General features: G+C 62.3%; 64 protein-coding genes, 1 tRNA gene and 1 pseudogene (1 of these 66 running past the window's edge). 38 read left to right on the top strand and 28 right to left on the bottom strand.

Translation table 11 applies throughout. The features are described 5' to 3' along the window. The 5 genes from DK254_RS34595 to DK254_RS22870 all read right to left on the bottom strand — a co-directional run. A partial coding sequence (locus DK254_RS34595; RefSeq protein WP_218281439.1) for a hypothetical protein occupies positions 1-195 on the bottom strand: 195 nt, incomplete at its 3' end. Positions 196-305: 110 nt separating this feature from the next. After that, positions 306-554 carry a hypothetical protein gene (locus DK254_RS22855; protein ID WP_109935600.1) on the bottom strand — a complete coding sequence of 83 codons (249 nt, stop codon included), beginning with the start codon at positions 552-554 and terminating at the stop codon, positions 306-308. Between the two features lie 71 nt (positions 555-625). Further along, positions 626-850, bottom strand: a complete 225-nt coding sequence (locus tag DK254_RS22860) for a TrfB-related DNA-binding protein (protein ID WP_109935601.1) — start codon at positions 848-850, stop codon at positions 626-628. A gap of 13 nt (positions 851-863) precedes the next feature. Further along, positions 864-1,529, bottom strand: coding sequence for a hypothetical protein (locus DK254_RS22865; protein ID WP_256595925.1), 666 nt, complete (start codon positions 1,527-1,529; stop codon positions 864-866). Positions 1,530-1,664: 135 nt separating this feature from the next. Continuing rightward, positions 1,665-2,327, bottom strand: coding sequence for a site-specific integrase (locus tag DK254_RS22870; RefSeq protein ID WP_109935602.1), 663 nt, complete (start codon positions 2,325-2,327; stop codon positions 1,665-1,667). 299 nt (positions 2,328-2,626) lie between these two features. On the opposite strand from DK254_RS22870, the gene DK254_RS22875 reads away from it, so the two are divergent. From DK254_RS22875 to DK254_RS22990, 24 genes are all read left to right on the top strand, one after another. Beyond that, positions 2,627-3,337, top strand: coding sequence for a methyl-accepting chemotaxis protein (locus tag DK254_RS22875; RefSeq protein WP_109935603.1), 711 nt, complete (start codon positions 2,627-2,629; stop codon positions 3,335-3,337). Positions 3,338-3,399: 62 nt separating this feature from the next. Further along, positions 3,400-4,107, top strand: coding sequence for a TIGR03759 family integrating conjugative element protein (locus DK254_RS22880; RefSeq protein WP_256595926.1), 708 nt, complete (start codon positions 3,400-3,402; stop codon positions 4,105-4,107). Continuing rightward, positions 4,092-4,646, top strand: coding sequence for a lytic transglycosylase (locus DK254_RS22885; RefSeq protein ID WP_109935605.1), 555 nt, complete (start codon positions 4,092-4,094; stop codon positions 4,644-4,646). Before DK254_RS22880 ends, DK254_RS22885 begins: the two co-directional genes overlap by 16 nt. Further along, on the top strand, positions 4,643-5,167 hold the full coding sequence (locus tag DK254_RS22890; RefSeq protein WP_109935606.1) for an integrating conjugative element protein: 525 nt from the start codon (positions 4,643-4,645) through the stop codon (positions 5,165-5,167). Before DK254_RS22885 ends, DK254_RS22890 begins: the two co-directional genes overlap by 4 nt. 37 nt (positions 5,168-5,204) lie before the next feature. Further along, positions 5,205-5,411 (top strand): hypothetical protein, encoded by a 207-nt coding sequence (locus DK254_RS22895; protein WP_109935607.1) that lies wholly within the window; start codon positions 5,205-5,207, stop codon positions 5,409-5,411. A 5-nt stretch (positions 5,412-5,416) separates the two neighbouring features. Continuing rightward, the gene (traD, locus tag DK254_RS22900) at positions 5,417-7,639 is read left to right on the top strand and encodes a type IV conjugative transfer system coupling protein TraD (RefSeq protein ID WP_109935608.1); all 2,223 of its coding nucleotides are present in this window, start codon (positions 5,417-5,419) and stop codon (positions 7,637-7,639) included. A gap of 10 nt (positions 7,640-7,649) precedes the next feature. After that, complete coding sequence (locus tag DK254_RS22905) at positions 7,650-8,396, top strand: TIGR03747 family integrating conjugative element membrane protein (RefSeq protein WP_109935609.1); 747 nt, start codon at positions 7,650-7,652, stop codon at positions 8,394-8,396. 61 nt (positions 8,397-8,457) lie between these two features. Then, positions 8,458-8,763 carry a hypothetical protein gene (locus DK254_RS22910; RefSeq protein ID WP_109935610.1) on the top strand — a complete coding sequence of 102 codons (306 nt, stop codon included), beginning with the start codon at positions 8,458-8,460 and terminating at the stop codon, positions 8,761-8,763. A 156-nt stretch (positions 8,764-8,919) separates the two neighbouring features. Beyond that, positions 8,920-9,222 carry an RAQPRD family integrative conjugative element protein gene (locus tag DK254_RS22915; RefSeq protein ID WP_371921179.1) on the top strand — a complete coding sequence of 101 codons (303 nt, stop codon included), beginning with the start codon at positions 8,920-8,922 and terminating at the stop codon, positions 9,220-9,222. Further along, positions 9,219-9,458, top strand: a complete 240-nt coding sequence (locus tag DK254_RS22920; protein WP_109935612.1) for a TIGR03758 family integrating conjugative element protein — start codon at positions 9,219-9,221, stop codon at positions 9,456-9,458. The genes DK254_RS22915 and DK254_RS22920 overlap by 4 nt, the downstream gene beginning before the upstream one ends. A 16-nt stretch (positions 9,459-9,474) precedes the next feature. Then, positions 9,475-9,819 carry a TIGR03745 family integrating conjugative element membrane protein gene (locus DK254_RS22925; protein WP_109935613.1) on the top strand — a complete coding sequence of 115 codons (345 nt, stop codon included), beginning with the start codon at positions 9,475-9,477 and terminating at the stop codon, positions 9,817-9,819. A gap of 15 nt (positions 9,820-9,834) precedes the next feature. Then, entirely contained in the window at positions 9,835-10,215 is a 381-nt protein-coding gene (locus DK254_RS22930; RefSeq protein WP_109935614.1) for a TIGR03750 family conjugal transfer protein, read from the top strand. A 2-nt stretch (positions 10,216-10,217) separates the two neighbouring features. After that, positions 10,218-10,874 (top strand): PFL_4703 family integrating conjugative element protein, encoded by a 657-nt coding sequence (locus DK254_RS22935; RefSeq protein ID WP_109935615.1) that lies wholly within the window; start codon positions 10,218-10,220, stop codon positions 10,872-10,874. Then, positions 10,871-11,773: a TIGR03749 family integrating conjugative element protein gene (locus DK254_RS22940; RefSeq protein ID WP_109935616.1), complete on the top strand. Its 903-nt coding sequence runs from the start codon at positions 10,871-10,873 to the stop codon at positions 11,771-11,773. Before DK254_RS22935 ends, DK254_RS22940 begins: the two co-directional genes overlap by 4 nt. Further along, the gene (locus DK254_RS22945; RefSeq protein ID WP_109935832.1) at positions 11,763-13,265 is read left to right on the top strand and encodes a TIGR03752 family integrating conjugative element protein; all 1,503 of its coding nucleotides are present in this window, start codon (positions 11,763-11,765) and stop codon (positions 13,263-13,265) included. The genes DK254_RS22940 and DK254_RS22945 overlap by 11 nt, the downstream gene beginning before the upstream one ends. Further along, positions 13,243-13,686, top strand: a complete 444-nt coding sequence (locus DK254_RS22950; RefSeq protein ID WP_109935617.1) for a TIGR03751 family conjugal transfer lipoprotein — start codon at positions 13,243-13,245, stop codon at positions 13,684-13,686. The genes DK254_RS22945 and DK254_RS22950 overlap by 23 nt, the downstream gene beginning before the upstream one ends. Continuing rightward, on the top strand, positions 13,686-16,682 hold the full coding sequence (locus tag DK254_RS22955) for a conjugative transfer ATPase (protein WP_109935618.1): 2,997 nt from the start codon (positions 13,686-13,688) through the stop codon (positions 16,680-16,682). Before DK254_RS22950 ends, DK254_RS22955 begins: the two co-directional genes overlap by 1 nt. Beyond that, positions 16,679-16,978 (top strand): hypothetical protein, encoded by a 300-nt coding sequence (locus DK254_RS22960; protein WP_109935619.1) that lies wholly within the window; start codon positions 16,679-16,681, stop codon positions 16,976-16,978. Before DK254_RS22955 ends, DK254_RS22960 begins: the two co-directional genes overlap by 4 nt. Further along, positions 16,975-17,658 (top strand): DsbA family protein, encoded by a 684-nt coding sequence (locus DK254_RS22965; RefSeq protein WP_109935620.1) that lies wholly within the window; start codon positions 16,975-16,977, stop codon positions 17,656-17,658. The genes DK254_RS22960 and DK254_RS22965 overlap by 4 nt, the downstream gene beginning before the upstream one ends. A gap of 96 nt (positions 17,659-17,754) precedes the next feature. Next, the gene (locus DK254_RS22970) at positions 17,755-18,183 is read left to right on the top strand and encodes a TIGR03757 family integrating conjugative element protein (RefSeq protein ID WP_109935621.1); all 429 of its coding nucleotides are present in this window, start codon (positions 17,755-17,757) and stop codon (positions 18,181-18,183) included. Continuing rightward, complete coding sequence (locus tag DK254_RS22975; protein ID WP_109935622.1) at positions 18,180-19,115, top strand: TIGR03756 family integrating conjugative element protein; 936 nt, start codon at positions 18,180-18,182, stop codon at positions 19,113-19,115. The genes DK254_RS22970 and DK254_RS22975 overlap by 4 nt, the downstream gene beginning before the upstream one ends. Before the next feature lie 22 nt (positions 19,116-19,137). Beyond that, complete coding sequence (locus DK254_RS22980) at positions 19,138-20,493, top strand: integrating conjugative element protein (protein ID WP_109935623.1); 1,356 nt, start codon at positions 19,138-19,140, stop codon at positions 20,491-20,493. Positions 20,494-20,498: 5 nt separating this feature from the next. After that, positions 20,499-20,855, top strand: a complete 357-nt coding sequence (locus DK254_RS22985; RefSeq protein ID WP_109935624.1) for a hypothetical protein — start codon at positions 20,499-20,501, stop codon at positions 20,853-20,855. Beyond that, on the top strand, positions 20,852-22,375 hold the full coding sequence (locus DK254_RS22990) for a conjugal transfer protein TraG N-terminal domain-containing protein (protein WP_109935625.1): 1,524 nt from the start codon (positions 20,852-20,854) through the stop codon (positions 22,373-22,375). The genes DK254_RS22985 and DK254_RS22990 overlap by 4 nt, the downstream gene beginning before the upstream one ends. A gap of 61 nt (positions 22,376-22,436) precedes the next feature. Here the strand turns inward: DK254_RS22990 and DK254_RS22995 are convergent, their stop codons facing one another. Then, positions 22,437-22,787, bottom strand: a complete 351-nt coding sequence (locus DK254_RS22995; protein ID WP_109935626.1) for a hypothetical protein — start codon at positions 22,785-22,787, stop codon at positions 22,437-22,439. Between the two features lie 115 nt (positions 22,788-22,902). Between DK254_RS22995 and DK254_RS23000 the strand changes: the two genes are divergently transcribed. The 5 genes from DK254_RS23000 (at position 22,903) to xerC (ending at position 28,080) form a co-directional block, all read left to right on the top strand. Further along, positions 22,903-23,184, top strand: coding sequence for a type II toxin-antitoxin system ParD family antitoxin (locus DK254_RS23000; protein ID WP_109935627.1), 282 nt, complete (start codon positions 22,903-22,905; stop codon positions 23,182-23,184). Next, on the top strand, positions 23,181-23,546 hold the full coding sequence (locus DK254_RS23005; RefSeq protein WP_109935628.1) for a type II toxin-antitoxin system RelE/ParE family toxin: 366 nt from the start codon (positions 23,181-23,183) through the stop codon (positions 23,544-23,546). The genes DK254_RS23000 and DK254_RS23005 overlap by 4 nt, the downstream gene beginning before the upstream one ends. Before the next feature lie 159 nt (positions 23,547-23,705). Beyond that, a complete protein-coding gene (locus tag DK254_RS23010) occupies positions 23,706-24,815 on the top strand; it encodes a YiiX/YebB-like N1pC/P60 family cysteine hydrolase (RefSeq protein ID WP_109935629.1) in 1,110 nt (369 codons plus the stop codon). 116 nt (positions 24,816-24,931) lie between these two features. Next, complete coding sequence (mobH, locus tag DK254_RS23015) at positions 24,932-26,827, top strand: MobH family relaxase (RefSeq protein ID WP_177412087.1); 1,896 nt, start codon at positions 24,932-24,934, stop codon at positions 26,825-26,827. Beyond that, on the top strand, positions 26,824-28,080 hold the full coding sequence (xerC, locus tag DK254_RS23020; RefSeq protein WP_109935631.1) for a tyrosine recombinase XerC: 1,257 nt from the start codon (positions 26,824-26,826) through the stop codon (positions 28,078-28,080). Before mobH ends, xerC begins: the two co-directional genes overlap by 4 nt. Positions 28,081-28,426: 346 nt before the next feature. Here the strand turns inward: xerC and DK254_RS23025 are convergent. From DK254_RS23025 to DK254_RS23100, 16 genes are all read right to left on the bottom strand, one after another. Then, positions 28,427-28,502, bottom strand: a tRNA-Lys gene (locus tag DK254_RS23025). 59 nt (positions 28,503-28,561) lie between these two features. Then, complete coding sequence (queC, locus tag DK254_RS23030; RefSeq protein WP_109935632.1) at positions 28,562-29,236, bottom strand: 7-cyano-7-deazaguanine synthase QueC; 675 nt, start codon at positions 29,234-29,236, stop codon at positions 28,562-28,564. 24 nt (positions 29,237-29,260) lie between these two features. Then, positions 29,261-29,908, bottom strand: a complete 648-nt coding sequence (gene queE, locus DK254_RS23035; protein ID WP_089394032.1) for a 7-carboxy-7-deazaguanine synthase QueE — start codon at positions 29,906-29,908, stop codon at positions 29,261-29,263. Positions 29,909-30,352: 444 nt separating this feature from the next. Then, positions 30,353-31,177, bottom strand: a complete 825-nt coding sequence (ybgF, locus tag DK254_RS23040) for a tol-pal system protein YbgF (protein ID WP_109935634.1) — start codon at positions 31,175-31,177, stop codon at positions 30,353-30,355. Positions 31,178-31,183: 6 nt separating this feature from the next. After that, a complete protein-coding gene (gene pal, locus DK254_RS23045) occupies positions 31,184-31,690 on the bottom strand; it encodes a peptidoglycan-associated lipoprotein Pal (RefSeq protein ID WP_009616943.1) in 507 nt (168 codons plus the stop codon). A gap of 52 nt (positions 31,691-31,742) precedes the next feature. Then, a complete protein-coding gene (gene tolB / locus DK254_RS23050; protein ID WP_218281440.1) occupies positions 31,743-32,987 on the bottom strand; it encodes a Tol-Pal system beta propeller repeat protein TolB in 1,245 nt (414 codons plus the stop codon). Between the two features lie 53 nt (positions 32,988-33,040). After that, positions 33,041-34,090, bottom strand: a complete 1,050-nt coding sequence (tolA, locus tag DK254_RS23055; RefSeq protein ID WP_177412088.1) for a cell envelope integrity protein TolA — start codon at positions 34,088-34,090, stop codon at positions 33,041-33,043. Then, positions 34,090-34,554: a protein TolR gene (tolR, locus tag DK254_RS23060; protein WP_089394036.1), complete on the bottom strand. Its 465-nt coding sequence runs from the start codon at positions 34,552-34,554 to the stop codon at positions 34,090-34,092. The genes tolA and tolR overlap by 1 nt, the downstream gene beginning before the upstream one ends. 18 nt (positions 34,555-34,572) lie before the next feature. After that, the gene (gene tolQ, locus DK254_RS23065; protein WP_109935637.1) at positions 34,573-35,268 is read right to left on the bottom strand and encodes a protein TolQ; all 696 of its coding nucleotides are present in this window, start codon (positions 35,266-35,268) and stop codon (positions 34,573-34,575) included. Between the two features lies 1 nt (position 35,269). Continuing rightward, on the bottom strand, positions 35,270-35,716 hold the full coding sequence (ybgC, locus tag DK254_RS23070; RefSeq protein WP_074981475.1) for a tol-pal system-associated acyl-CoA thioesterase: 447 nt from the start codon (positions 35,714-35,716) through the stop codon (positions 35,270-35,272). Positions 35,717-35,768: 52 nt separating this feature from the next. Next, positions 35,769-36,833, bottom strand: coding sequence for a Holliday junction branch migration DNA helicase RuvB (ruvB, locus tag DK254_RS23075; protein ID WP_109935638.1), 1,065 nt, complete (start codon positions 36,831-36,833; stop codon positions 35,769-35,771). A 3-nt stretch (positions 36,834-36,836) separates the two neighbouring features. Continuing rightward, positions 36,837-37,442, bottom strand: a complete 606-nt coding sequence (ruvA, locus tag DK254_RS23080; RefSeq protein WP_043267535.1) for a Holliday junction branch migration protein RuvA — start codon at positions 37,440-37,442, stop codon at positions 36,837-36,839. Positions 37,443-37,468: 26 nt separating this feature from the next. Next, the gene (ruvC, locus tag DK254_RS23085) at positions 37,469-37,993 is read right to left on the bottom strand and encodes a crossover junction endodeoxyribonuclease RuvC (RefSeq protein ID WP_109935639.1); all 525 of its coding nucleotides are present in this window, start codon (positions 37,991-37,993) and stop codon (positions 37,469-37,471) included. An 84-nt stretch (positions 37,994-38,077) separates the two neighbouring features. Continuing rightward, a complete protein-coding gene (locus tag DK254_RS23090; RefSeq protein ID WP_009616929.1) occupies positions 38,078-38,824 on the bottom strand; it encodes a YebC/PmpR family DNA-binding transcriptional regulator in 747 nt (248 codons plus the stop codon). A 65-nt stretch (positions 38,825-38,889) separates the two neighbouring features. Next, positions 38,890-40,668, bottom strand: a complete 1,779-nt coding sequence (aspS, locus tag DK254_RS23095; RefSeq protein ID WP_109935640.1) for an aspartate--tRNA ligase — start codon at positions 40,666-40,668, stop codon at positions 38,890-38,892. A 43-nt stretch (positions 40,669-40,711) separates the two neighbouring features. Then, positions 40,712-40,975: an FmdB family zinc ribbon protein gene (locus tag DK254_RS23100; protein WP_109935641.1), complete on the bottom strand. Its 264-nt coding sequence runs from the start codon at positions 40,973-40,975 to the stop codon at positions 40,712-40,714. A gap of 217 nt (positions 40,976-41,192) precedes the next feature. On the opposite strand from DK254_RS23100, the gene DK254_RS23105 reads away from it, so the two are divergent. From DK254_RS23105 to DK254_RS33865, 3 genes and pseudogenes are all read left to right on the top strand, one after another. After that, positions 41,193-41,663 (top strand): Dps family protein, encoded by a 471-nt coding sequence (locus tag DK254_RS23105; RefSeq protein WP_109935642.1) that lies wholly within the window; start codon positions 41,193-41,195, stop codon positions 41,661-41,663. A 216-nt stretch (positions 41,664-41,879) separates the two neighbouring features. After that, positions 41,880-42,185, top strand: a pseudogene (locus DK254_RS35070) (cold shock domain-containing protein membrane protein); the annotation flags it as partial. A 60-nt stretch (positions 42,186-42,245) separates the two neighbouring features. Next, positions 42,246-42,476 carry a cold-shock protein gene (locus DK254_RS33865; RefSeq protein WP_134163507.1) on the top strand — a complete coding sequence of 77 codons (231 nt, stop codon included), beginning with the start codon at positions 42,246-42,248 and terminating at the stop codon, positions 42,474-42,476. A gap of 864 nt (positions 42,477-43,340) precedes the next feature. Here the strand turns inward: DK254_RS33865 and DK254_RS23115 are convergent. Together DK254_RS23115 and DK254_RS23120 are read right to left on the bottom strand one after the other, a co-directional pair. Beyond that, the gene (locus DK254_RS23115; protein ID WP_089394044.1) at positions 43,341-43,547 is read right to left on the bottom strand and encodes a SlyX family protein; all 207 of its coding nucleotides are present in this window, start codon (positions 43,545-43,547) and stop codon (positions 43,341-43,343) included. A 5-nt stretch (positions 43,548-43,552) separates the two neighbouring features. Beyond that, on the bottom strand, positions 43,553-43,975 hold the full coding sequence (locus DK254_RS23120) for an HIT domain-containing protein (RefSeq protein WP_109935644.1): 423 nt from the start codon (positions 43,973-43,975) through the stop codon (positions 43,553-43,555). A gap of 706 nt (positions 43,976-44,681) precedes the next feature. Here DK254_RS23120 and DK254_RS23125 point away from each other — a divergent pair. From DK254_RS23125 to DK254_RS23135, 3 genes are all read left to right on the top strand, one after another. Continuing rightward, positions 44,682-46,004, top strand: coding sequence for an OprD family porin (locus DK254_RS23125; RefSeq protein WP_109935645.1), 1,323 nt, complete (start codon positions 44,682-44,684; stop codon positions 46,002-46,004). A gap of 171 nt (positions 46,005-46,175) precedes the next feature. Next, entirely contained in the window at positions 46,176-47,891 is a 1,716-nt protein-coding gene (locus tag DK254_RS23130; RefSeq protein ID WP_109935646.1) for a proline--tRNA ligase, read from the top strand. Between the two features lie 8 nt (positions 47,892-47,899). Next, on the top strand, positions 47,900-48,850 hold the full coding sequence (locus DK254_RS23135) for a hypothetical protein (protein ID WP_109935647.1): 951 nt from the start codon (positions 47,900-47,902) through the stop codon (positions 48,848-48,850). A gap of 34 nt (positions 48,851-48,884) precedes the next feature. Here DK254_RS23135 and DK254_RS23140 read toward each other — a convergent pair whose 3' ends face one another. Next, positions 48,885-49,160, bottom strand: a complete 276-nt coding sequence (locus DK254_RS23140) for an acylphosphatase (RefSeq protein ID WP_109935648.1) — start codon at positions 49,158-49,160, stop codon at positions 48,885-48,887. Then, entirely contained in the window at positions 49,160-49,630 is a 471-nt protein-coding gene (locus DK254_RS23145; protein WP_109935649.1) for a TlpA disulfide reductase family protein, read from the bottom strand. Before DK254_RS23145 ends, DK254_RS23140 begins: the two co-directional genes overlap by 1 nt. Positions 49,631-49,660: 30 nt before the next feature. On the opposite strand from DK254_RS23145, the gene DK254_RS23150 reads away from it, so the two are divergent. Both DK254_RS23150 and DK254_RS23155 read left to right on the top strand, forming a co-directional pair. Continuing rightward, a complete protein-coding gene (locus DK254_RS23150; protein ID WP_109935650.1) occupies positions 49,661-51,073 on the top strand; it encodes a PilZ domain-containing protein in 1,413 nt (470 codons plus the stop codon). Positions 51,074-51,251: 178 nt separating this feature from the next. Beyond that, a complete protein-coding gene (locus DK254_RS23155; RefSeq protein WP_109935651.1) occupies positions 51,252-51,650 on the top strand; it encodes a hypothetical protein in 399 nt (132 codons plus the stop codon). 3 nt (positions 51,651-51,653) lie between these two features. Here the strand turns inward: DK254_RS23155 and DK254_RS23160 are convergent, their stop codons facing one another. Both DK254_RS23160 and DK254_RS23165 read right to left on the bottom strand, forming a co-directional pair. Beyond that, a complete protein-coding gene (locus DK254_RS23160; RefSeq protein ID WP_109935833.1) occupies positions 51,654-51,851 on the bottom strand; it encodes a hypothetical protein in 198 nt (65 codons plus the stop codon). Between the two features lie 158 nt (positions 51,852-52,009). Continuing rightward, a complete protein-coding gene (locus DK254_RS23165) occupies positions 52,010-53,239 on the bottom strand; it encodes a YihY family inner membrane protein (RefSeq protein WP_109935652.1) in 1,230 nt (409 codons plus the stop codon). Positions 53,240-53,352: 113 nt separating this feature from the next. Here DK254_RS23165 and arsC point away from each other — a divergent pair, with 113 nt between their 5' ends. After that, positions 53,353-53,701: the 5' portion of an arsenate reductase (glutaredoxin) gene (gene arsC / locus DK254_RS23170; protein WP_109935653.1), read on the top strand. Its footprint extends 5 nt past the window's final position; the window shows 349 of its 354 coding nt (coding positions 1-349); the start codon lies at positions 53,353-53,355; its stop codon lies beyond the right edge, outside the window.

Below are 53,701 nucleotides of genomic sequence, written 5' to 3' on the forward strand. Positions count from 1 at the left end.
CGGGGCCAAGGCGGCGACCTGCTTCCCGAGCCTTTCGGCGGCCGATACCGCATTGACGAACAGCTCAGCCCCGAGTTCTTCGTCAGGGTTCGCATGCCCCAGGACGTCGAAGGCCGCCTGCGCCTGCCGGTAATGCAACAACGCGGCAACCGCTTCGGCGTCGAGGGTGAGAGTCAGGGTGTCGCGGGCGGTCATCAATTCAGCTCCAGCCGGCGACGCCGGCGCTTGGGTGGGCACCCCTCGGACTACCGGGGGCGGCCTCTTTCGGGTTTTCCTCAAACAGACCGGTTTGGATGTTGTGACGGTCAGTAGTAGAGCATCGGGCGAGCATCGCCGACCGGCATCCAGTGCGTCGGGCTATACCCTTTGCTCCGAGCGATCCTGCGAGCATCCAGCGGGGTGACAGCACCATCCAGATCGACGTGATCAACTCCGTTCTCGACCTGCACTCGCAGGTAGAAGGCCTTGTCCGGGTGTCTCTGGCCAAGCTCCTTGTCCATGATGACGACCTGAGCCGGAAAGTCTGCCGATGGTGTAGCGTCGATGATTGTCATGTGATGTCCTCGGTGGATCGTTGACATGGGCCACCGTATGCCCCTAGAGGCATACGCGCAAGCGCTACAAGTTATCCTTTCTCTACCCCGTACACGGCGCACATAAGCTGATCCGCCTCGGCGTAGGTTCGAACTGCTTTGCTTACAGTGCCTCGCGTAATGCCTGCTTCCCGCACGGCCTCAGCTTGGGATATACCATCGACAAGTACGCGCCGTGCGGCCCGGCACGCTGGACTTTCCGGCTTGCCGCGCATCAACTTCACCAGGGCGTCGTACTGCTCGCCAGTCATTGCCATTGCAACTCCAAAGTCATGGACGTTTCTTGATGATCGCCCGGACGCTCTCTACTTCGTTGAGCCAAGCGGCAGTGCGAGGGCAACGCCACTTAACCAGCCTCATCATCCGCGAATAATCTGCTGCCAGGTTTCTCTGAAAAATGGGCTCGTGATGTGCAATTCGGTTGCGGATGCCCCTTACCTTGTCCAGTTCGTCATAGATCATTCGCCGGCACTGCTGAACTGTGACCCCTGGCGGTAACCCTCGAAACGAAGCGTGTAAGTGCGGAATCCACAGGCGTTTGTCGAAGCGCTGGGTGAACAACCGAATCCAGAAAGCGAACTTCAATTCAGGGATGACCTTGTTCGTGTTTCCAGCTGGAGCTTTTGCCCTTCCAGAAGCAAGCTCCTTTCGCAGGCTAAAGCCAAACTTTGGGTCTGAAAGGCTTCTCTCAAAGCCAATCGACCACGGCCATTGGGGGCCGTACACCGCCTCAAGCACCTCTGACGCTGCGTTGCGCACTGCAACCTCGCAGATTTGCTGTGGAAGCATGAACGCCCCTGAAACCTCGGCGTTCCACGCGTACAGCTCAAGCACCCGCCTTGAGTTCTGCATGCCCTGAGCCGCCGCGTAGGTGCTAAGCCTTTGCGGTGAAATGACGTCCTCAAGGGCTCGAATGTCAGCAGCAGTTGCCAGCAAGGTCTATCTCCTTGACGTGATCAAATTTGAGCAATACCATTACCTCACTAGCTCCGGGACTTGTTGGCGAAAGCCTCCCCCTGGGGACATGCGAAAAGAAGGGCTCACCGCAAGGTGGGCCTTTTTCGTTTCTGCTCACAAGATTCTCCGCACTATGTCACCCAGCCGGGCCGGATCGCCCGCACAGAGCTTCTTCACCGCTTCCAGCGACTCGATCCCAAGGATTTCGCTGATATGCCGCAGGTCGATCCCACGGCGCTTGAGCTTCACCGCCAGCGTGCGCCGGCCAGACTGCGCGCTCGCACCCTCGATGCCCGCCTGCTCGAAAAGCCGGGTGAACAACCGGCTGAGTTGGGTCGCGCTGTAGTAAGTCTTGCCGTCCCGCTGCTTGGCACTGAGCTTGAGCCCTTCACCAGTGCGGCCAGACACGAACAGCGGCGAGGCCGGATCAAGGCCGCGATATGCAGCCTTCCTGCTCGACACCCCATGCCCGCGCTCCAAGCGCTCGGCCAGATGGGCGTCTATGGCGTTCGTCAGCTTCTTGTTCGTCCAACACAGCGGACGGGGCTTGTGGTTGTAGGCAATCTCGGCTCTCACCAAGGAGTCGCGCAGAACGCTCCCGTCCTCGGCCAGATAGTCGCTCACGCGCAGCAGGCACAGCTCGGTGACGGTCATGCCCGTACCAAAGCAGGAAAGCAGCAGCGCTGCGTCCCTGACGCCGTTCTCAGCACTGCTGATCCTGGCGACCTTTACCGCGTGCTCCAATTGGTCATCCTCGACAACGATGGCCTTCGGCATCTATCACCCTAAGCGCAATATGGCTATCAATCCTGACATAGTACGACAAAGAAAAGGCCGTGGGGAATGCCCGGCCTCTGCCTGCTGCTGGTGTTCACGGAAAATCAAACGCTGATATCCCTACAGAAAATTCACCTATACAAATCAGGGCGCTATTCCACGTGATCACTTGCGGATCAATGGGGGCAGGCTTCGCAAAGAATCCATACCCCAAAAAATCCCAACAGGTTCATTAAGCATTTATTAGTGCTTCAAAAGCTCACATACGCGAGGGTGTCTCCGGCTTCGAGAGGACACCCATGAACCTGCGCCGCCTTACCCGATCATCGCTGCTCATCACGATAGGATTTCTAGCCCTCGGAGGCCTTGCGGCTTACCAGCAGTACCAGTTGGTAGCCATGCGCGGCTCGCTCGAAGGTGCTGCGGAGAAGACCTCCATCAACGCGCTGCTCAACCGAGTGGGCAAGCTCGACGAGCGCGTCGACGCCGTTGCAGGTCAGCACCTGGTCAAGGACGAGGACTTCAGGGCGGCCCAGCAGGCATTATCAAATCGCATAGATGCAGCGCAGGCGTATGCCAAACAAGCCAACGACAGTGTCAGCCAGCTCTCCCAGTCCGTGGCCTCAACCGGCGAGCTCCTGGTACTGAAAGCCAATCTCGAAACCCTCAATACCTCGCTTCAGGACCTGAAGAAGCCGCAAGCACAACAACCAGCTCCGGTGGCCAAGAAAGCCACCGTCACGAACGTCACGAAGACAAAGCCCTCCCCCCCTAAACCCAAGCCGGCTCCACCGGAACCGCCGCCGTTCCACATCATCGGCGTCGAGTACCGGGGCGGCGAACGCTTCCTCTCGATCGCCCCTCCAGGCAGTACGCGACTGAGCCAGATCTACCTGATTCGCCCCGGCGACTCGGTCGCCGGCACTACATGGCGACTCAGCGCGCTCGACGACCGAACTGCGCGGTTCGACGCCGCCGGCACGACCAAGACCATCAGCCTGCAGCCATAGGCCCGACCATGCATAAACGAACTCTCAATCACTTCGTAATGGCAGCTGCCACGGCATACCTGATGCTGACAAGTATCAGCACGCCAGGCGCCGAGCAAAATTCCCAGTCCGCGTCCTCGCAGTGGCAACGCACCGCAGAGCAGGGCCTCGATCAGAAGGGCCAACAGGACCAGCTGGCCCGCGAATGGGGGCTCACGGCGCAGGAATACGAGCGATACCAGCTGCTGATGCAAGGTCCCCGTGGGATCTACTCCCCCGGCCTCGATCCGCTGACGGCACTCGGAATCGAGGCGCGCTCGAACGATGAACGACAGCGTTACGCCGAACTGCAGGTGAAAGCGGAGCGGCAGCGCGTCGAGAAAGAGCTTGCATTCCAGCGTGCCTACGATGAAGCGAACGCACGAATGTACCCAGGTGAGAAAGTCATTCAGATTTCCTCGAACCCCGGCAACACCGGCGCCGGTGGCAAGGCCATCCTAGAAGGCGATGGGCGCCTGGCGATCTTCGTGAAGGATGATTGCGCTCCGTGCATCGATCAGGTGCGAGCGCTCCAAGCGGCGAAGCGCTCCTTCGACCTGTACTTCGTGGGTAGCCAAGGTGATGACGATCGAATCCGGCGGTGGGCGATCCTTGCCGGCATAGAGCCCGCGAATGTGAAGAGCCGGCAGATCACACTCAACCACGACCAAGGCCGTTGGCTTGGCTTGGGCCTAGGCGGCGAACTGCCCGCCGCGGTCATGAAGGTGAATGGGCAGTGGCAACGCCAGTAATTCGCGCCCTTGCCCTCCTTACCGCGCTGCTCTGTGGATTCGCCAGCGCCGCCGAGGAGCCGCCGCCGGCCTACCAGATGATTGCGATCGCTCATGGCATTCCATCGGTAGTCCTCTACTCGGTCGCGCTGCAGGAAAGCGGTGCGCGGATCCGCGGCCAGCTGGTGCCATGGCCCTGGACGTTGAACGTCGCCGGCGCTGGCTACCGGTTTGCAACCCGGAAGGATGCTTGCAAGGCACTGATGATTGCCCTCGCCACGGCAGGACCAGCTCGCGTCGACGTCGGTCTCGGGCAGACCAATATCGCCGCAAATGGCCACCGCTACAGCTCCCCCTGCGAAGGCCTCGACCCCTACAAAAACCTGGCTGTTACAGCCGAAATTCTCAGCGAGCAAAAAGCGAAGGGCGGCAGTTGGATTGATGCCGCCGGCCGCTACCACCGGCCCGCCGGCGGCGCACCTGCTGCGCGCTACCGCGAGTCGTTCGCCCGACACCTCAGCCGGGTGACCGGCATCAACCTCCTGGCGACCAACCCATGACGCATCCGCTAAATCGCTGTCTGGCCCTGCTTATCCGTAACGCCACACTCAGCCTCCTCTTGCCTTTTGCACAGGCCTCCGCTGACCAGCTGGTCGTCGTCGAAGATCACGGCGGTGTTTCCGCCCTCCCCTATTACCAGGACCTGGTTCCTGACTCGACTGATGCACAGCGCCCCCCTGTAGGGGGCGTTCGAATGGGCGGCGCGTTCCCCGTCGTCACGCCGGAGCTGTCTCCCGGTCCTGTTCAGGGACGGGTGATCAACGCTCCAGGCCTTCAGCCGCTGTTTCTTCTCGGGGACGACGACAGCTCCAGGTCCTGGCTGCAGCAACACCTGCAGCAGCTCCTGCAACTGCAGGCGGTCGGCCTGGTGGTAAACGTCAGCGGCCCAGGTCGATTGGCGGAAGTACGGAAATGGGCGCCGGGCCTGCAGATGCTTCCCACGCCGGGCACCGACATCGCGGGCCGCCTCGGCCTGCGGCACTACCCAGTTCTCATCACATCGACCACCGTCCAGCAGTAGGTAGGAGGCGTTCTTGTCATCGCTCAACTCTCCATGCATGACCCTGATGATCGAATTGCCAAAGGACGTGCGGCGCCAGGACCTCATGCTCGACCAGGTACAGCACGTCATCACTCTCTTCGGCGGTCGCGTGGCCTGGAGAACCGAGGACGACCTCCTGGCCATACTCCAACGTCTACGTGACAGGCTCGAAGCACAAAGCCAGCTGGATCCTCAACAAAGCATCACGCCCCAAGGGAGCTGACCTCCATGGCCACGTACACCCTGGATGCGCTGCTGCGCCCTCCCGTGGAGTTGTACACAACCGCTATCAGCTATACAGCCGCAGCGCTGTGTGTCCTCGCCCCCTGGTCACTCGCGCTCACCCCGCTCTTCGGGCTGATCGCGGCCGTTGGTTTCACCTATCTGGGTACTGTTCGACTGGTGCAGGCCCTCCGGGTACTTCGTTACCAGGCCAACATCCGGCGGCTGCCGCACTACACAATGACCAGCGCCGAAATGCCCGTCAGCAACGAGAGGCTGTTCATCGGCAAGGGGTTCCGTTGGACACAGACGCATACGCAGCGTCTGGCCGACACCTACCTGCCACAGTTCGCCCCTTATGTTGAGCCTTCGCCCCTCTATCAGCGCGCACGGCGGCTCGAGGAGCGACTGGAATTCGCTCCCTTCCCGCTCAACTTCTTGGCCAAGGCCACGTCGTGGGACTCATCCTGGAACCCTGCTCGCCCGCTGCCGCCGGTAGGAGGCCTGCCGCGGCTGCATGGCATCGAGCCAGACGAGCACGATGTCAGCCTGCCTCTCGGTGAGCGGGTGGGCCACACTCTCGTCCTGGGTACAACCAGGGTGGGCAAAACCAGGTTGGCCGAACTGTTCATCACCCAGGACATTCGCCGTACCCATCGTCGGCGCCGACGCGTCCGAATGGGACGGCGCACCCAGACTGTCCATCATGGCCACCGACGTCGGCGAAAGAGCGAACAGCCGGACTACGAAGTCGTCATCGTCTTCGATCCGAAGGGCGACGCTGATCTCTTGAAGCGCATGTACGTCGAGTGCGAGCGTGCCGGCCGCCTGGACGAGTTCTATGTGTTCCACCTCGGCCATCCTGACCTCTCGGCACGCTACAACGCCGTTGGCCGGTTCGGCCGAATCAGCGAGGTGGCGACCCGCATCGCCGGCCAGCTGTCCGGAGAAGGCAACAGCGCTGCTTTCCGGGAGTTCGCCTGGCGGTTCGTCAATATTATCGCCCAGTCCCTGGTCGCCCTCGGCAGGCGACCTGACTATGAGCAAATCCGCCGGCACGTCATCAACATCGACGAGCTGTTCGTGGAGTACGCGCAGAAATACTTCGCCGATCATGATCCCAAGGCCTGGGAAGCCATCGTGGCCATCGAGGGCAAGATCGATCGGAAAAACCTCAGCTATGCAATGAAGGACCGTCCACTGCGGGTGGTTGCCATCGACATGTACCTGACGCAGCAACGTATCTCCGACTCGGTGATGGACGGTCTGCGCTCCGCAGTGCGCTACGACAAGACCTATTTCGACAAAATCGTCGCCAGCCTCTTGCCGCTGCTGGAGAAGCTCACCACCGGCCGCATTGCCGAACTGCTCTCGCCCAACTACCTGGATCTCTCCGATGAACGTCCAATCTTCGACTGGATGCAGGTCATCCGGCGGCGTGCCGTCGTCTACATCGGCCTCGACGCCCTGTCCGACACGGAGGTCGCCTCGGCGGTCGGCAACTCGATGTTCAGCGACCTGGTCTCGGTTGCTGGCCACATCTACAAGCACGGTCTCGACGATGGCCTCCCTGGCGGCCTGGCCGCAGGCAAGGTGCGCATCAACCTCCACGCCGACGAGTTCAACGAGCTGATCGGCGACGAGTTCATCCCCATGGTCAACAAAGCCGGCGGGGCCGGCGTCCAGGTGACCGCGTATACACAGACCATGAGCGACATCGAGGCCAAGATCGGCTCCAGGGCGAAAGCCGGCCAGATCATCGGGAACTTCAACAACCTGTTCATGCTGCGTGTTCGGGAGACCGCCACGGCCGAGCTGCTGACGAACCAGCTCCCCAAGGTGCAGATCTACAACAGCACGCCGGCGAGCAGCGCGAACGACTCGGTCAATGGCAAGACGGCGTTTACATCGAATACCCACGACCAGGTGCAGATGACCAGTGTGCCGATGATCGAACCGGCTCATGTGGTCGCCCTCCCCAAAGGGCAGTGTTTCGCCCTCATCGAGGGCGGGAACCTATGGAAGATCCGCATGCCACTGCCCGCCAACGATCCAGACGAAGTCTTGCCGAAGACCCTGCAGGAGCTGGCAGCCGGAATGCGCAAAGGCTCCACATCCAGCTCTGGCGAATGGTGGGAGGCCCCCGGTTACCAGAACATCAACGATGCGCTCCCTGCCGACCTGGTCGACGACTTCCGCCACCTGGCCGGCAGCGACGAGGCAGCTTGAGGGATGAACCATGGCTGAGATCGCAGAACGCACCCAGGCACAGCAGGAGCGCCCGGAGTCCCTCCTGCGGACGATTATCGGATTGCCGTTCCAGCTGGCTGGGGTACTGATCGGCTCGTTGCTGGCAGCGGTGGTAGTGGAGTGGCTCTGCCTCTATTTCTTCTGGCCGGAGGCTGGCTGGCAGCATGCCCAAGAAATGCTCAATTACGAGCTGGGCTGGCTGTCCCAGGGGCTTCTGCATAGCGTTGTCGTCCAGGAGCCCGGGAACACTGCGAAATGGATAGTGAGCCTGATCTACCAATGGCTGGTCGTGAAGACCGGCCTCTTCGACTGGATGCAAGGGATGTCCGCTGTTGCGCAGGCAGGCCCCAGGTCGGAGTTTGACGTCCGATACCTTGCCGCCCAGGGCGTGACCACCGTGCAGACCTACGCCCTGGCCGCTCTGTTCACCGCGCTGACCTTCTGTGTCAGGACCGTTGTGCTGGCGTTGACGATCCCGCTGTTTGTCATGGCGGCCTTCACCGGTCTGGTCGACGGGCTGGTCCGCCGAGACCTGCGGAAGTTTGGCTTGGGCCGGGAGTCCAGTTATCTGTACCACAAGGCCAGGGGCACGATGATCCCGGTGGCGATCCTGCCGTGGACGCTCTATCTCGCCATCCCGATCAGCGTCAGCCCGCTCCTGATCCTGCTGCCCTGTGCAGCGCTGCTCGGTGTCAGCGTCTCGATCACCGCTGCCAGCTTCAAGAAGTACCTCTAGAAATCCCTGCCCTTTCTATCTCCATTTCTCATTGCCCGTTTTGTGGGCCTGGAGTTCCAACATGGCAGCAATACGATTCGAATATCGCACCGAACACGTCGCTATTCCGTTCAAGACCCAAACCCACGGAAGGCTGCTCAAGACCACCGAGGCCACTTTGGAGCCAGACCTGGTTCAGCTACTGCAGCGCGACACTTTCCAGGCTCTCCTGGAGTCGTTGGGCGCTGAAGGCTGGGAGCTCGTCAGCGTCCAGCCGTTATGCCGAGGCGAGACCAAAATCGGCAACCAGAACGCTCAGGGCTGGGCATATGGTTTCGCCATGCCCATTGGCTATTTGCTGTTTCTGAAGCGCGAAACGCAGGCGTGACGGGCTCGAAAAAATCCACGTGAGCCCAGTAAGTATTTCTTGCGGCGGGGGATGAGTCGGGGCGGCAAGCTGGCATCAACGACGACTTGCTAGAGCGTAGCCGTGAACCATCGCAGCCCCTTCTCCGCCTCTCTCTGCAGAACTGCCCAGTACGGGCTGATCGCTGTCATCGGATGCATCTGCATTGCGCCGCGGGCGAACGCCGCGAGCGCGTCCGAGCAGGCCAACATCGAGGTCATGATTCGCCAACTGAATGCCCTCGAGGATTCGGCCAGGCGAAGCTCGCATGTAGCCGACGAGCCAGGTCAACGCTACTACTTCGACTACGAACGCCTGGCCGGCGACATCCAACGCATTCGCCAGGGACTGCAGGACTACCTGACACCAAGCCGCGCACAACCCCGCGATCCAGCCGAGCTTACCGGCGACTACACCCTGAGCGGGGGTCGCATGCCATGAGCATGAGCGCAGCGCAAAACGCAGCATTCAAGGCCGCAAGCGGTTTCACCCCACAAGCTACGGCAACCCTCTTCATGGGCACGTTGATCGCGCTGGCGATGCTGTGGGGCGCTTGGGCGATCTACAGCATGTACCGCGGATGGGCGACCACGAACCTCGACCGAAGAATTGCGGTTTCGTCCGCCATTCGCGTGATCGTGCTCCTGATGCTTCTCACCTTCTTTGTCCTCAGCTAACTCTCGGAGCAAACCGATGCCCAAGCTGCCCTACACCCGCGCCATCACCCTCAGCACGATCCTGCTGGCCCTGCCTCAGCTCGCGAATGCTGCTCTTCCGCAAGCCCAGGCGCCCAGCCGAGGCGAAGGTTCGAACTGGCTGCAAACCATCCAGAACTTTGCCTATGACGGCGGGATGCTGCTCGGCCTGATTATCCTCGCCACCATGATTTCTGGTGTGGCATGGCATGCCTACGGTGTCTACCACGAGATTCATGATGGCAAGAAGAAGTGGCGCGACCTTGGAGCCACTGCCGTTGTGGGGATCGCCATCATTGGCGTCGGTATTTTCATGATCAGCAAAGCGACGACCATCCTGTAACGGGTTTACACGATCATGGTCGACGATCAATCCCTCAATGACGGGACACTCAAGTTCCTGCCAACCAATCTCAACAGACAGCCGGTGATCATGGGCGGTCTGACCGCCGACGAGATGTGGGGCACCGTGTTTCTCAGCGGTGCAGTCGGTTTGGTCCTGGGAATCCCTGTCGCGATCCTGTCCGGCAACTGGGCTCTGATCATCGCCGGCGCGCTCACCGGCGGGGTCCTGGGGCTGACGGTCGCAAGCCGCATCCTTCGGAAGATGAAGCGCAACCGACCCGACACCTGGTTCTACCGCCAGGTGCAACTCTACATCGCCCAATACGCCCCGCTCTGGGGCGACAGCGGGCTGATCACGCGCTCCGGCGCGTGGACTTGTCGCCGCACGGAGTAACCATGAGTTTTCGCAAGAAGGTGGACGCCCAGCAGGCGCACATCCTGAGCCTGCGCCTGGCCCTGGGATTCATGACCATCGTGTGCCTGGCACTGGCATACGGGTGGTGGAACGCACCGAAGGACCTGACCGTACACGTCCCTCCGGACCTGCGCTCAGGAAGCACTCGTAAGTGGTGGGATGTGCCGCCGGAGGCCGTCTACAGCTTTGCCCTGTACATCTTCCAGCAGATGAACCGCTGGCCGAGCGACGGCGAAGTGGACTACCAGGCCAACATCGATCGGCTGGACGCCTACCTCACGCCCGGTTGCAAGACCTACCTTCAGAAAGACTTCGAGCTACGTCGCAATGCAGGCGAACTTCGCAAGCGGGAGCGCGGCGTCTTTGAAATCCCTGGGCGCGGTGTCGATGACAAAAATGAGCAGCACACCATTGTCCAGAGCATTAACGATTGGACCGTGAACCTCGACATTGCAGCCGACGAGCATTACGGAGGAGAACGCGTAAAGCGCGCGCTGTCGCGCTATCCCCTCCATATCGTTCGTGCGGACCTCGATCCCGAACGCAACCCCTTCGGTCTGCAGTGGGACTGCTACACCAGCAATCCGGTGCGGATTGAAGTCGACAACGACATTTCCGGACCAGGTGGCCAGCAATGAAGATCTTGCTTCGCTGGGGCGGCGCCCTGTCTTTCTTGATTGCTGTCCATGCGCAGGCGGTCGAGATCCTGCAATGGGAGCGGATCCCACTCGCGGTGCCCCTGCGTGTCGGCCAGGAACGGATCGTGTTCGTCGACCAGAACGTGCGGGTGGGCATGAAACCTGAGCTGGTCGGGAAGCTTCGAGTGCAGAGCACTGGCGGAGCCATCTACCTTCTCGCCAACGAGCCCATCCCCCCTTCCCGGCTGCAGCTGCAGAACGTCGCCAACGGCGAGATCATGCTGGTGGACATCGCGGCCACAGCTGCTCAGGAGGGTCAGCCTGCACTGGAGCCTGTGAAGATAGTCTCGGGCGATACAACGCCAGCTCGTTATGGCCAGTCGACCAGCGCCAAACCCCGAAACGCGGCTGCGGCCACTACGGCGGCGGAACAGGAAGAAGATGCTCCGCCGGAACCACACCATGAAACTCCGTCCCCTGTGGTGCTCACCCGGTACGCGGCGCAAATGCTGTATGCCCCGCTGCGTACCGTTGAACCTGTTGCAGGTATAGCCCAGGTGCGCATCGATAGGCGAATCGATCTGAGCACCCTGCTTCCTGTACAGCCGCTGGAAGCTACTGCGCTCGGCGCCTGGAAGCTGGATGGCTACTACGTGACCGCAGTCAAGCTGCGCAACACCAGCACGCAGCAACTCAAGCTGGATCCTCGCGACCTGATGGGCAACTTCGTCGCGGCCACCTTCCAACATCCCTACCTCGGTGCGCGAGGCAATGCGACGGACACCACTACGGTCTACCTGATCACCCAAGGCAAGGGACTCCGGGAGTCGTTGTTGCCGGCGTCCATCAGTCAAGTAGACCCGAAAGGAGGCCAGCGTGGCAGCAGCTCTGAAAGGTAATCCGCTCCTGAAGTGGCTGGCCATCCCCTTCGGCATCTTCGCCTTGGTCATCCTCACGAGCCTTATGAAGCATAAGGGCGACGTGGCCACGACCGAGGAAAAACCCAAGATCGGTTCCGGCCAAGCCAAGGCGCTGGGCGTGGACGGAGACACGCCTAGCGACACCCTGCGGACCGTCGTCGCGGAAAGTCGTCAATTGAAGGACCAGATGACCAAGGCCTTGCAGGATAACGGTGAGCTCAAGCGGCAGAACGAGGAACTGCAGGCCCGGCTTGGCAACATCAACCAGACCGTGGACCAGCGCCTCAACGCCGCTCAGCAGCAACTGCAACAGCACTCCCAGGAACAGAGCCAGGGCATGCTCGACAAGCTGCAGAAGCAACTGGACATGCTCTCCAAACGCGAGTCCGGGATTGAAGATACTGGCTCCGCCGGCAGCGACCTGCCCATCGGTTTCGGCGTCCAGCCAGGCGATGGCCAGGCGTTCCAGCGCAACCCCAAGCAGGACCTGGTCTGGATTGAACCCCAGGATGCAACAGCCCTGGATGCCAGCGGCAAGCCCGTCACCTCTGGTTCTGGACAGACCGCAGCCAGCTTCAGCTTCCCCTCGAGTTTCGGCCAGGCTGCCGATCGTGGGCAGAACATTCTGAATACGAGTGCCCAGAGCATCGGCGGCGAGATCTCGCCACAAGACGCCCGCAAGCAAGTCAGGAAGACGTACACGCTCCCCCAGAACTCGACGCTGATGGGATCGGTGGCCATGTCGGCGCTGATCGGCAGGGTGCCGATCGATGGCACCGTGAACGACCCGTATCCGTTCAAGGTGCTGATCGGCCCGGACAACCTGACCGCCAATGGCATCGAGCTGCCCGACGTCGCCGGCGCTGTCGCGACTGGCACCGCATCGGGTGACTGGACTTTGTCCTGTGTTCGCGGGCAGATCCGCAGCCTGACGTTCGTGTTCAACGATGGAACCGTCCGCACCTTCCCAGCTCCCGCAGACGAGGCAAACGGCAACCAGAACAACAACCAGGCCAGCAGCGGCAGCAATGGCCAGCAATCCATCCAGGGTGGCCTGGGCTGGATCAGCGATCAGTATGGGGTCCCCTGTATCTCCGGTGATCGCCGCTCGAACGCCAAGGAGTACCTGACCAACCAGTCGCTGGTCACCGCCGCCGGCGCCGGCGTCGCCAAACTGCTGAAAGCGGACGACAGCAGCAACTCTGCTGTGTTCAGCAGCAACGGCACGTCCTTCGGCACCACCGGCACCTCAGGTAACTCAGCCATCGGCAGCATCCTGTCGGGGGGCGTCAGCGATATCAGGTCCTGGATGAACAAGCTGTACGGGGAGGCCTTCGCCGCCGTCTACGTTCCGCCCGGGGCGAAGGTGTCCGTTCACCTCGATCAGCAACTGGCGATCGACTACGAACTCAAGGGCCGCAAGGTCGACTACACCGCTGGAGATTCGCATGTATCCGCAAATCTTGACTGAGCGCCGGGCGGTGACCGCCGCCTGGCTGGTACTGGCCGTACTCAGCAGTGGCTGCTCCACCAACAAGGACGAGCTGCTCCCTCATGGCGACACCAGCATGATGGATGTGTGGCAGCAAGGAACGACAGGCAGCATCGGCGGCTCCAGCAGCAGGTTGCTCCTGGACGCTCGCCAGGAGCTCCGCCGCCCTATCGATGTACGGCTGGCCGCGGCCATGAACGACAATGCAGAGTTCACGCGCACCGCGCAAAACGAGATCTACAGCCAGTTCAAGCGCCTGCCCAACCCTGACCTGGTGATGTATGTGTTCCCGCATCTTGCTGGTTCTGATCCAGCACCAATCCCGGGCTACTCCACCGTATTCCCGCTCTACCAACGGGTGCAATACGCAATGCCCGGCGAGCGGACGGAGGACTACTGATGGGCTTATTTGAACGATTCCGCGGCCGCTCCCGGGCGGAACCCACAGAGCCTGTGGTCGAATTCGGCAACGATACCGACGAGCAGTTGGTTCACCTGCAGGAAGCGGCGACGTCAGCAGTTGTCGACGCTGACGAGATCGAGGTGGCCATCGAACGTCATCTGGAGCGCCTGGCCAATCTCGGCATTCCACTGCCCAACGACTGGCGCAATCCGAAGGCCCGGCCGGCAACTGATGCTGACGTTGCTCGCATGTACGACGTCGCCCCGTCCTTCGTGGACCTCCTTCCGTGGGTGGAATACCTACCGACGGAGAAAGCGATGCTACTTGAAGACGGTTGCTCGCAAGCAGCCTTCTTCGAACTCACCCCGATCGGAACCGAGGGCCGGGACCCGGCCTGGCTGCGATCGGCAAGAGATGCCCTAGAAAATGCGCTGCAGGATAGCTTCGAAGAGCTGGAAAGCTCGCCCTGGGTGCTGCAGCTGTACGCCCAGGACGAGACAAGCTGGGACGGATACCTCGAGGCCCTACGGTCATACCTCAAGCCCAGTGCAGCAGGCAGCGAATTCACCGAGCTCTACATGGCGCTGTTCAAACGTCACCTGGAGGCGATTTCCAAGCCAGGGGGCCTCTTCGAGGACACGGCAGTCAGCAAGCTGCCTTGGCGAGGCCAGAACCGCAGGGTGCGCCTGGTCGTCTATCGTCGTGTCGCGAAGCAGGACATGGTCGTTCGCGGCCAGGCACCTGGTCCCTACCTGTCCGTAATCTGCGACCGCCTGGAGGGAGCCTTGGCCAACGCCGGAGTGATTGCCAAGCGGATGGATGGCCATGCCATCCGCCAGTGGTTGATCCACTGGTTCAACCCCCATCCCGACCATCTCGGGACAAGAGACGAAGACATCAGGCGCTTCTACGAACTAGTCTGCCAGCGCCCAGAGGATCTTCCCGAGGACGAGTTGCCGCTGGCCAGCGGGACTGACTTCTCCCAGAACTTGCTGTTCCGAGAGCCTCTGTCCCAGGCCGAAGCTGGGCTCTGGTCATTCGACGGCATGCCGCATCGGGTGGTCATGCTCGATCGCCTGCGCGATGCCCCCAAGACCGGTCACCTGACCGGCGAGACCAAGAAGGCGGACGCGCTCAACTCCCTCTTCGACCGACTGCCGGAGGACACGATCCTCTGCATCACCATGGTGGCCACGCCGCAGGACCTGCTGGAAGGCCATCTGGAGCAGTTGTCGAAGAAGGCCGTAGGCGATACCCAGGCCTCCGCTCATACCCGCGCCGACGTGGACGAGGCCCGAAAGATCCTGGGGCGCAAGCACAAGCTGTATCGAGCCAGTGTCGCCTTCTATCTGCGTGGTGCCGATAGGGCACAACTCGAAACGCGCACAACTCAGTTGAACAACGCCCTTCTGGGATCCGGCATGCTGCCGGTCCAGCCCCAGGACGAAGTAGCCCCGCTCAATAGCTACCTGCGCTGGTTGCCCTGCAGTTTCGATCCGAACGTACCACGCGCCATGGACTGGTACGTCCAGATGATGTTCGTGCAGCACGTTGCGAACCTGGCGCCTATCTGGGGCCGTTCCACAGGTACAGGGCGTCCTGGCATCACTGTATTCAACCGCGGTGGTGGACCGGTCACATTCGATCCCTTGAGCCGCCTCGACCGTCAGATGAACGCGCACTTGTTCCTGTTCGGTCCAACCGGTGCTGGTAAGTCGGCTACCGCAATTAACGTCCTTTCTCAGATCATCGCGATCTACCGGCCGCGCCTATTTGTCGTGGAGGCCGGCAACTCGTTCGGCCTACTCGGCGAGTTCGCCAAAAAGTTGGGGCTGACCGTTAACCGTGTCCGCCTGGCACCTGGCTCGGGCGTAAGCCTGGCTCCGTTTGCCGATGCCATCCAACTTGTAGAACGGCCCGACAAGGCCAAGGTGTTGAATCCGGAGGACCTCGAAGCATCCGACGCGCACCTGGCTAGCGCGCTCGACGGCATGGAAGACGAGCAGCGCGACATCCTCGGTGAGCTGGAAATCACCGCCCGCCTGATGATTACCGGTGGTGAGCCGGGAGAAGACGCGAGGATGACACGGGCTGATCGCAGCGCCATCCGCCAATGCATCCTGGATGCCGCGTCGACGTGCTCCAATGCAAACCGTCCCGTTTTGACCGAGGACATTCGCGAAGCATTGAAAGCAATGGCCGCCGATGAGTCCATGCCGGAAAGCCGCCGAAATCGGCTCATGGAAATGGCGGAAGCCATCCAGATTTTCTGCATGGGTACAGAAGGCGAAATGTTCAACCGTGAAGGAACGCCATGGCCAGAGGCGGACATCACTATCGTCGACCTGGCGACCTACGCGCGAGAGGGCTATCAGGCCCAAATGGCCATCTCATATATCTCGTTGCTGAACACAGCTAACAACATTGCGGAGCGCGACCAGTTCAAAGGCCGACCGGGCATCTTCTTTACAGACGAAGGGCACATCATGCTGAAGGTGCCGCTGCTGTCCCCCTATGCAGTGAAAATAACCAAGATGTGGAGGAAGTTGGGATTTTGGTTCTGGATGGCCACCCAGAACGTCGACGACGTACCGCCGGAGGCCTCCGCACTGCTCAACATGATCGAGTGGTGGATCTGCCTGAACATGCCGCCGGATGAAGTCGAGAAGATCGCCCGCTTCCGCGAGCTGACGCCCGCCCAAAAGACAATGATGCTGTCGGCCCGGAAGGAGAACGGCAAGTTCACCGAGGGAGTCGTGCTGGCCAAGCGCATCGAACTGCTCTTCCGAGTGGTGCCACCCAGCCTGTACCTCGCGCTCGCCATGACCGAGCCTGAAGAGAAGAAGCAGCGCTACGACATCATGAAAGCCACTGGCTGCGACGAGCTCGGCGCTGCCCTGGAGGTGTCAGCCGACTTGGATCGTAAGCGCGGCATCACTCCCTACCCCATTACATTTTCTGCAACAGCGAAGGCCGTGGAGCGCCAGGCATGAGAGTTCTCAATTCCCTGACCCAGAACCTGATCGAAAACCTGACACAACTGCTCAAAAATCCAGGACAAGAAGCACTGCAGACGCTGGAGGTCTGTGCCCCCGTACTGATTGATGAGCTGCAGCAGATCAAGGAAAGGGCCGTTGACCGTCGCGACATAGGCCCCCAGATCCAGGCTGCCTTGGACGAGTGGCTGCAGCAACACCCCCTTCCGGAAAAAGCCCAGGAGGCCTTGATTGAAGCCCTCCGCCGGCAATCGTTGATTCCAACGGTATCTCCAGCGAGGCCGGAGCAATGAGCAGCATCATCAGCTCTTGGCGAACCGCTATGACGCCCAAACGGCTCAGCGCGCTGTTGGTACTCCTGCTGATCGCCGGCACCGGAGTGTGGTGGCCATGGTCATCCCCCCCAGCCAACGGTCCCTGGTTGTATGGTTCCCCCACAGCCAGGTGGACGATCACAGAGTATGCAGATCTGGAGTGCCCCTACTGCAGGACTTATACGCCCCAGCTGAAACGCTGGGTGAGCCATCAGCAGGACGTGAACCTCCGGTGGCACCACTTCCCTCTGCAGATTCATGGAGCTGCAGCAGTACACGAAGCTCGCCTCGTACACTGCGCGGGTTCACTCGGTGGAGCGGCCGCATTCTGGAGCGCCGTAGATCAGGTACTCGCGCGCACAGGCAGCAACGGACAGGGGATTCCCAATGGCTTCGTGGTTCAGGGACTCGATAACGGCAATTCGAAGGTCAACCTCGAACTCTGCGCAAACAGCAACGAAATAGCCCTACTGATCGAACAGGAGCGCTTCGACGCTCAGCAGAAAGGAATTCAGGCTACCCCCACCCTGGAAATCACCGACAACAGAACTGGGCGCTCCGTAAGACTCGAAGGCCCAGCAGATAGCACAATTCTGCTGTCTGCGATGGATAGCCTGGCCAATCATCAGGAGGCGCTTCCCGGTACCTCGACCAGGTAACGGAGAAAATAACCTTCCCTGCGATAATCATTTCCTGCTGCGTCTCCCCCCTCGGTTCCGTTCTCCTGCACCTGACTAACTACCAGGTGCAGCACCATGCTCAACTTCCCCACTTTCGTCCCGTGGCGCGCCACGGCAGTGCTCTGCGGAGCGATCGCCGCCGGCGCTGCGCACGCCGAGACCTGGGTCGTCACCGACTCAGCCCACCCTGTGAATCTCCCCGTCGGTGCCAGTGTTCGGCTCATTCAGCTGGATGAGCAACTGCGCCTCGAGGAGCAGATCTCGCGCTCCCTCCCAGCCGATCCGGATCTGGCTGCCGCAGCAGCACGGGGAATACTGAATGGCCCCGACGGAGTACGTCTTCAGCAGGACCTGGCGAAGGCGCAGCAGGGTGCCACCGATGCGTGGAGCGTTGGTGTCGCGAAACTCCCTGCAGTTGTCGTCGATCGTCAGTATGTGGTGTACGGCCAGCCTGATGTCGCCTCAGCTCTGCGTGCAATCGAGCATGCCCGGGGGACACCATGAAACGTACCCACCTTCGCTTGTCGGCCATGACCATCGCCGCATGCGCATCGTTCTCCACTTCGGCCGCGATCAACTCGGCGGCGATCATCGCGTCGTCGCTCTCCCCAGACTGCCTTGAATACAAGATCGTCGGGATCTGCTACTGGCTGTACTGCACTCCAGCTGGCTGCAAGGTCAGGACGTCCACCAAGGTCAGGCACTACATCCCTGACGCAGTGGTGTCCGCCTACGCCAACACCGGCGATAACCCTTGGACCGAGGTTAGCCCACTCGGGGCCCCCAATCTCACCGCCCAGGCAGGCAACGACGGCACCACAAACCACAGCAACGAGAACACCATCATCCGGTTCAAGGAGGCGGATGTACTCGGCCATCCAGGCGCCGCGGCATTCAGCCGCTTCGCCAGCGCCTCTGGCTACACCTGTAAAGGAGCTACAACCCCCTTTGTCCCGTACATGCTGAGCACGCTGGACTCGATTGCGTGGCGATACGGAATTCCCGAATCGGTCTATCCCGAATCACTCACGCCCGGGATGCGGGAGATCGGGGGAATGCTCGCCGGTGACCTCTGGGGCAACGTCTACCCCCGCGACGGATTCCTGCATCAGACCAACGACTACAAGGCCGCAGCAGTCATCGCGCAGCGCGCCGGCGACATCACCACACGCGACGGTCAACCCCATCTGTACCAACCAATCCTCGCCTCCTCTGAAGATGGCTACTGGCCCGCCGGCGCGCTCCTCGAGGGCGATGCCAAGACCGGCAAGTGGCAAGAACTGACGCCCGTGCTCAGCCAAACATGCGCGGTCTTTCCCAATGGAGAACAGCATGCCCAGGCCGAGGACGAGGCCTACGCCTGGGCACTGTGGCGTCCCTACTCCTGCTGCCAGCGCCGTGGCCAGAAGTTCTTGGGCAGCACCGACTTCCAATAATTCTCAGTGACTGGAGCACCACATGAAACACATCACCCAAGCAATTGGACTTGCACTCAGCCTGAGTAGCACCGCGGCACTGGCAGTCGACCCGATCAAAGTCGAGTCCCAAGGCAGCGTCATCGGTGACGATGTGCTCTACAGCATCGGCGGGGGCAGTGCGGTAACGATGGGCAGTGCAGGGCAGATGGAGAGTGTCTCTGTCGGCCTGGGCTGGCAGAACAATCTCATCTGCGGAAACATGAGTTTGAACACTACCCTGGAAAACCAGCTGAATGGTGCCACCCAGGGCTTCAAGAACATCATGAGCTCTGTGATCCAGAACGCCACGAGCGCCGTAGCCTCGTTGCCGGCCATGATGCTGCAGCGCGCCAACCCAGCACTCTACAACCTGATCACGAACGGCATCCTGCAGGCGCGGCTGGACTACGACCGGTCTAAGGGAACCTGCCGCGCCATCACTGAACGCATGGCGGACATCGCCGGCGCGCAAATGGGCTGGGGACAGGTCGCCGAAGGCCAAAAAATGGGCCAGGCCTTGGTGAGCAACTCGGATGCCGTGGCCGTCGTAGATAGGACCGAGAGCGCCCCGGGAAACGCCGGCGTCACCTGGGTCGGCGGCTCCCAGGCTGGCGGGTCCGGCCAGCAACCCATCAGGGTCGTCAGCGACGTGGCAAAGGCCGGCTACAACCTGCTGAACAATCGCGCGGTGACTGACACGTCGAGCATTCCAAAGGACAACTGTTCGAATGGACTGGTCTGCGGCTACTGGGAGTCTCCAGCTAAAGCAGCAGAGTTCGCCACACGGGTACTCGGTGAACAACAGATCCAGACTTGTGAGGGTTGTGCCAGCGCGTCGACGCCTGGCGTCGGTCTCACCCCACTGATCCAGGAAACCTACGAAACGAAGATCCAAGCCCTGCAGGACTTGCTCAAGCCAGGTGCCACGATTACTGCCGAGAAGCTACGTGCTGCCAGTAGCGATTCGCTGCCGATCACCAGGGGGGTAGTCATGGCGTTACGCGATGAACGCGACCAGGCAGTGCTTGCACAGCGCCTGGCTTCGGAGGTTGCCCTGTCGGACACCCTGGGCAAATCCCTCATGCTGATGCGCACGCTGCTCTCTGGCGTCAAGGAATCGAACGTTGCCGCCAATGCCCTTGCCGTGACTGCGATCGACAAGCAGACAGAGGTCCTGCAGAAGGAAATCAACAACCTGAAGATGGAACTGGACATGCGCCGCGAGCTCGCGAAGAACTCGCCAATGACCATCATCGAGCGCGGCCAATCTCGGGCCGAGAACTCCAGGGCAGTGCTGCCCGCCGCACCGGAAACCGATCGCCTGCAGCAGCTGCAGAAACCGGCGACCAAGGAGTAAGCCTGATGGACCAGCAAATCACCAAGAAAACCGGCCTGCTCAAGGGCCTGGTCATAGGCTTGGCCTTAACCCTGGGCCTCATCCTGGTGAGCATCGTGATCAGCATGATCGTGATCAATCACCTTGGCGGTCTAGAACAGTGGCTGAACTGGAGAGAGGACAATTACCTGTGGCTGCTGGTGTGGAGGATCTGCCTCTACCTTATTCTCGCCACCTTCTGGCTGAAGCTGAAGGCCCGTATGCCTCCTCTTGAGCCGGGCCCCACCAAAAGTCGCATGCTGCGCATCGAGCTCCTGGTCGCGCTGCTGGCCGTGGTCATCGAGCTCGTCAAAGCCCCGGTGAACTGGGGGGCGCTGCTATGACCCTCTACACCAATGACTACCTCGAGTATTACCTCACCCTGGTTGGCTGGATCATCAGCAACGGCATCTGGAACATGATCTCGGACACCGGGCTGTTCGCCCTCCCCTTCCTGATCATCATCGCCAGGGAATGGCTGAAAGTCCGCCAGGAAGGTGCCGACGAAGGTAACAAGGGTGTCCTGTCCCTCGCCCGCATCGAAACTCAGATCTACGTCGGTTACGTGGTGGTGTGCCTCGGCGGGATACCTACGGTCTCCGTGGGGCTGGACACCATCCAGTTCGACCAGGAGCGAGCTCAGCAATGCCAGGTCACCTTGCCGAAACCAGCCGACACCGGCTGGAACACCACGTTCAGCTCGATCGCTGGGAAGAGCGCTGAGCTACCGATCTGGTGGGCCTTCATGCATGCCCTCTCCAAGGGTTTCACTAATGGCGCTATTGCAGCCATTCCTTGCGGTACGGACCTTCGCCAGATGCGTATGGATGTCGACTCGACACGGATCAACAACCCTCTACTCGCCCAGGAGGTAAGCGATTTCACGCACGACTGCTTCGGTCCCTCGCGTGCCAGGCTGTTCATGCGGCAGCCGGACCTCGGATCCATGGCTGAGGATAAGAAAGCACTCCAGGACCTCAACTGGATCGGCTCGCACTACTTCCTCAACAATTCGGGGTACTACGACACCGACTACTCGAAGACGCCTAGGACCGCATGGCCTTACGACGCCCAGCGGGACGCTGGAATGCCCGAAGTCACCGGCGGCGGGGGCTATCCGAAGTGCAAGCAGTGGTGGTCGGACAGCGGCATTGGCCTAAGGGATCGCCTGAAAGCGCAGGTCGATCCGGATCTGCTGACACAGTTTCTTGGATGGGCAAAGTGGCTGTCACAGGACGAGGTCACGGACTCGCTGATTCGACAGCTGGTGTCGCCTACCCACCAAGTCAACGGTGACGTCTATACCGACTACGGTGGCCAAGTCGGCGGCACACTTTGGAATGGACTTTCACGTGCAGGCGGAACATTGGGTATAGCAGTCGGCTCGCTGGCTTACTTTCCTGGGATGGACATGGTACGCCAGGCGCTACCAATGGTGATGGCCTTCTTGAAGATGGCCCTGGTGATTAGCATCCCTATAGTTCTAGTAATTGGCTCATATCAGCTACAGGTCGCCATGACTGTAACGGTAATTTTCTTTGCAATGATATTCGTAGACTTCTGGTTTCAACTTGCCAGATGGCTCGACAGCACCATTATTGATGCAATGTATGGCTCTGGTTCCCCCCATCTTTCGCTCGACCCAGTAATGGGGATAAACACGGCAACTCAAGATGCCATCTTGAACTTTGTCATGGGTGCGATGTTTCTCATACTCCCTGCTTTCTGGATAGCAGCAATTGGCTGGGCGGGAGTGAAAGCCGGCGGGGCATTAGACGGCTTGGCAAGTGCAACTAGGGACGTTAAGAAATCGGGAGAGAATGCGGGCGGAATTGCTCAGGACGGGATTAAATCTTTTAAATAAAGGGGGCGGAAGGTAACCAGCCCTGGAGGCTAGGCCAGAGTCTTCTCTCTAGGGCTAGATATCATTCATCACTGCTGTGCAGATACTCGCCATCGACGTGCCCCCAGCTATCCAGCTCACGACCAAAGACGTCGCGTCCGTAAGGGGCGTCTTTATCCTCCGAAAAGACACCTTTAAGGACGCCAGCATCCCCCTTAACCAGGGCATACAGAGCAAGACTCAGACATCCAACAGTCAACAACGCGCTGAGGATCCAGCTGAAGGAGTTGGCCAGCACGAACAACAGAGCCGCTGCGAACAACCCCCGCTTCACCCAGCGAAGTACGACGTTGCGATCGCTCAGGAAGAACCGTAGGGTGCGTCCAACACCGAAGCCAAGGTGGCTGGCAAATCCTTTGGTCACTGCAGTCATGGTCGATCTCCTCGACTTCGGGAAGGCACCTTGATATTAAATATACGCTGATTTTTGCGTTTTTGCCAACCTAATGGCATAAAATGCCATACACAATCCCAGCCCGGAGAAAACCATGGCCACCCACAACGTCGTCCTGCCACAGCCTATGGAGAAATCGATAGATGACCTCGTGAGCGAAGGCCGCTACCAGAATTTCAGCGAGGTCGTGCGTGCTGGCCTACGTCTGCTCCTCGAGCGCGAGGCGGAAGAGTCAGCCAAGCTCGTTGCTCTCCGTAACGCAACATCGAGCGGCATCATGCAACTCGAGACAGGTCAGTTCGTTGAAATTGCCTCCGAAGCACAACTTGAGGAATACCTGGAAGAGTTGGGCCAGCTGGCGAGCTCCAAACAGTGAGCGCCCCCAAGTTCCGCCTATCCCTTGATGCACAGGCCGACCTCATCGATATCCTTCGCTTCACCCAGGTGAAGTTTGGAGAAGCCGCGCGCCGTTGTTACCAGGGGCTGCTACGGGCTGCCTTCGTGACGGTATCAGCAGAGCCCGAAAGGATCGGGAGTATCGCCCGGGAGCAATTGGAGCCTGGCCTGCGCAGTCTACACCTGCTCTACTGCCGCTCCGAAGCTCCAAACGGCCGCGTAGACCGGCCCCGCCATGTCGTTTTCTACAGGCTAGGCAACGACCAGGTCATCGAGATTGTCCGCATCCTTCACGATGCCATGGAGGTTGAAAGACACCTGCAGCAGGTCCCCACAAGCTAAATAGCCCAAATGGCGAAATGGGTTGGAATGGATAATAGAATGGATCACAAGGGTAAAAGTCTTACCCGAAAGGGCCGCATCAAGCGGAAAGGGCGTAACAAGCTCTATCTATTACAACCTAGACCGCAGATCACCACTTTCAACCTATCAGGATAAAGAATGACAACCTCAAAATTCATAATAGAAAGATCCCTACTTGAAAAAGGAGATATAATTTTAACCGGGAACAAAACAGTATCCAGTCTAGGTGTAAGAGCCGCGACATTGAGCAGATATTCTCACGCTGCCATTTATGTAGGAGGAACCACGATTGAAGCTACACTTGAGGGAGTATTCTCTCTCAATCCACAGCGAATGCTATTTGACAGAGCAACCGACGCGGCAGTTCTTAGATCAAGAACTACCTTAAGCGAAGAACAAATTAAAATGGTTTGCTCCTTTGCGCAATCAAAAGTTGGAAGTTTATACGCACTAAATGAGGCCATCACCATAAGAGCACGCTCACTCCTTAGGGTAGACGAAACCAACCGCCAGTTCTGCTCGCGCCTTGTCGCCAACTCCTATGCCCATATTGGGTTCGATTTTATAAATTTACGAAACCCTGCATACTGCACTCCAAGACAGCTCGGCCTATGTAAAGCCTTTAGGAAGGTTGATGGAATTACTCGACAGGCAACTGTCGCCGAAATTGCATTCGCCGAAACCCCGGACCCGAATAGAGAAAACCTGCGCCAGACTTTTGAATGGCTAAACAAAGTGCGAGCCCTAGTAAAGACGAAGCCCGACCTAGTAAGAAAAATTGACATTCAAACAATACAGGATGTCGGCACATTCCTCATGGAGCACCCAGAATACGACAGCGAAATCTCCGACTACGTCGAGAAAAGCGGATACTTAGACTTTTACAACACTGACACCTTATACAACCCATACCGATACAACAAAGAATACTTTCTACTCCAGCTAAGACATATAGCAAACAAAGAGCAATTTTTAACTGACGAAATCAGCAAAGAAGACAGATTAGTCGAAAGGTACTGCGGCATGCTCCAAGATTACATTGATAAATATAAAATAAAAAAACTAAACTTCTTCAAAATAAACATAAGACTATATATAAACTTAATTACCGGAATCCATGTTCGAACAGATGTTCTTTCGCATGTATTTTCTGAATTAGGCTATCACACATCTGCAAACGAACTTCACACCCTGGCTAATGTTCTATTAAAAGTAATACAGGAAGGCGAGAGCGCACTGAAGGTCTAAATCAATGATGTCATTTTGCTCCAAAATCCTAGCCTATCGGGTTAAAGGTTTTTAGTAGATAGCACTGCTCCGTTTAGAGGAAAACGCCGCTCCATGCACTCGCCCTGGAGCTCCGCATGTCCCTCCTCGCATGGCTCAGTCGGAAACCCACTAAGCCACCATCAGAAGCCTCTCTACGAGGCTTCCACCTACCCGCGCGCGCCACAGACCTCTTGAGCCTGCCGCACCGGCAGCAGCTACTGGAGAACATCTGGCGCCGCGCTTCGCTGTCACGCCAGCAGTACGACGCCCTCTACCGACAACCGCTCGAGCGCTTCGCCGAGCTGGTCCAGCTGCTCCCTGCCTCGGAAAACCATCACCATGCCCACCTTGGCGGCCTGCTGGATCATGGACTGGAGATCGTGGCGTACGCCCTGAAGATCAGGCAGACCTACTTGCTCCCAATCGGCGCACCGCCGGAATCTCAGTCTGCCCAGGCAGAAGCCTGGTCTGCCGCCGCGGCTTATGGGGCGTTGATCCACGACCTAGGGAAGATCGCCGTCGACGTGATAGTTGAGCTGCAGGGTGGCGGCACCTGGCATCCATGGCACGGACCGATCACCAAGCCCTACCGATTCCGCTATGTGAGAGGGCGTGAGTACCAGTTGCATGGAGCTGCTTCAGCGCTCATCTACGCGCAGATCCTCGACAAGGACATTCTGGACTGGCTCAGTGGGTTTCCAGAACTGTGGAAGTCCCTGATCTACCTACTCGCCGGCCAGTATGAGAACGCCGGCATCCTGGGAGAAATCGTCGTGAAGGCTGACTCAGCCTCCGTTGCCCAGGAACTTGGCGGCAACCCCGACCGGGCGCTCGCAGCACCCAAACAGTCGCTGCAGCGGCAGCTCGCCGAAGGACTGCGCTTCCTGGTACGCGAGAAATTCAAGCTGAACCATCCCGATGGCCCTGCAGATGGATGGTTGGCCCAGGACGCCTTGTGGTTGGTCAGCAAACCCGCAGCAGACCAGCTCCGAGCGTATCTGCTGGCCCAGGGCATCGAGGGCATCCCCAGCTCGAATGCACCGTTCTTCAACATGCTCCAGGACCAAGCAGTCATCCAGACCAATCCGCAGGACAAGGCAATCTGGAAGGCTACCGTCGATAACGGTCGGGGCTGGAAGAACACCTTCACCATGCTCAAGATCGCGCCGGCATTGATCTGGCCGGATGCGAAGGAGCGACCTGATACGTATGTGGGAAACCTTTCTGTCGAGCTCGAGAACAACGTCACCCAGCCAGCTGAGGAAACTGTCTGCAGAGTCCCCGATGAACCAGTAGACGCCCCCAGCGAAGCCGCCAGTCCAGGCGACGCGTCACATCCGGCGGCGGCCCGCCGGAGAACAGTTCAGCCGGCGCCGACGGCAACGTCAAATATCCGACCGTCCGATGTGGACGAATTATTGTCACTTCTTGGTAATATCACCGCGCCATCAGAAGAGCTAGACAATAGCCCCGGCCGGACGGCCGCTCCAACCACGCCAGTGGAGGGCCAGGAGCAGGCTCAAGACTCTTCCGAGACCCCAGTTGGGTCTCCTGCACCAGAAGAAATGACTACGATGCCTACCAGTAGCCACTCACTGGGACAGGGATTCGTTGCCTGGCTGAAAGCAGGAATCGCCTCCCACCGAATCATCATCAACGACGCCAGGGCCCTTGTTCATACGGCTGACGGCACCGCAATGCTGGTCACTCCCGGCATTTTCAAACGGTACGTTCAAGAGCACCCTGAACTTGAGAAGCAAGCCACCTCTCAAGACGTGAAATCCTGGCAGTTGGTTCAGCGAGCGTTTGAGAAAGAGAAGTTGCACCGGAAAACAGCCAAGAGCCTGAATATCTGGACGTTCGTCGTAGCCGGCCCCCGCAAGACCAAACAGCTGCGCGGGTACCTCATGCGCGATCCCAAGACTCTCTTCAACGAGGTGCCGTTCGACAATCCGAGCCTGGCTCTGCTTCAGGAGGGCGACCAGCAATGACGCCCCTCGAGCTGGTTGAGGCATACACAGACGATCACGACCTGCGTGACGCAAGCACCAAGATTTACAAGGCAGCGATGAACGCCTTGAAGCGTCACTTTGGTGAGGAAATCGACGTTGGTGCGATTGAACGTCGCCAGATTCTGGCCTGGAGAAAACTGGTCCTTGCAGACGGCCTTTCGAAGCGCAGCTGGAACACGTATTCCAACCACCTCCGTACGGTCTGGGGTTATGCGATTGAGCACGGGATACTGCCCAAGACGCTACCCAATCCCTTCAAGAAGACAACAGTCGTCGCCCCCAGGAGGCCGAGCAAGATCGTCGCCAGCGAGGCAATTCATCAAGCCCGGCGCTGGCTGATGAGCCTGGTGGATGAAGAGCACTGCACAGGTGAGCGAAGCAAGATCACGCCAGCGTGGTTCTGGCTGGCCACTTTCGAGGTTTTCTACTACACCGGGATCCGCCTAAACGCCCTTCTGTGCATACGCCTGAAGGACGTGGACTGGGACAGAAAGCTCATTCTGATCCGCGGGGAAACTGAAAAGACGCACCGTGAATACTTCGTCCCCATAATGGAGGGACTGGAGCCACACATTCGAGCCATTCTGGACGCTGCAGAACGCTGCGGCTTTGCGCCGACGGACCAGTTATTCAATGTGAACCGCTTCTCCAATCACTACAGGAGAGCGGAAATGAACTCTGACCAGGTTGAGGCCATGTACAAGAAGCTGATTGCGAAGCTTGGTGTACGCATGACGCCTCACCGCTTCAGGCACACGCTAGCATCCGACCTGATGAAGCAGCCTGAGCGAAATATTCACCTGACCAAGAGCCTGCTGAACCACTCGAATATCGCCACCACCATGGGGTACATCGAGGCTGACTACGATCACATGCGGGAAGTCCTGCATGAGCGCAGCCTTCTACAGGGCGCCCTACTGCTGGTCAGGCGCGCGGACGAAACCGGCGCACCAGGAACTAACAAGCACCAGGTGCAAGAGCTGGCCGCGACAGAGCCGTTACGGCTCGAACATGGTCCAGGCGCTCCGGTGGATCCAGCTACCCAGGAGTTGGCAGCCGCGCTGCTGCAGCTGCAGTTCGACCGAGCAGGGACGGAGCCATCCTTGCCGCCCGAGGAGTTGTTCACGCCCAGCTTGCTCTTCACCATCATGTCGAGCACTGCTACAACGCCCTATTCTCGAACTGGATCAGGAGGAAGCTCTACGCGATTCGCGGCAAGAGCCTCGCCATAGCTCAGTGAACCGATGAATGGCGAATCGCCATCACTAACGGTCACTCGCATCCCACCTCATAGGAAAATCTGACGCAGATTCTGGTGCTTGAATTATGGCGCCAGGCCTTTGGCTGCGCGGATTTCGCCCGATCAGACCGCCTGCGGCAATGCCGCGCAGGCGGAGCTGTCTCACACCCAAATAGCTGATTTCACTGGCCCGGAAACGAAAAAGCCCGCCTTAGAAGGCGGGCTATTTCATATTGACATCACAGGGGAGCGAGCCTAAGGTTCGCTCCAGACGGCTGCAAGACTAGAAATCTGGCTGGCAAGCCCCCCTTCCTAGTACCGCACAACCGCTGCGAAAGTGGTGGGTCGTGTAGGATTCGAACCTACGACCAATTGGTTAAAAGCCAACTGCTCTACCGACTGAGCTAACGACCCAACGCGAGGCGTATAATACTGATTTCTAACGCAAAAACAACACCCTTACGAAAAATTTTTCAGAAATATCTCGTAGGGTCGGAAATCCCCGCCGAGGCGAAGCCTTCCGAACGCAGGCGGCAGCTGTCGCACTTGCCGCAGGCGCGGCCTTCGCCGTCCGCCTGGTAGCAGCTAACGGTCAGCGCGTAGTCCACGCCACGGGCCACGCCAGCCTGGATGATCTGTGCCTTGGAAAGGAACTGCAGCGGCGCCTGGATGCGGAAGCCGTCGCCCTCGACACCGGCCTTGGTGGCCAGGTTGGCCATGCGCTCGAAGGCCTCGACGAACTCGGGGCGGCAGTCCGGGTAGCCGGAATAGTCCACGGCGTTGACGCCGATGAAGATGTCCCGCGCACCGAGCACCTCGGCCCAGCCCAGGGCCAGGGAAAGGAACACGGTGTTGCGCGCCGGCACGTAGGTGACCGGGATGCCCTCGCTGGGCGCCTCGGGCACGGCGATGCTGCTGTCGGTCAGCGCCGAGCCACCGATGCCGTTGAGGTTGAGGCCGATGACCTTGTGTTCCACCACACCCAGCTGGCGGGCGACGCGCTCGGCAGCCTGGAGTTCGGCGCGGTGACGCTGGCCATAGTCGAAGCTCATGCTGTAGCAGGCATAGCCCTCGGCCTTGGCCATGGCCACCACGGTGGCGGAGTCGAGCCCGCCGGAGAGCAGGATGACGGCTTTCTTCTGAGTCATGTGATTACCCTTCCCGTCCGCGTCTCAGCGACCCGGTTCGTCGTTCCAGAGGAGCTTGTGCAGTTGCATCTGGAAGCGCACCGGCAGGTTGTCGGCGACTATCCAGTCGGCCAGCTCGCGCGGCGCCAGCTGGTGGTGGCTCGGCGAGAACAGCACTTCGCCGGCACGCTCGTCGAGGCGGTACTCGATCAGCTTGGAGACCGCCCAGTCGTAATCCTCGCGGGAGCAGAGGACGAACTTGACCTGGTCGTTGCCGGTGAGCTGGGCGATGTTCTCGTAGCGGTTGCGGCGCACCTCGCCGGAGCCCGGGGTCTTCAGGTCGAGCACACGGCTGACGCGGCGGTCGGTGGCGGAGATGTCCAGCGCGCCGCTGGTTTCCAGCGACACCGCATAGCCGGCATCGCACAGGCGCTGCAGCAGCGGCAGGCAGTTGGGCTGCGCCAGCGGTTCGCCGCCGGTGACGCAGACGTGGCGCGGCCGGTAGCCGGCGACGGTTTCGAGGATGCTGTCCAGGCTGCGGATCTCGCCGCCACTGAAGGCGTAGGCGGAGTCGCAATACTGGCAGCGCAGGGGGCAGCCGGTCAGGCGCACGAACACGGTCGGCAGTCCGACGGTGCGCGCTTCCCCCTGCAACGAGTAGAAGATCTCGGTGATTCGCAGGGTCTGTTGCATATCAGCCACGGGCGTGACGGCTGTACAGGCCATCCGCCTCCGTTGCGGTGTAATGAGCGAACGCGACAGGCGTCCGGGAACCCCGGGCGGGCAGACATCAGCCGAGCTGAAACCGCTCCGCGGCTCCGGGTGGCGGCGATTCTAGCGAAAAAACCGGCGCCCGGCGCGGAATGTTGTTCATTCGGGCGATGGTGGGGTTCAACGCAATCGCGGACGGAGTCCGCTCCTACAGTTCCAGGGAGGCTCGCTCCTGGCCGGTGACGTAGGAGCGGGCCCTGCCCGCGATTCGCGAGCAGGGCGCGCTCCTACAAGGGGATGACGTGGGTGGGGCGGCGTAGGGTCCGCGATCGGATTTACCGGCCACGCCGGACATCCCGGTAGCAATGAAAAACGCCGTTTCCCCCTGCTGGAAGAAACGGCGTTTTCAGATGAGCGACAAGAGGCTTACTTGAGGCTCTTCAGGTCACGCTGGGCCAGTTGCGCGGCGGAGCTGCCCGGGTACTGGGCGACCACCTGCTGGAGGATGCCGCGGGCCTTGTCGTTGTTGCCCAGGCGGCGTTCCACGTCGGCCAGCTTGTACAGCGAGTCCGGCACCTTGGGGCTGCTCGGGTAGGCCTGGCTGACCTTGGCGAAGGCCTGGCCGGCGCCCTGCAGGTCGCCCTTGGCCAGGTTCACCTCGCCGAGCCAGTACTGGGCGTTGCCGGCGTACTGGCTGCCGGGGTACTTGCGCAGGAAGGCGCCGAAGGCCTGGCTGGCCTTGTCGAAGTCCTTGGCCTTGATCAGGTCGAAAGCCGCGTCGTAGTAGAGCTTCTCTTTCGCCGGATCGCCCGGCTCGCTGCTCGCGGGCTGGGCCTGTTGCTGCTGGGCGGCTGCGGCGCCGGCCGCTGCGCCCGCACCGGCGGCGCTGCCGTCGGTGGAGGAGTTCTGTGCCGCCGGAGCGGAGGAAAGGCGACGGTCGAGGTCCTGGTAACGCTCGAGGCTTTCCTGCTTCAGCTGCTGGATCTGGTTCTGCTGCTCTTCGAGGGTGCCGCGCAGGCGGGCGATCTCGTCCTGCATCTGCTGCAGTTGCAGGAACAGCTGGGCTTGCCCGGAGACGGGAGCGGCCGCAGCCGCCCCGCCACCGGCATAAGCACCATCAGTGCCTGCGGTGCCGTACCCCGCGGGCGGCGCGCTGGCGTAGCCGCCATCGTTACCATCCACCACCGGAACCGCGGCCGCCGCCATCAGCGGCAGGCCGCAGACCATCAAGGTCAGAAATCGCAGGCGCATAGGGTCTTACTTCTTCAGCTCGACGCGACGGTTCTGAGCCCAGGACTGTTCGTCGTGGCCGGTGGCAACCGGACGCTCTTTACCGTAGGAAACCAGCTCCAGCTGAGCCGGGGAAACACCCTGCAGCACCAGGTAGCGCTGAACGGCCTTGGCGCGACGCTCGCCCAGAGCCATGTTGTACTCGCGGGTGCCGCGCTCGTCGGTGTGGCCTTCCAGGACAACGTGCTGGCCGCTGCCTTTGAGGTCTTTGGCGTGTACGTCCAGAGCGCGCATGGCTTCCGGCTTCAGGTCGGAGCTGTCGTACTCGAAGTAGAAGGTGGTGATCGCACGCAGGGCGGCTTCGTCGCTCAGGCTGCCGTCAACGGCACCGCTGTTGGCGCCGTAGCCAGCGTTCGGGTCAACGCCGCCATTGGCGCCTTCACCAGTAGCATCGCCTTTCTTGGACGAGCAACCTACGGCTACGGCCATGGCGAGGGCGATAACGGCAAATTTGCCGAATTTCAGCATTTCCATCATGTAACTCCTAATGAACCCCAGTGTATAAGTTTGAAACAGTTGGCAACCGTCAGTTCAGGTAAGGGGACCAGGAAGGCTCGCGCACGTCGCCCTGAGCGGTGGGTAGCGGTAACCGAACACGTCCGTTGATGCTGGTCAGCATCAACACGCCCCGGTCCTGCTGGCGGGACGCGTATATTATCATCGTGCCATTTGGCGCGACAGTGGGCGAGTCGTTAAGGGTTGTGTTCGAAAGTACCCGCAGATTGCCGCGTTGCAGGTCCTGGGCGGCGATCTGGAAGTTGGTGAAACCTTCCTGGCGGTGGACCATCACCAGGGTCTTCTCGTCGGCCGAGAGTTTCGGGTTGGCGTTGTAGTTGCCGGTGAAGGTCACGCGGTCGGTAGCGCCGCTGTTGACGTTCATCTTGTAGATCTGCGGCTTGCCGCCACGGTCCGAGGTGAAGTACAGGGTCGAGCCGTCCTTGCCCCAGAAGGGTTCGGTGTCGATGGCCGCGTTGTTGGTCAGGCGGCGCAGCTGGCGCGAGCCCAGGTCCATCAGGTAGATCTCCGGGTTGCCGTCGCGCGACAGCACCAGGGCCAGGCGGTTGCCGTCCGGGGAGAACGCCGGGGCGCCGTTGAGGCCCTCGAAGTTGGTCAGTTGCTCGCGGCGGCCGGTGTCGACGTACTGCATGAAGATGCGCGGGCGCTTCTGCTCGAAGGACACGTAGGCGATGCGGCGGCCGTCCGGCGAGAAGCGCGGCGAGAGGATCGGCTCGCGCGACTGCAGCAGGGTCACCGGGCGCGCGCCGTCGTAGTCGGAGCGCTGCAGGGTGAAGCGGGTGTTGTCGGCGGAGAAGCGCTCGGCGGTCACGTAGAGCAGCTTGGTGGAGAAGGCGCCCTTGATGCCGGTGAGCTTCTCGAACGACTGGTCGGCGATGAAGTGCGACATGTCGCGCAGCTGCTCGACGCTGCCGCCGACGCTGCCGGTGACGATCTGCTGCTGGGTGGCGACGTTGAACAGGCCGTACTGCACCTGCAGGCGGCCGCCGGCCGGGGTGATGTTGCCGATCAGCACGTATTGCGCGCCGAGGGCCTGCCAGTCGCGGTAGATCACCTCGCTGGCCTGGGCCGGCAGGCTGATCATATTCTGCCGCGGGATCGGCTCGAAGTAGCCGGAGTTACGCAGGTCGTTGCCGATGATGTTGGCCATGTCGTCGGGCAGGACGTTGCCACCCTGCCAGCCGAAGGGCACCACGGCGATCGGCACGGCCCGGTCGGCCCCGCTGGTCACCAGAATGTTCTTCTCATCTGCCATCGCTACGCCTGCCACGCAGAGCAGGGCGACGAGCAATCCTCTGAAAATCTTGATCACAGCGTGAGGTCCTCAGGCGTGAAGGTCATCTTGAAGGAACGGTAGGGATTGAAGTCCTTGGGACTCAGGCCCTGCATTTCAGTAATGCGACCGACGTTCCTCACGGCGTTCACCGCGGAATTGTCGAACGCCTTGTCGCCGCTGGAGCGGACGACGGTCGCATTGGTGATGGTGCCATCGGGCAGCATGCTGATCTGCACGGTAACACTCATGCCGTTGCGGGCCGATGGCGGACGCGACCAGCCCTCGGATACCCGGGAGCGGATCAGGTCGTCGAAGTTGCCTGCCACCTCGTTGCCCTGTTCGTCGGCCAGGGCCTGCTGGCGCTGCGTGTCGTCGGACAGCAGTTCGGCCAGGGCCTGGGCCTTCTTGTCTTCCTGAGCCTTCTTCGCCGCAGCCTGGGCAGCGGCCTTCTTCTTCGCGGCGTCGGCGGCAGCCTTCTTCTTGGCGTCCTCCGCGGCGGCGAGTTTCTTGGCCTGCTCCTCGGCTTTCTTCCTGGCCTCTTCGGCGGCCTTCTTCTTGGCCTCCTCCGCGGCTTGTTTCTTGGCTTCTTCCTCGGCTTGCTTCTTGGCCTCTTCCTCGGCCTTCTTCTTGGCGATGTCGGCCTGCTGCTTCTGCGCAGCGGCCTTGGCCTCGGCCGCCTTCTTGGCGGCGTCTGCGGCCTTCTTCGCCTCGGCTGCCTTGGCTGTTTCCGCAGCTTTCTCGGCATCCGCAGCCTTTCGAGCCTCATCGGCTTTCTTTTGTTCCGCAGCTTTCGCCGCGGCTACGGCTTCCTGCTCGACCTTCTTTTGCTCCAGCTGTTCCTGTTCGTACTGCTTGGCAGAGGTCTTCTTCGCCTCCCCGGCGATCTTCTGGTTGGTCTGCTGCGTGGCCTGGCTCTTGGATTTGAGCTGGTAGAGCGTAGCCTGGACGATCGGACGCGCAGGCGGCAGCTCGGGCGTCATGGCCCAGCTGACGAAGAGCATCGCGAAAATCAGGACGTGCAGCGCTACCGCCAGTACGACCGGCCAGAAGTAGCTTTCCGATGGGGAGTGTTCGCGTTGCATCAAGTTCCGGGCGCCTCGGTAATCAGCCCGACGTTACCTACGCCGGCCTTCTGCAATCCGCCCATGACAGCCATGACGGAACCGTAGTCGACAGCCTTGTCGCCACGCACGAAGACCTGCACTTTCTTACCCTGACTGCTGTTCTGGGCCAGGATGGCGGTTGCCGCGCTGACCAGTTGGTCCAGCGCCACCGCGGTCTGACTGCCCTTGCCCTGGTCGGGGTCGACTTCCGAACCCATGTTCCAGTAATAGGTCTTGTCGGCCTTGATCGAAATGGTCAGCACCCGCGAGTCGTTGTCCTGCGGGAGCACTTCGCTGGAGACCTTGGGCAGGTCGACCTTGACGCCCTGGTTCAGCATCGGTGCGGTCACCATGAAAATGACCAGCAGTACCAGCATCACGTCGATGTATGGCACCACGTTCATTTCAGCGACCGGCTTGCGTTTATGACGGACCCTTGCCATGTCGGCTCACCTCTCTGGTCAATCGTCGCTGGCGTGGACTTTGCGGTGCAGGATGGCCTGGAACTCGTCGGCGAAGGTGTAGTAGCGGCCGATCAGCATTTCCGAGCGCGCGGCGAAGCGGTTGTAGGCGATGACTGCGGGGATCGCGGCGAACAGGCCGATGGCGGTGGCGACCAGGGCCTCGGCGATGCCGGGGGCGACGGTGGCCAGGGTGGCCTGCTGCACGGCGGCCAGGCCGCGGAAGGAGTTCATGATGCCCCAGACGGTGCCGAACAGGCCGATGTACGGACTGGTGGAGCCGACGGTGGCGAGGAACGGCAGGCTGGTTTCCAGCTTCTCTTCCTCACGGGAGATGGCCACGCGCATGGAACGGGCCACGCCTTCCATCACCGCGTCCGGGTCGACGCCGGACTGCTGGCGCAGGCGCGAGAACTCCTTGAAGCCGGCACGGAAGATCTGCTCCACGCCCGAGTCCGGGTCGGGGTTGCTGCCGGCCTGGCGGTACAGCTTGGACAGGTCGATGCCCGACCAGAAGCGTTCTTCGAAGCCATCCAGGGCTTTCTTGGCCGAGCGCATCATGTTGCTGCGCTGGAAGATCATGATCCAAGAAGTGACCGAGGCGGCCACCAGGGTGAGCATGACCAGCTGCACCACGATACTGGCGTTGCTGATCAGGCTCCACATGGAGGTATGGTCGACGACGTTCGGTTCCACGTTATTCTCCTGCTGAAAGGGTGTCCGGAGTGCCGGCAAATGCCGCACGCAACACTTCGGGGATGGCGCGGGGCCTGAGGTTGTCAGCCCGTACGCACGCCACCAGGAAGCGGCCTTCGCATAGCAAGGCCGAATCCGACGCTCGACGAACCTGTTGACGGAAACGCAGGCTCGCGCGGTTCAACTCCTCGACCTCGGCGCTGACGACCAGCTCGTCGTCCAGACGGGCCGGCGCGTGGTAGCGCGCTTCGGCCGAATGAACGACGAAAAGCAGGTTCTCACCTGCCAGCTGGGATTGGGCGAAGCCCAGAGCCCGCAGCCGCTCGGTGCGAGCCCGCTCCATGAACTTGAGGTAGTTGACGTAGTAGACGATGCCGCCCGCATCGGTGTCCTCGTAATAGACCCGGAATCGATGCTCGAACGGCTGACCCCCGTGTTGCGCGCGCATACTCTAGAACCAAGTTGGGGCTTTGCCAATCGGCAATCAGCCACAAATGCAATTAATTACCATCTTCAGACGAGAAAAGATCCGGCATCGCATCCTCCCCCATCCGCTTCGGCAGTTTCAGACCGAAATGCAGGTAGGCATGCCGGGTGACGACCCGTCCCCGCGGCGTGCGCATGATATAGCCTTGCTGGATCAAATAGGGCTCCAGCACGTCCTCGATCGTATGTTTTTCTTCGCCGATGGCCGCGGCGATGTTGTCCAGCCCCACCGGCCCGCCGTCGAACTTGTCGATCATGGTCAGCAGTAGACGCCGGTCCTGGTGGTCGAAGCCACGCTCGTCGACGTCCAGCAGGTTCAGCGCCTTGTCCGCCACCTCGCTGCTGATCGCGCCGCTGGCGCGCACCTCGGCGAAATCGCGCACGCGGCGCAGCAGGCGGTTGGCGATGCGCGGCGTGCCACGGGCGCGGCGGGCGATCTCGAAGGCCCCGGCCGGGTCCATGTCCAGGCCGAGGATGCCGGCCGAACGGGCGACGATGGTCGCCAGGTCGTCGACGCTGTAGAACTCCAGGCGCTGGACGATGCCGAAGCGGTCGCGCAGCGGGTTGGTCAGCATGCCGGCGCGGGTGGTGGCGCCGACCAGGGTGAAGGGCGGCAGGTCGAGCTTGATGGAGCGCGCCGCCGGCCCTTCGCCGATCATGATGTCGAGCTGGAAGTCTTCCATCGCCGGGTACAGCACTTCTTCGACGATGGGCGAGAGGCGGTGGATCTCGTCGACGAAGAGCACGTCGCCCGGCTCGAGGTTGGTCAGCAGCGCTGCCAGGTCGCCGGGGCGCTCCAGCACCGGGCCGGAGGTGCTCTTGATGGCCACGCCCATCTCCTGGGCGATGATGTTCGCCAGGGTGGTCTTGCCCAGGCCCGGCGGGCCGAAGATCAGCGTGTGGTCCAGGGCCTCCTTGCGGCCGCGGGCGGCGCTGATGAACAGCTCCATCTGCTCGCGCACGCTGGGCTGGCCGATGTAGTCGGACAGGCTCAGCGGACGGATGGCGCGGTCCAGCTGTTCCTCGCGCTCGCGAGGGCCGGCGGTGGCGGCCGAAATCAGGCGATCGGTCTCGATCATGGATCAGACCATGCCCTTGAGCGAGCGGCGGATGAGTTCTTCGCTGGACAAATCTTTTTCCTCCACGGCGGCCACGGCGCGGCTCGCCTCCTGGGGCTTGAAGCCTAGCGCGATCAGCGCGCTGACGGCATCCGCCTCGGCGCTTGAGACTGTTGCGGCCAGTTTCGGTTCCGTCACCAGGGGGGCGATGGTCGGCATGTTCTCCCAGGCCTTGAAGCGGTCCTTGAGCTCCACCAGCAGGCGCTCGGCGGTCTTCTTGCCGACCCCGGGGATCTTCACCAGGGTGGAAGTATCCTGCGCCTGCACGCAACGCACCAGCTCATCCACTTCCAGGCCCGACATCAGGGCCAGCGCCAGCTTGGGGCCGACGCCGTTGAGCCGGATCAGCTCGCGGAACAGCTCGCGCTCGCGCTTCTCGGCGAAGCCGTAGAGCAGGTGGGCGTCCTCGCGCACCACCAGGTGCGTGTGCAGGGTCACCGGCTCGCCGAGGGCGGGCAGGCGATAAAGGGTGGTCATCGGCACTTCCAGCTCGTAGCCGATGCCGTTGACGTCGAGGATCAGGTGCGGCGGCTGCTTTTCCGCCAGGGTGCCACGCAGGCGTCCAATCACGGCTCAGGGTCCTTGCAGGTTGTCGGTTACAGGCGCAGGCGCCCGCCGCGACGGCGCGCCGTCGTCAGGCCATGGGGCACCAGGCTCTGCCGGGTGTGGGCGTGGCACAGGGCGATGGCCAGGGCGTCGGAGGCGTCGATCTGCGGCTTCTGCGTCAGCTTCAGCAGGTGCATGACCATCATCTGGACCTGCAGCTTGTCGGCCCCGCCGGTACCGGCGATGGCCTGCTTGACCTGGCTGGCGGTGTATTCGGCGATCTCCAGCCCCTCCTCCGCCGCCGCCACTATGGCCGCGCCGCGGGCCTGGCCGAGCTTGAGCGCGGAGTCGGCGTTGCGCGCCATGAACACCTGCTCGATGCCCATCATGGTCGGGTGGTAGGTCTGGATGACCTCGCGCACGCCGCGGAAGACGATCTGCAGGCGCTCATGCAGGGAGCCGCTGCCGGTGCGGATGCAGCCGGAGGCGACGTATTCGCAGCCGCGGCCGGTGTCCCTCACCACGCCGAAGCCAGTGATGCGCGAACCGGGGTCGATGCCTAGGATCAGGGTCATATGCCGGAAACCAGAAGCAGGAAGCCGGAGCGGTCGAATCCGACGGCTCCGGCTTCCGGCCCGAGGCCCCTGTCGGGGATGGCGTCAGCCAAGCTGCGCCATCACCTCTTCGGGGATGTCCGCGTTGGAGTAGACGTTCTGCACGTCGTCCAGGTCCTCGAGCATGTCGATCAGCTTGAGCACCTTCTGCGCGGTCTCCAGGTCCAGGGTAGCGGTGGTCGAGGGGATCATCGAGATCTCCGCTTCCTCGCCCTTGAAGCCGGCGGCGGTCAGCGCCTCGTTCACCGCGATGAAGTCGGCGAAGCTGGTGAAGACGTCGATGGAGCCGTCGTCGTTGGTCACCACGTCGTCGGCGCCGGCCTCCAGGGCCGCTTCCATCAGGGCATCCTCGTCGACGCCGGGGGCGAAGCTGATCTGCCCCTTGCGGTCGAACATGTAGGCCACCGAGCCATCGGTGCCGAGGTTGCCGCCGCACTTGCTGAAGGCATGGCGCACTTCCGCCGCGGTGCGGTTGCGGTTGTCGGTCATGGCCTCGACGATGATCGCCACGCCGCTGGGCGCGTAACCTTCGTAGGTCAGCTCCTCCATGTTGTCCGCGTCGTTGGAACCCGCGCCACGGGCGATCGCGCGGTCGATGGTGTCGCGGGTCATGTTGGCGGTCAGCGCCTTGTCCACGGCCAGGCGCAGACGCGGGTTGTCAGCCGGGTTGCCGCCGCCCTGCTTGGCGGCGACCGTCAGTTCGCGGATCAGCTTGGTGAAGATCTTCCCGCGCTTGGCGTCCTGACGCTCCTTGCGGTGCTTGATGTTGGCCCATTTGGAATGACCAGCCATAACTCACTCCGTCTAGCTTGTTGCGGCGGCGGCGCAGGGGTTGCGCCGCCGCGGTTCGTCTGGAATTACTCGGCGGCCTTCTGCTGCTCGCGCAGGCGGATGTGCAGCTCGCGCAGGGCCTTGCCGTCCACGGTGCCCGGCGCCTGGGTCATGACGTCGCCGGCGCTCTGGGTCTTCGGGAAGGCGATCACTTCGCGGATCGACGCGGCGCCGGTCATCAGCATCACCAGGCGGTCCAGGCCGAAGGCCAGGCCACCGTGGGGCGGCGCGCCGTACTTGAGGGCGTCCAGGAGGAAGCCGAACTTCTCTTCCTGCTCGGCATCGTCGATGCCCAGCACGCGGAACACCGCCTGCTGCATGCCCTTGTCGTGGATACGGATGGAGCCGCCGCCCAACTCGGTGCCGTTGAGCACCATGTCGTAGGCGCGGGACAGCGCGCTGGCCGGGTTGGCCTCCAGCTCTTGCGGGCTGCACTTGGGCGAGGTGAACGGGTGGTGCAGCGAGGTCAGGCTGCCGTCGTCGTTCTCTTCGAACATCGGGAAGTCCACGACCCACATCGGCGCCCACTCCTTGGTGAGCAGCTTGAGGTCATGGCCGACCTTGATGCGCAGGGCGCCCAGGGCGTCGCAGACGACTTTCGCCTTGTCGGCGCCGAAGAACACGATGTCGCCATCCACGGCGCCGACGCGATCGAGGATCACGTTCAGGTTGGCCTCGGGGATGAACTTGACGATCGGCGACTGCAGGCCCTCGACGCCCTTGGCGCGCTCGTTGACCTTGATGTAGGCCAGGCCCTTGGCGCCGTAGATGCCGACGAACTTGGTGTAGTCGTCGATCTGGCTGCGCGGCATGGCGGCGGCGCCCGGCACGCGCAGGGCGGCGACGCGGCCCTTGGGATCTTTGGCCGGGCCGGAGAAGACCTTGAACTCCACGTCCTTCAGCTGGTCGGCGACGTCCACCAGCTCCAGCGGGATGCGCAGGTCCGGCTTGTCCGAACCGTAGCGGCGCATGGCCTCTTCGAAGGGCATGTGCGGGAATTCGTCGAACTCGACGTCCAGCACTTCCTTGAACAGCTGGCGCACCATCTTCTCGGTGATGGCGATGATGTCGCTCTCGTCGAGGAAGCTGGTCTCGATGTCGATCTGGGTGAATTCCGGCTGGCGGTCGGCGCGCAGGTCCTCGTCGCGGAAGCACTTGGCGATCTGGTAGTAGCGGTCGAAGCCGGCCACCATCAGCAGCTGCTTGAACAGCTGGGGCGACTGCGGCAGGGCGAAGAAGTGGCCCGGGTAGGTGCGGCTGGGCACCAGGTAGTCGCGCGCACCCTCGGGGGTCGGGCGGCCGAGGATCGGCGTCTCGACGTCGAGGAAGCCGTTGTCGTCCAGGTAGCGGCGGATGCTGCTGGTGATGCGCGCACGCAGCTTCAGCTTGGCGGCCATTTCCGGGCGGCGCAGGTCGATGAAGCGGTAGCGCAGGCGGGTTTCCTCGCCCACATCGGAATATTCGTCCAGCGGGAACGGCGGCGTCTCAGCCTGGTTCAGCACTTCCAGCTCGTAGCCCAGCACCTCGATGGCGCCGGAGGCCATGTTCGCGTTGACCGCGCCGGACGGACGCGGACGCACCTTGCCGGTGATCTTCACCACGTACTCGCTGCGCACGCGGTCGGCCTTGGCGAAGGTTTCCGCGCGATCGGGGTCGAACACCACCTGGGCCAGGCCTTCGCGGTCACGGATGTCGAGGAAGATCACCCCGCCGTGGTCGCGGCGGCGGTGCACCCAACCGCAAAGCGTGACTTCCTGGCCGTCCAGGCTCTCGTTCAATTGGCCGCAATAGTGGCTGCGCATCATGGTGTGTTTCGCTTCTCGCAAGTCTTGGATTCGAGGGAACCGCTCATTCGCCGGCGGCACAGGCGCCCGAGCCGCAGCCCGTGGCGGGGCAGGCGGACTCGGCGGACGCCAGGTTCTTCTTCGCGCCGGTCTTGAAGTCGGTTTCGTACCAGCCGCCGCCGCTCAGGCGGAAACCGGGGACGGAGACCATCTTCTTCAATTCCGGGGCCTGGCAGGCCGGGCAATCGACCAGCGGCGCATCGCTGAGCTTCCGCATGGCTTCCAGCTGATGGCCGCAGGAACGGCACTGGTATTCGTAAATCGGCATCGGGACACCTTGGCTGCTATCTGGCCGCGGGCCCGCATCCCGCGGCAAAGGCGCGGATTATAGCCTGAAAAAACCATGACTTGCAGCCGCCCTCCGGCGGCGGCCGCGTCGCAGCCCCTGATAGAAATCGACTATCGGATGCTTTGATTCAAACCAGGATGGGCGCACCCGCGTGCGTGATAGCCTGACCTGGAATTTTCACCAAGAGGAAGACGCCATGGAAATCGACATCGGCATCGCCGAACAGGACCGCGCCGCCATCGCCGAAGGGCTCTCGCGCCTGCTGGCCGATACCTACACCCTCTACCTGAAGACCCACAACTTCCACTGGAACGTCACCGGGCCGATGTTCAACACCCTGCACCTTATGTTCGAGGGGCAGTACACCGAGCTGGCCCTGGCGGTGGACAGCATCGCCGAGCGCATCCGCGCCCTCGGTTTCCCGGCGCCGGGCACCTACGCCGCCTACGCCCGCCTTTCCTCTATAAAGGAAGAGCAGGACGTGCCGGACGCCCAGGAAATGATCCGCCTGCTGGTCCAGGGCCAGGAAGCCGTGGTGCGTACCGCGCGCAGCATCTTCCCGCTGGCCGACCAGGCATCCGACGAACCCACCGCCGACCTGCTGACGCAACGCATGCAGGTCCACGAGAAGACCGCCTGGATGCTGCGCAGCCTGCTTGCCCACTGAAACCACCCCACCGAGCCCGGCATCACGCCGGGCTCACCTCCCCCGCCCAAGGCGCTAAGCGGTTGATTTGAGAAGGTTACCGGTTTGCTGTTAAATACCGCCCGTGCGTACCGCGCATAGGCTGCCGGCCTCTTTCAGGTCATCTTCATCGCTGCGAACCAGACCGCCCGACCGGCTGCTTCTCTTTACGCTTACCGCTCAAGGTGAATCCATAACATGCTGAAAATCGTCCACCTGCTGACGGGCGTTGCCGCCCTCGTGTTGTCCTTCGCGCCTTCGCTGCGCGCCGATGCCATCCCCTACCTGCAAAATGCCGATGCCGTCTACCTGGCCCTGCTCGGCCTGACCGCCCTGCTGCTCACCCCCGCCAGCCAGCGGGTACAACAGCTGCAGAGCCTGGTATCGGCGCTGATCGCCCTGGCCGTGGTCCTGCAGATCCTCATCCTGCTGGCCCCGCTGCCCTCCATCGGCGACCAGCCCGCCATCGTCCTGCCCCTGCTGATCCTCGCCATCGCCGTGGTCCTGCAACTCGCCGGCCGGCTGCAGAAGCGCCCCAGCGCGAGCGCAGAGCCCGAAGCCCCGATCAGCGACGAGAACCGCGAGACCGGCACCGTGAAGTGGTTCAACACCTCCAAGGGCTTCGGCTTCATCTCCCGCGACACCGGCGAGGACATCTTCGTGCACTTCCGCGCCATCCGCGGCGAAGGTCACCGCATCCTCATCGAGGGCCAGCGCGTGGAGTTCTCCGTGGTGCAACGCGACAAGGGCCTGCAGGCGGAGGACGTGATCGCCGCCCTGCCCGGCCGCCGCTGACGGGCAAGCAGAAACGCGGAAGCCCGTTGATGGGTGTAATGCTGCTTGCTTAAAACAGGATGCCGTTTCTTCTTATGGGGAAACGGCATTTTCATGTGGGGTGGGGTCATGGTTCTGCTCGCAGGGCCTTCGCCCCTTGTCCCGACCTCATGCTCCGCCCCCTCGTCATTCCCGCGAATGCGGAAACCCAAGGATGTCGGGCTTGGGTGTAACGCGCCGCTCCGAGTGCTCGGATGTCTCTCGTTTCGCCCCCTCGGGCGAGTCACTTTTGTCAGTCGCCACACCTGAGCGCCGGTTTCGCTCGGCCTTCTGAAGGGGCGTTCCGGTGCGCGCGGATGTTTCGCTGGAAACCCGTAGGGCGCATAACGCCTACGGCGTTATCCGCCAAATCGCGGACAAAGTCCGCTCCTACAGGTTGCCGGGAAGCACGATATTTCTCCCCCGTAGGAGCGGACCTTGTCCGCGATAGCCGGAGGTCCCGGCGCGGTTCGCGGATGAGATCCGCTCCTACGCTGCCCCACCGACACCATTCCCATGTAGGAGCGGGCCCTGCCCGCGAATCGCGCGCAGGGCGCGCTCCTACAGGTGGGACAGCGGTGGCGGGGTAGGACTTTGTCCGCGATTGGACTCCCCGGCCACGCCGGACACCCCGGTGGCACGGATGGCGGCGGATAACCGCGAACGGTTATTCGCCCGGACTTGCCGGCTGACGCTGCGTTATCCGCTTGCCCGGGACAGCCCCCTCTCCCGCTTGCGGGAGAGGGTTGGGGAGAGGGAGCGGGCTCAACCCCAAAACCCACTCCCACCGGCAGACACCAGACACAACACCCCACATAAACGGCATTACGCCACCCACGACCACCATCAATAGTGCGGCGGCGGCGCCTCGTCCTCGGCGATACCGACCTGCCCCTGCAGGTCGTCCAGGCGCTTGAGCAGCGCCTGCATCTGCAGACGCAAGCGCTCGATCAGGCGCTCCTGCTCGTAGACCACGTCGCTCAGCGTCTGCAGGGCATCGTCCTGGAACGCCAGGCGACTCTCCAGATCGGTCACCCGCTCTTCAAGGTTCATGGCATTCACTCCTCGAAACGAAAGCCGTCGCCCAGCGCCATGCGCAGCTTGCCGCGCACTGCCAGCAGTTCCTCGGCGGTGTAGGGGCGCGCCGAGTGCCGGCCCCAGACGGGGCCCGGCCAGGCCGCGTCGTCCCGGCGCCGCACGATCACGTGCATGTGCAGCTGGCTGACCACGTTGCCGAGGTTGGCGACGTTCATCTTGTCGGCCTTGAAGGTGTCCTTGAGCACTTCCGCCAGGTGGGTGGCCTCGCGCCACAGCTCCTGCTGCTCGTCCGGCGCCAGCTGGAAGATCTCGCTGACATCGGCGCGGCGCGGCACGAGGATGAACCAGGGGTACTGCGCATCGTTCATCAGCAGCAGGCGGCTCAGGGGAAAGTCGCCCAGCGCGATGGTGTCCTGCTGCAGGCGGGAATCCAAGACGAACATCTGACTTCTCCTGTTCGACCAGTCTTTGAAGGGAAGCTTAGCCCCCTCGGGGGCGCTGGGCGCGCAGGATACTAGAGGCAGGCGCGGAACGGCAGCCACGGCGCAGTTGCGCGGCACCCTATTCGTGCACTGCGCCAAATCGGGGCACTTTCCGACAACAGGGAAGCAGAGGCATCTGCTGTCTACTGAAAGGAACCTGGCAGGAAAACCCCGGCTTCTCGAACGAACCTGCAACCCCGGACAAGCGCCGGGCGTGTAGGAGAAGTCGCAAATATTTCCGCAACATCTTGAAATCCGCGCGCCAACGGCATACACCGTGCAGCATCCGGAGCGATGGCGAAACCTTCGCGGAGCCGAAACGGCTTTTGAGCACGGATGTTGCTAGATGCTCGCCACCGGGAAGAACAACAAAAGCGCGGATCGCAATTGAACAAAAAACAACCAGAAGATACGCGACACCACCAAGGGGAAATAAAACAAGCGAGCGTCAAGTCGTCGCATAACCAGATTCTCAAGATGAGACCTACTTGGAAGCGACACTTGTCATACATGTTTGCGACAGTGCCATAAAGAAACCGTTTGAAGTTTCCGGCAACTATCGCCAAGACAACACGCGTGCTATAAGTTAGCGCCGACAAGAAGAACGAGCCGTCACCGCGGCACATAAGTGATGGCAGATAATTTCAAAACCAAAGGAGCAATCACGATGAAAGTGATGAAGTGGAGCGCCATTGCCCTGGCGATTTCTGCAGCCACCTCGCAACTGGCCATGGCCGAAGCCTTCGTCAGCGATCAAGCGGAGTCCAAAGGCTTTGTCGAAGACAGCAGCCTGAACTTCCTGGTCCGCAACTACTACTTCAACCGCAACAAGAAAGATGGCGCCGCTGACGCCCGCGACTGGACCCAAGGTTTCTGGGCCAACTACAACTCCGGCTTCACCCAAGGTACTGTCGGTTTCGGCGTTGACGCCTTCGGCTACCTGGGCCTGAAACTGGACGGCGGCAGCGGTTATGGCGCCACCGGCAACCTGCCGGTCCACGACGACGGCGACAAGGCCGACGACTATGGCAAGGCAGGCGCAGCCGTCAAGGTTCGCGTTTCCAAGACCGAGCTGAAATTCGGCGACATGCAGCCCACCGCCCCGGTATTCGCCGTCGGTGGCACCCGCCTGCTGCCGCAGACCGCTACCGGCTTCAGCCTGATGAGCAGCGAAATCGCAGGTCTGGACGTCGAGGCGGGTCACTACTACTCCGGTACCGGCCAGACCACCACCAACCGCGATGGTGACATCTGGGCCACCTACGCCGGCGTTGATGCCAGCTCCGCCGACTTCGTTGGCGGCAAGTACGCCTTCAACGACAACTTCAGCGCGTCGCTGTATGGCGCCAAGCTGGAAGACATCTGGAAGCAGTACTACGTCAACCTGAACTACACCCTGCCGATCGCCGACTCCCAATCCCTGGGCTTCGACTTCAACTACTACAACACCAAGGATGAAGGCAGCGCGAAAGCTGGCGACATCAGCAACAACACCTTCTCCCTGGCCGCCGCCTACACCCTGAGCGCCCACACCTTCACCCTGGCCTTCCAGAAAGTGAACGGCAACACTCCGTTCGACTACATCGGTATCGGTGACAACAACGAAGCGGCGGACTCGATCTTCCTCGCCAACTCCGTTCAGTACTCCGACTTCAACGGCCCGGGCGAAAAATCCTGGCAGGCTCGTTACGACCTGAACATGGCCGAGTACGGCGTACCCGGCCTGACCTTCATGGCTCGTTACATCAACGGTAAGGACATCGACGGCACCAAGATCGATCCGACCAGCGCCTACGCTGCCTACGGCTACGGTGAAGACGGCAAGCACCACGAAACCAACGTGGAAGCCAAGTACGTGATCCAGAACGGCCCGGCCAAGGACCTGTCCTTCCGCATCCGCCAAGCCTGGCACCGCGCCAACGCCGACCAGGCCGAAGGCGATATCGACGAGTTCCGCCTGATCGTCGACTACCCGCTGTCCGTTCTGTAACCGGAACGACCGCAGGTCAAGAAAAGCCCGGCCCCGCGCCGGGCTTTTCCTTTTCCGCGCCACCGTCCCGCCCGGTATCCGGCTCCGCCAGCCGCGCCCTGTACGGCGCTGGGCACGCACCGTACAATGCCCCGTCCCTTTCTTTTCCTCGCTATCGAATAACGGCCAACCATGCGTACCAGTCAGTACCTGCTGTCCACCCTGAAAGAAACCCCTGCCGATGCCGTGGTGATCAGCCACCAGCTGCTGCTGCGCGCCGGCATGATCCGCAAGCTGGCCTCGGGTCTGTACACCTGGCTGCCGATGGGCCTGCGGGTGCTGCGCAAGGCCGAGACCATCGTCCGCGAGGAAATGAACGCCGCCGGCGCCCTGGAAGTGCTGATGCCGGCCGTGCAGCCCGCCGAGCTGTGGCAGGAGTCCGGCCGCTGGCAGCAGTACGGCCCCGAGCTGCTGCGCCTGAAGGACCGCCATGACCGCGAGTTCTGCGTCGGCCCGACCCACGAAGAAGTGATCACCGACCTGGCGCGCAACGAACTGTCCAGCTACAAGCAGTTGCCGATCAACTTCTACCAGATCCAGACCAAGTTCCGTGACGAGATCCGTCCGCGCTTCGGCCTGATGCGCGGCCGCGAGTTCATCATGAAGGACGCCTACTCCTTCCACATGAACCAGGAATCGCTGCAGCAGACCTACGACGGCATGTACGCGGCCTACTGCAAGATATTCACCCGCCTGGGCCTGGATTTCCGCCCCGTGCAGGCCGACAACGGCTCCATCGGCGGCAGCGGCTCCCACGAATTCCACGTGCTGGCCAACTCCGGCGAGGACGACATCGTCTTCAGCGACAGCTCCGACTACGCCGCCAACATCGAGAAGGCCGAGGCCATCCCGCGTGAAACCGTGCGCGGCGCCGCCACCGAGGAACTGCGCCTGGTCGACACCCCGGACACCAAGACCATCGCCGACCTGGTGGAGAAGTTCGGCCTGGCCATCGAGAAGACCATCAAGACCCTGGTGGTGCGTGGCGCCGAGGAAGGCAAGCTGGTCGCCCTGGTGGTCCGTGGCGACCACGAGCTGAACGAGATCAAGGCCGCCAACCAGCCCCTGGTCGCCAGCCCCCTGCAGATGGCCAGCGAAGCCGAGATCAAGGCCGCCATCGGCGCCGCCCCCGGCTCCCTCGGCCCGCTGAACCTGCCGCTGCCCTGCATCGTCGACCGCTCGGTGGCCCTGATGAGCGACTTCGCCATCGGCGCCAACCTCGACGACAAGCACTACTTCGGCGTGAACTGGGAACGCGACCTGCCGCTGCCGGAAGTCGCCGACCTGCGCAACGTCGTCGCCGGCGATCCCAGCCCCGACGGCAAGGGCACCCTGGTGATCCGCCGCGGCATCGAGGTCGGCCACATCTTCCAGCTCGGCACCAAGTACAGCGAGGCGATGGGCCTGTCCGTGCTCAGCGAGCAGGGCAAGCCGGTCACCCTGATCATGGGCTGCTACGGCATCGGCGTATCCCGCGTGGTCGCCGCGGCTATCGAGCAGAACAACGACGAGCGCGGCATCCTCTGGCCGGCCGCCCTGGCGCCCTTCCAGGTCGCCATCGTGCCGCTGAAGTACGAGACCGAAAGCGTGCGCGCGGCCACCGACAAGCTCTATGCCGAGCTGACCGCCGCCGGCTACGAGGTGCTGCTGGACGACCGCGACAAGAAGACCAGCCCCGGCGTGAAGTTCGCCGACATGGAGCTGATCGGCATCCCGCACCGCATCGTGGTCAGCGACCGCGGCCTGGGCGAAGGCACCCTGGAGTACAAGGGCCGTCGCGACAGCGAGTCGCAGAACGTCGCCGTGGCCGATGTCATGGACTTCCTCAAGGCGAAGATCGGCAACTGAGCAGCGCGATGTCCCGAAGCACCACCCTCAAGGTTGCCGCCCTGTGCGGCAGCCTTGCATTGAGCGGCTGCGCCAACCAGATGTCGCAGCGCAGCGAGCACGAGGAGCGCGTCGAGCGCAAGCTGCTCGACCACAGCCTGCAGATCGACGTCGGCGAGCCCGGCGTCCTGCAGCTGCCGCAGCGCCGCGTGCGCGTGCAGGAGCAGAAGACCTTCGAGGTCACCACCTTCGAGGTCACCCGCCGCTACGATCGCTACACGCCCTACCAGGGCTGGCGCGAATTCTACGAAGTGCCGCTGGGCGCGGTGACCTTCGTCGCCGGCATCGGCGCCAACGTGGTCAACGTGTTCGCCCTGGGCAACCTGCCGGAAAGCGTCACCCGCGGCTGGATCGGCTACGGCATCGACGGCATGAACCCGTTCATGAACGTGCAGTCCAACGGCCGCGCCGAGCAGAACCTGGCCAGCATCGACGAGCAGCGGCGCAACAGGCACACCGAGTACTCCAGCCTGCCCTGGGCCGAGCGTCCGGTGCAGGTGAGCGTGGGCAAGGAAACCCAGGAACTGCTGACCGACCGCCACGGCATCCTGCGCCTGAACCTGCTGGACAGCCCCTTCAGCGACGACGCCGTGTATCGCGCCGGGCGCCTGCAACTGAGCGTACGCGATGCCCAGGACAGTGCCCATGCCGAAGCCGGCCTGCTGGTCAGCCCGACGCTGCGGGGCAAGCTGCACGAAGCCCACGCGCTGATCTACGACGACCTGGAAGGCGAAGACGTGCAGCACTGGGTGCACCGCGTCAAGCGCCTGTCCGACCTCGGCCTGGAAGAGGAAGCCAGCGAGTTGGAACAGAGCCTGATCGAGCTGACGCGCAACGATCCGGAGCTGCAGAAGGAATTCCTCCAGCACCTGCTGAGCGACGCCGGCCGCCTGGCTGCGGACCCCGGCGCCAACAACTGAGCCCGCGCCGGCGCATCGGGCGCCGGCGCCGGGTTCAACGCCGGACGATGAAGCCGGTGATGCCCTGGGCCGGCATGTCCTGCAACGCCACGTCCGTCACCTGGGCCTTCTCCGGCCCCTGGTGCAGCCACTCGCGCAGCGCGTGGACGGCACTCTCCTCCCCCTCGATCAGCACCTCGACCCGCCCATCGGGCAGGTTGCGCACCCAGCCGTCGATGCCCAGCCGGTCGGCCTGCTCCTGGGTGCCCTGGCGGTAATAGACACCCTGCACGTACCCACTGACAAAGCCATGCATGCAGATTCTCGCCATCAGCGTTTCTCCTCCTGCAGGGCCAGTAGGCGCGCCTGTACGCCGCTGGCCGTCTGTTCGCCCAGCATGCGCTCGCGCACCTGGCCCTTGGCGTCGACTATGTAGGTCACCGGCAGCGCCTCGCTGTGCGGCAACTTGAAGCGCGGCGCCGGGTCGTCGGCCAGCACCGTGTAGCGGATGCCCAGGTCCTGCGCGGCCTTGCTCAGCTCGGCGTCACGCAGGCCATCGTAGTTGACGCCCAGCACCCGCACGCCCTTGTCCCGATTGTCCTCCGCCAGGCGATTGAGCTCGGGCACTTCCTTGCGGCAGGGCACGCACCAGTCGGCCCAGTAATTGATGACTAGCCACTGGCCATCTAGGCTTGCTGTGGGTACCTTCTTTCCATACTGATCGACGCCGTAATCCGCCGAGCAGCCGGCCAGGATCAGGCCGGCCAACAGTCCACTGACAAAACGGAGCCGTACTCCCATGCCTTCAGTCCTCGTGTATGCGGGGTGGTCATGATGCTCTCAGCCCTGCGCCTGGAAGTGCCGGACATCCTGGAAGACAACGGCGACGCAGCGAGCAACCTGGCGGCAGGACTGGCGCAAGCCCGGCGGCTGCCCTTGCACGAAGGTCTGCAGCACTGCCTGGGCGTCCTCTTCCGGCTCAACCGTTGCGCACTGACCTTACTGGAAAGGCAGCGCGCGCTGCAAAGCCTCGCCGAAGAATATCGCCACTACACCCGGCTGATCCGCGCCGAGAAGGCGCCCCCGGCGCTCTTCGTGCACCTGTGCGGCGAACTGGCCGCCGGCTTCAAGCGCCTGCTGCTGCAGATACTCAACGGCCACAAGCCCTCGCGCCCGCACCTGGCCTGGTGCCTGTACATGGCCGAGCACTTCCTCGCCCAGGCCCTGCTGCGCCACTACCAGCAGTACCAGCAGCCGCCGGGCTCGCTGTGGCGCGACAGCCACCTGCTGTACTGGATAGGCGAGTACCAGCAGTGCCTCGACGAACCCATCGCCGCCGCCTTCGAACCCACCCCGGCCGGCACCCTGCGGGGCCTGTACCAGCAGTCCCTGCTGCTGGCGCTGAGCAACCCCTTCCACCTCACCGAGGGCGAGGCGCCACACCTGTTCAGCGCCCTCGCCCCGCTGGCCGGCCTGGCCCGGCTGCAGGACTGGGACGACGAGGAAGAGGAACAGGACGGCTACCTGGTGGACCTGGGCGACGATCGCCCCTGCCTGGGCTTCGACCAGAAGCCCGCGGCACCGGCCGAACAACTGCGCCGCCTGGAACTGGGCGCGCTGCTGATCGCCCTGCACGACCCGGCCCCCCTGCGCCCGGCGGCAGAGAACCAGTTGCTGGAGCGGGTCCGGCCCCACTGGCTGGGCCACCAGCCGCGCCGCCATACCCGCGCCGAGAAGCAGGCGAGCTGCCAGGTGGTGATCGGCCTGACGGCCATCCAGGCCCACCTGCTAGCTGGCGCCGCCAGCAGCTGCGAGGCGCAGATGGCCGACTGCAGCCCCGGCGGGGCCCGCATCGTCTGCCAGGGCAGCCAGGCACAGCGCCTGCCGGTCGGGCAACTGCTGCTGATCCTCGACCAGCCGGGCTCGCCGATCCTGGCGATGGTGCGCTGGCGCCACCTCAACGGCGACGGCCTGCACCTGGGCCTGCGCTTCCTCAAGGGCCTGCCACGGCCGGCGTGGCTGCGCCGCACGCCTGACGCACAACGTCACCCGGCGGTCCTGCAGAGCACCCCCGAACCGGGCAACGGCTGGTACCACGGCATCTGGCTGCCCCAGGGGCAATTCGTCGAGGGCGAGAACCTCTGGCTGCAGTTGGCCAGTTTCGACAACCAGACCATCCTCCCGCTGCCCACGGCCAACCTGACCACGCCGCTGGTCAGCCGGCATCCGCTGCGGCTGGGCTGATGTCGCCAATTGGGAACCAGATCACAGCCAGGATCGGCAACATGCACGTTTTGCCGGCTTGACGCTTCCTATAATGCCGAGGCTTGCGGAACTTTACTTTCCGCATGTCCTACACGCCCTGTCGAAGAACATGCTGGCGCAATGTACGCCGGCCGATGCCCATTCATGGAATAGACCGATGCAGCCCACGGATCAGATCGTCAGCCGGGTGCCCGAACACATCGTGGCCAATGCCAGGCCCCTCGGCATGGGGAACGGCGGCCGGGCTTGCGACTACAACGTCGCCGCCTGGCTGCAGGTGCCGGGCATGGCCCAGCTGCCGGTGACGCTGCTGGCCTGCTACGGCGACGGCGAGCGGCAGCACGAGGTGGTGATCGACCACGGCACCCTCAATGCCAGCGGACGCATACTGCTGTCGGGCATCGCGCGGCTAACGTACCGGTACAGGATCGACAACCTGCAGATCAGGCTGCGTTCGGCGGTGGGACTCTCGCGCCTGACGGTGGAAGAACTCTTCGTCCAGGCGGTGGAACAGATCGCCAGCGACCAGCGGATCAACGCCGGCCAGCTGTCGTAGCTTTCAGCCCAGCTGACGGGCGGGTTCACCAACGGGCTCGGCACTGCCGGCGGCCTGCTCCTCGAGCGCGGCATGGACGCTGGGCAGCAGGGACTCCGGCCAGCTGCTGAACTGCAGACCGGTGATTCTATTCAGCCGCTCCAGGGCGCTCTGCGGGTCGCGCTGGTGCAGGTGTACGACTTTGTTCAGGTCTTTGTTCATGAAGATGCGGGCCTTCTCGGAACTTCTGGGGAACACCACTGTCCTGAACCGGCTATAGCCAGAAGCGTGCCAAACTTTCGAGGCCCGCGATTCCACGCATTTCCATCCCCGTCCCGCCGCTACCGGCATTCCGTTTCGCCGCAAACTGACCTTTTACGTCACCTGGAATGTGACGGACTCAACCATTCTGCGAGGCTGCCGCCGAACAGCGCCTCGCGCTCCGCCTGATAGCGCTGCAAGGCCTCGCGGAGCGGCGGGTACCAGTCGTCCGGCAGGCTGTCCGGCAGCGTTTCCAGGCAGGGCAGCGGCCAGGGGCAGCGGTTGAGCAGGCGATGCAGGCTGTAGCTGCCCAGGTCGCGGCAGAGCACCCAGGTATCGTCGCTGCCGCCCGAGCGGCAGACCATCTGCTCGCGCTCGAGGAAGGCCAGCATCTCCTCCCATTCGTCCTCCGGCAGCATCCAGCCAGCCCGGTGCAGGTGCGCCAGGCGCGTCGCCTCGCCCTGCCGCTGGCGCTCGTAGAACACCCGCAGCACGCCCAGCAGCACCAGCAGCCGCGGCAATGCCCTGCGCCGCCACAGGCGCGTCGAGGACAGGTTGCAGACCAGCTCGGCGCCGAACAGCACGATCAGCCAGGACAGGTAGATCCACAGCAGGAACAGCGGCACCGTGGCGAAAGCGCCATAGATCAGCTTGTAGCCGGGGAACAGGCCGACGTAGAGGCCGAACAGCGACTTGGCCGCCTCGAACAGGAAAGCCGTCAGGGCGCCGCCGGCCAGGGCATGGCGTGGCGGCACGCGGGCGTTGGGCACCGCGGCGTAGATCAGGGTGAAGGCCGCCACGCTGAACAGCAGCGGCATGAACTTCAGCAGCATGCCGGCGCCGGGCAGCGCATGGGGCCCGGACAGCAGCGACAGCGAAGTGACGTAAGTGGAAACCGCGAAGCCGGCGCCCAGCAGCAGCGGCCCCAGGCTGAGGATCGCCCAGTACAGCAGGAAGCGCGTCACCCCGCGGCGCGGCTTGCGTACCCGCCAGATTTCATTGAACACGCGCTCGATGGTCACCAGCATGCTGAACGCGGTGACCGCCAGGAAAGCCACCCCCAGCCAGGTCAGGTGGCGCGCCTGGACGATGAAGGCGCGCAGGTAGGTCTCCACCGCCTCGCCGGTGGACGGCACGAAGTTGTGGAAGATGAACAGCTGGATGCGCTCGCCCATGCCTTCGAAGGCGGGAATTGCCGAGACGATGGCGAAGGTCACGGTCATCATCGGCACCACGGCGAACAGCGTGGTGTAGGTCAGCGCGGCGGCGTGGCTGCTGACGCGGTCGGCGCGGAAACGCTGGAGGAGATAACGCCAGAACTCGATCAGGTTCTGCAGGCGCGGGTGCATGCTGTGTCCTTAAGTCGCGGGGCCGCCGGCCCGGCCGAACGCCGATGGTTCAGCCAACCCTCGGGAGGCGGTTAGAATAGCCGCCACTTTAACGGCCCAGCGAGCCCATGGATATGAGCCAACTGACACTTTTCCACAACCCGCGCTGCTCCAAGTCCCGTGGCGCCCTCGAACTGCTCGAGGCGCGCGGCCTGGCCCCGACCATCGTGCGCTACCTGGAGACGCCGCCCAGCGCTGCCGAACTCCAGGCGCTGCTCGGCAAGCTGGGCATAGGCGCGCGCCAGCTGCTGCGTACCGGCGAAGAGGAATACAAGACCCTGGGCCTGGACGACCCGCAGCTCAGCGACGCCCAGCTGATCGAGGCCATGGCCGCCCATCCGAAGCTGATCGAACGGCCCATCCTGGTGGCCGGCGACAAGGCGGTGATCGGCCGGCCGCCGGAGAAGGTGCTGGAGATCCTGC

Source organism: Pseudomonas sp. RW407, from assembly GCF_003176655.1.
In the GTDB taxonomy this organism is placed as follows: Bacteria; Pseudomonadota; Gammaproteobacteria; order Pseudomonadales; family Pseudomonadaceae; genus Pseudomonas; species Pseudomonas delhiensis.

What these genes read in the sequence shown, in the direction of transcription:
- DK254_RS22980 (WP_109935623.1), top strand. Translation starts at nt 19,138, where the DNA reads ATGAAACACATCACCCAAGCAATTGGACTTGCACTCAGCCTGAGTAGC.
- DK254_RS22995 (WP_109935626.1), bottom strand. Translation starts at nt 22,787, where the DNA reads ATGACTGCAGTGACCAAAGGATTTGCCAGCCACCTTGGCTTCGGTGTT.
- DK254_RS22960 (WP_109935619.1), top strand. Translation starts at nt 16,679, where the DNA reads ATGAGAGTTCTCAATTCCCTGACCCAGAACCTGATCGAAAACCTGACA.
- DK254_RS23120 (WP_109935644.1), bottom strand. Translation starts at nt 43,975, where the DNA reads ATGTTCGTCTTGGATTCCCGCCTGCAGCAGGACACCATCGCGCTGGGC.
- queC (WP_109935632.1), bottom strand. Translation starts at nt 29,236, where the DNA reads ATGACTCAGAAGAAAGCCGTCATCCTGCTCTCCGGCGGGCTCGACTCC.
- ruvC (WP_109935639.1), bottom strand. Translation starts at nt 37,993, where the DNA reads ATGACCCTGATCCTAGGCATCGACCCCGGTTCGCGCATCACTGGCTTC.
- DK254_RS22990 (WP_109935625.1), top strand. Translation starts at nt 20,852, where the DNA reads ATGACCCTCTACACCAATGACTACCTCGAGTATTACCTCACCCTGGTT.
- DK254_RS23090 (WP_009616929.1), bottom strand. Translation starts at nt 38,824, where the DNA reads ATGGCTGGTCATTCCAAATGGGCCAACATCAAGCACCGCAAGGAGCGT.
- DK254_RS23010 (WP_109935629.1), top strand. Translation starts at nt 23,706, where the DNA reads ATGACAACCTCAAAATTCATAATAGAAAGATCCCTACTTGAAAAAGGA.
- DK254_RS22970 (WP_109935621.1), top strand. Translation starts at nt 17,755, where the DNA reads ATGCTCAACTTCCCCACTTTCGTCCCGTGGCGCGCCACGGCAGTGCTC.
- DK254_RS23100 (WP_109935641.1), bottom strand. Translation starts at nt 40,975, where the DNA reads ATGCCGATTTACGAATACCAGTGCCGTTCCTGCGGCCATCAGCTGGAA.
- queE (WP_089394032.1), bottom strand. Translation starts at nt 29,908, where the DNA reads ATGCAACAGACCCTGCGAATCACCGAGATCTTCTACTCGTTGCAGGGG.
- DK254_RS22905 (WP_109935609.1), top strand. Translation starts at nt 7,650, where the DNA reads ATGGCTGAGATCGCAGAACGCACCCAGGCACAGCAGGAGCGCCCGGAG.
- DK254_RS23160 (WP_109935833.1), bottom strand. Translation starts at nt 51,851, where the DNA reads ATGAACAAAGACCTGAACAAAGTCGTACACCTGCACCAGCGCGACCCG.
- DK254_RS22880 (WP_256595926.1), top strand. Translation starts at nt 3,400, where the DNA reads ATGCTGACAAGTATCAGCACGCCAGGCGCCGAGCAAAATTCCCAGTCC.
- DK254_RS23165 (WP_109935652.1), bottom strand. Translation starts at nt 53,239, where the DNA reads ATGCACCCGCGCCTGCAGAACCTGATCGAGTTCTGGCGTTATCTCCTC.
- DK254_RS22935 (WP_109935615.1), top strand. Translation starts at nt 10,218, where the DNA reads ATGAGTTTTCGCAAGAAGGTGGACGCCCAGCAGGCGCACATCCTGAGC.
- DK254_RS22975 (WP_109935622.1), top strand. Translation starts at nt 18,180, where the DNA reads ATGAAACGTACCCACCTTCGCTTGTCGGCCATGACCATCGCCGCATGC.
- DK254_RS22890 (WP_109935606.1), top strand. Translation starts at nt 4,643, where the DNA reads ATGACGCATCCGCTAAATCGCTGTCTGGCCCTGCTTATCCGTAACGCC.
- xerC (WP_109935631.1), top strand. Translation starts at nt 26,824, where the DNA reads ATGACGCCCCTCGAGCTGGTTGAGGCATACACAGACGATCACGACCTG.
- DK254_RS23125 (WP_109935645.1), top strand. Translation starts at nt 44,682, where the DNA reads ATGAAAGTGATGAAGTGGAGCGCCATTGCCCTGGCGATTTCTGCAGCC.
- DK254_RS23105 (WP_109935642.1), top strand. Translation starts at nt 41,193, where the DNA reads ATGGAAATCGACATCGGCATCGCCGAACAGGACCGCGCCGCCATCGCC.
- ybgF (WP_109935634.1), bottom strand. Translation starts at nt 31,177, where the DNA reads ATGCGCCTGCGATTTCTGACCTTGATGGTCTGCGGCCTGCCGCTGATG.
- DK254_RS23130 (WP_109935646.1), top strand. Translation starts at nt 46,176, where the DNA reads ATGCGTACCAGTCAGTACCTGCTGTCCACCCTGAAAGAAACCCCTGCC.
- tolR (WP_089394036.1), bottom strand. Translation starts at nt 34,554, where the DNA reads ATGGCAAGGGTCCGTCATAAACGCAAGCCGGTCGCTGAAATGAACGTG.
- DK254_RS22955 (WP_109935618.1), top strand. Translation starts at nt 13,686, where the DNA reads ATGGGCTTATTTGAACGATTCCGCGGCCGCTCCCGGGCGGAACCCACA.
- DK254_RS22855 (WP_109935600.1), bottom strand. Translation starts at nt 554, where the DNA reads ATGACAATCATCGACGCTACACCATCGGCAGACTTTCCGGCTCAGGTC.
- pal (WP_009616943.1), bottom strand. Translation starts at nt 31,690, where the DNA reads ATGGAAATGCTGAAATTCGGCAAATTTGCCGTTATCGCCCTCGCCATG.
- DK254_RS22950 (WP_109935617.1), top strand. Translation starts at nt 13,243, where the DNA reads ATGTATCCGCAAATCTTGACTGAGCGCCGGGCGGTGACCGCCGCCTGG.
- mobH (WP_177412087.1), top strand. Translation starts at nt 24,932, where the DNA reads ATGTCCCTCCTCGCATGGCTCAGTCGGAAACCCACTAAGCCACCATCA.
- ruvB (WP_109935638.1), bottom strand. Translation starts at nt 36,833, where the DNA reads ATGATCGAGACCGATCGCCTGATTTCGGCCGCCACCGCCGGCCCTCGC.
- DK254_RS22965 (WP_109935620.1), top strand. Translation starts at nt 16,975, where the DNA reads ATGAGCAGCATCATCAGCTCTTGGCGAACCGCTATGACGCCCAAACGG.
- DK254_RS23155 (WP_109935651.1), top strand. Translation starts at nt 51,252, where the DNA reads ATGCAGCCCACGGATCAGATCGTCAGCCGGGTGCCCGAACACATCGTG.
- traD (WP_109935608.1), top strand. Translation starts at nt 5,417, where the DNA reads ATGGCCACGTACACCCTGGATGCGCTGCTGCGCCCTCCCGTGGAGTTG.
- DK254_RS23135 (WP_109935647.1), top strand. Translation starts at nt 47,900, where the DNA reads ATGTCCCGAAGCACCACCCTCAAGGTTGCCGCCCTGTGCGGCAGCCTT.
- tolA (WP_177412088.1), bottom strand. Translation starts at nt 34,090, where the DNA reads ATGCAACGCGAACACTCCCCATCGGAAAGCTACTTCTGGCCGGTCGTA.
- DK254_RS23000 (WP_109935627.1), top strand. Translation starts at nt 22,903, where the DNA reads ATGGCCACCCACAACGTCGTCCTGCCACAGCCTATGGAGAAATCGATA.
- DK254_RS23115 (WP_089394044.1), bottom strand. Translation starts at nt 43,547, where the DNA reads ATGAACCTTGAAGAGCGGGTGACCGATCTGGAGAGTCGCCTGGCGTTC.
- DK254_RS23140 (WP_109935648.1), bottom strand. Translation starts at nt 49,160, where the DNA reads ATGGCGAGAATCTGCATGCATGGCTTTGTCAGTGGGTACGTGCAGGGT.
- DK254_RS23145 (WP_109935649.1), bottom strand. Translation starts at nt 49,630, where the DNA reads ATGGGAGTACGGCTCCGTTTTGTCAGTGGACTGTTGGCCGGCCTGATC.
- DK254_RS22930 (WP_109935614.1), top strand. Translation starts at nt 9,835, where the DNA reads ATGGTCGACGATCAATCCCTCAATGACGGGACACTCAAGTTCCTGCCA.
- DK254_RS23150 (WP_109935650.1), top strand. Translation starts at nt 49,661, where the DNA reads ATGATGCTCTCAGCCCTGCGCCTGGAAGTGCCGGACATCCTGGAAGAC.
- DK254_RS22860 (WP_109935601.1), bottom strand. Translation starts at nt 850, where the DNA reads ATGGCAATGACTGGCGAGCAGTACGACGCCCTGGTGAAGTTGATGCGC.
- DK254_RS22920 (WP_109935612.1), top strand. Translation starts at nt 9,219, where the DNA reads ATGAGCATGAGCGCAGCGCAAAACGCAGCATTCAAGGCCGCAAGCGGT.
- DK254_RS22910 (WP_109935610.1), top strand. Translation starts at nt 8,458, where the DNA reads ATGGCAGCAATACGATTCGAATATCGCACCGAACACGTCGCTATTCCG.
- DK254_RS22895 (WP_109935607.1), top strand. Translation starts at nt 5,205, where the DNA reads ATGACCCTGATGATCGAATTGCCAAAGGACGTGCGGCGCCAGGACCTC.
- DK254_RS22925 (WP_109935613.1), top strand. Translation starts at nt 9,475, where the DNA reads ATGCCCAAGCTGCCCTACACCCGCGCCATCACCCTCAGCACGATCCTG.
- DK254_RS22985 (WP_109935624.1), top strand. Translation starts at nt 20,499, where the DNA reads ATGGACCAGCAAATCACCAAGAAAACCGGCCTGCTCAAGGGCCTGGTC.
- DK254_RS22875 (WP_109935603.1), top strand. Translation starts at nt 2,627, where the DNA reads ATGAACCTGCGCCGCCTTACCCGATCATCGCTGCTCATCACGATAGGA.
- DK254_RS22870 (WP_109935602.1), bottom strand. Translation starts at nt 2,327, where the DNA reads ATGCCGAAGGCCATCGTTGTCGAGGATGACCAATTGGAGCACGCGGTA.
- ybgC (WP_074981475.1), bottom strand. Translation starts at nt 35,716, where the DNA reads ATGCGCGCGCAACACGGGGGTCAGCCGTTCGAGCATCGATTCCGGGTC.
- aspS (WP_109935640.1), bottom strand. Translation starts at nt 40,668, where the DNA reads ATGATGCGCAGCCACTATTGCGGCCAATTGAACGAGAGCCTGGACGGC.
- tolB (WP_218281440.1), bottom strand. Translation starts at nt 32,987, where the DNA reads ATGGCAGATGAGAAGAACATTCTGGTGACCAGCGGGGCCGACCGGGCC.
- DK254_RS22940 (WP_109935616.1), top strand. Translation starts at nt 10,871, where the DNA reads ATGAAGATCTTGCTTCGCTGGGGCGGCGCCCTGTCTTTCTTGATTGCT.